Source organism: Clostridium fallax, from assembly GCF_900129365.1.
In the GTDB taxonomy this organism is placed as follows: Bacteria; Bacillota; Clostridia; order Clostridiales; family Clostridiaceae; genus Clostridium_AH; species Clostridium_AH fallax.
Genome location: NZ_FQVM01000018.1, coordinates 1 through 43,957, shown reverse-complemented (window position 1 = coordinate 43,957; position 43,957 = coordinate 1). Strand labels below are relative to the sequence as shown.

Genomic DNA, 43,957 nt, shown 5'->3' with positions numbered 1-43,957 from the left:
AAGGGAATAAATTTATAAATTTGCCAAAATTATTTTTGTAAGGATATTTATAAAGTGATATTATAAAGATAATTTATATATAATAAAAACTTAAAATTTTCAATATTAAAATTAGATATATATTTGGGGATTTTATTATACCTATTAAAGAATAAATTTGGGGAAAGATATAACAAGGTTTTATGTTAATATATACAAAGAAATTGGAAAAATATTTGTAATTTAAGTATTCTATATTTTTAAAGAACAAAATTAGTTAAAAATATAAGGTTAAGATAATAAAGATATTATATAAAAATAAAATGCTTGAGTATAAAGTATTTTATTTTTAATAGTATTAAATAATTTTGGTGATTAAATTTTAGATGAGATTAATAAAAGAAAAATCAATGATAATAATATTTAATTTTAAATATTATTATATGTATTTATATATAAAACAATGATATAATACTAATTATTATTTAAAAATAATTAGCGTTGTTTTAGATTTTATATAGATAGGAGAGGATAAAATGAAATTAATATCATGGAATGTTAATGGCTTAAGAGCTTGTGTGCAAAAAGGATTTATAGATTACTTTAATAAAGAAGATGCAGATATATTTTGTGTGCAAGAAACTAAGCTTCAAAAAGGTCAAATAGATTTACAACTTGAAGGATATCACCAGTATTGGAATTATGCAGAGAAAAAAGGCTATTCTGGAACTGCAATTTTTACAAAAAGAGAACCTATATCAGTTAATTATGGTATAGGAATAGAAGAACATGATAAAGAGGGTAGAGTAATAACATTAGAATTTGATGATTATTATGTGGTAACTGTATATACTCCAAATTCTAAGCAAAAATTAGAAAGATTAGATTATAGAGTAAAATGGGAAGAAGATTTTAGAATTTATCTAAAAAATTTAGATGATAAAAAGCCAGTAATTATTTGCGGCGATTTAAATGTAGCTCATAAGGAAATAGATCTTAAAAATCCTAAAAATAATAGAAAAAATGCAGGCTTTACTGATGAAGAAAGAGAAGAATTTACAAAACTATTAGATGATGGATTTATAGATACCTTTAGATACTTATATCCAGATAAAGAAGGAATTTATTCATGGTGGTCTTATAGATTTAATGCAAGAAAGAATAATGCAGGATGGAGAATAGATTATTTTGTAGTTTCTAATAGGTTAAAGGAAAGAATAGAAAATGCTGAAATTCATACTGAAATTTTAGGTTCGGATCATTGCCCAGTAGTTTTAATATTAAAATAAAAAAATAATTTTAAAAATAGTTTATCGTTAAATTTATTTTATAAAAATATAAATTACATAATAATTTAAATAAAATAATTAAAAATAAAACCTAGAAGTTTTTAGCTTTGAATTAAAACTTTTAGGTTTTATTTTTATTTGTAAATTAAGTTTCTTAATTAATCATTTTTTTTAAAGATAAGATTAATTCTTATAATAAAATTATACTAAATAATTTTATTATAAGAAATCAATGAGAATTTTGTATATTATTAAAACTTTTGCTTTAGAGTATTTATAAATATAGATAGATAAGTTAAAGATAATGAATAAAATAATTCTATATTTTTTAGGCATGAATAAAATATTTCCATATAATATCTTGTTTATAAAAATATAACATAAAAATTGCCCCGAAAAAGAATAGTATATTATTTTACAAATTTAAAAATTTATCAATAAAATTATATTAATTAAAAGAAATATTGACAATTTTTTAATAAATTATATATAATTACAATAATATCACAATATATTCCAAATATTTAATTAATAGTTAAATAAAAAATAAAAGGGGGAATAAATATGACTAGAAAGTTATGGCAAAAATCAATTTCTTTCTTTGTCACTATAAGTTTTTTACTTTCAGTTGGAATTTTTAAAGTGAATGCTTATGGAGAAGAAAATCAAAAAGAAGAAAACTCTTTAAAAGAGGACTTTATCAAAGCTCTTAAAGAAGAAGAAAATTTAAATTTAAATCCAGAGCTAAAAAAGTATTTAGAAGAAAATAAAGATATAGATACTAATGATGATTCTGAGGAAATTAGAATGGTAATTGAATTAGAAGAGAAACCTGCCATAGAGAATGAAAAAAATACGTCTAAAAAAATCTTATCTAAAGAAAAGAAAATCAAAAATAATCACAAAGATATTTTAAAAAAAATAGAAAAAATTACAGGAAATAAAAAAATAAAAGATTTTGCTTATTTATTCAATGGATTTTCAATTGTTGGAAAAAGAAGTGATATATATAAAATAAGAAGTATTGATGGAGTTAAAAATGTATCTATAGCTAGATATTATAAGCCTGATATGGCTTTTGCTAATAAAATAACAGAAGCTTATAGTGTTTGGAAAGATTATGGATACAAAGGAGAAGGATTAGTAGTATCAATAATTGATACAGGTATAGATTATAGACATAAAGATTTAAAAAATATAGATACATCAAAAACAAAATTAAAGAAAAATGATGTAAAGAGAAAAATAAAGGAATTAAAAAGAGGAGAATTTTTTACAGATAAAGTTCCTTTTGGATATAATTATGCTGATGGAAACTGTAATGTAATAGATGCAGGAAATCAGCATGGTATGCATGTTGCAGGAATAGTTGGAGCTAATGGAGATGATGATAAATTAAATTCTCTTGAAGCTGTAAAAGGAGTTGCACCAGAGGCTCAACTTTTAGCAATGAAGGTTTTTTCTAATAATTTAGGAGATGCATCTAAAAATGATAATGGCTTAAAAGGCGCTTATGATGATGATATAATTGCAGCCATTGAAGATTCAGTTAAATTAGGAGCAGATGTAATTAATATGAGTTTAGGATCGCCAGCAGGATTTCAAGATAAAAATTCTCCAGAACAAAAAGCTATAGAAAAGGCTGTTGAGCAAGGTGTTTTGGTAGTTATATCTGCAGGAAATTCAGGAGTATCTACTAATAACAATAGTTGGAGCCAACCAATTAATTTATTAAATTCAAAGGATACAATAACTTTAGGATCACCAGGTACCACAGAGTCAGCATTTACAGTAGCATCTTTTGAAAATACTAATATGGTAACTAATGTACTTAAATATACATCTAAGGATAAAAGTGATTATATTGCTTTCACGCCTGTAAAAGGAACTGATACTAAGCTTTTAAATAAAGCTAAAGGTTTAGTATATTGCGGATTTGGAAAAGAAGAAGATTTTAAAGATAAGGATTTAAAGGATAAAATAGCTTTAATTGAACGTGGAGAAGTTACATTTAATGATAAAGTGAAAAATTCCTTAAAAGCTGGAGCTTCAGGAGTTATAATATACAACCATAAAGCTGGTGGAGATGTTACTATGGGTATGGAATTACAAGAAAAATCCATACCGTCAATTAGTATAGGACATAAAGATGGTGAAATCTTAAAAGCTTTAGTAGAAGATGTAAAAATTGAAGTATTAGATAAAATGAAAGCTATAAATAATATTGATAAAAATGACATATCACAATTTTCATCTTGGGGGCCAACTCCTAATTTAGAATTTAAACCTGAAATAATAGCTCCCGGTGGAGATATATATTCTTTAGCTAATAATGATAAATATCAGGTGATGAGTGGCACTTCTATGTCATCACCTAATATTGCAGGATCAGAAGCCTTAATTTTAGAAGCATTAAAAAAGAAAGGGATAAACTTAAAAGGAAAAGAGCTTATTGATTTTGTAAAAAATACATCAATGAATACAGCAGAAATTTTATATGATAAATACAGCAAAGAAAAAGTTCCTTATTCTCCAAGAAGACAGGGAGCAGGTATGATACAAATAGAAGATGCTATAAAAAACAATGTAATAATTACAGATAATAAAGGAAAAGCAGCTGTAGCTTTAAAAAATATTGGAAAGTCCAAAACTTTTAAACTTAACTTAAAAAATTATTCAGATAAAGATATTACATATTATTTAGACGATACTGGAGTGCAAAGTGAACAAATCAAAGAAGATAAAAGAATAGGTGCTTATAAAATACCAGAAAGTAAAGTATCCTATGACAAAGAAAAGATTACAGTACCAGCTAATGGAGAAAATACTGTGAATATAACTATAACTTTGCCTGATAATTTTGAAAAAAATAATTTTATAGAAGGTTTTATAAGATTCAAAGGTGAAGTTGGAAGTATTCCTTACTTATCAGTACCTTATATGGGTTTTTATGGTGATTTTAGTTTAGATAAGGTTTTCGATCCACCTTATTATGAGAAAACTAGTGAAATAGGATTAACTGGATTAGGTGAAGTAGGACCTTTAGGATTTTCTTTATATGGTTTTAATAAAGATATAAATACAATAGGATTTTCACCTAATGATGATAAATTAAAGGATATAATTTTACCTAATATATATTTACTTAGAAATTTAAAAACTTTAAAGATAGAAATATTAGATGAAAATAAAAATGTAATAAAAAATTTAAGTAATGAAGAAGAAATAAGAAAAAATCTTCTTGAAGAGTTACCTAAAGTAAAAGGTACATTATTAGGAAATGGAGTATGGGATGGTAAGATATATAATAGTGAAACAGGTAAAGAAGAATTAGCTAAAGAAGGAAATTATTCTTACAAAATAACCTTTACATCAGATTTAGATGATGCAGTAGAGCAAAGTTTAGAATTACCATTTAAGCTAGATATAACTAAACCTAAAGTAGAAATTCTATCTTTAGATAAGGAAACTTTAAAGGATGATAAAGATAAATATTATGATTCTTATGTTTTAACTTGGAAAGCTGAAGATGGACAAACTGATATTAATAAAAGTATTGCATTTTATAGTTTGAACAATAACAGTCATAAAATAGATAAAATAACAGAAGTATCTAAAGGTGTATTTAAGGCACCTCTCGATATAAAAGATAATGAGATAAATAACATAGAGCTTGCAGTAAGTGATAATGCAGGAAATATAGGAATTACTTCTAAGGTTTTTGAACTTGGAAATGCTAAAGCAATATCTTTCTATGGAAACTTTAAAGATACTTTTGGTATTTCTTCACTAAAAGATAATAATTTCAATATTAAGGGACATGTAAGTAAAATTGTAGATAAATTATTATTAGATGAAAAAGAAGTAAAACTTAATGGAAATCAATTTGAAGTTAATTTTAAACCAAGTGATGGAGTAAATAATTTAAAATTTAAAGCTTTAGACAAAGAAGGAAGAAAAATAATCAACGAAGACTTAGAAGTTAAATTTGATTTAAAAGCTCCTGAAATTTTATCTATAACTCCTAATTTACCAGTAGATAAGAACTTTGTTACTAATAATAGTAAGTTAAAAGTATCAGGTAGAATAAGAGATAATAATTTAAAAACTGTGTTAGTAAATAAAGAAGAGGGAAATATTAAAAATCTTCCAAATGGAGATAAAGACTTTGAAAAAGAAGTTCAGCTAAAGCCAGGCCTTAATGAAGTATTAATAGAAGCTAGAGATGAAGCTAATAATTTAGTGTCAAGAAGCTATAAAGTAATATTAGTAGATAAAGTTCAAAAATTTGATATTGATTTTGACAACTTAAAATCTGTTACTGTATTAAACCCTAAAGAAATAAAAGAAGATAACTTTAAAATAACAGGACATGTAAGCTATAGACCTTTAGTTTTAAAGATAAATGATGAAGAGGTTAAAGTTAATGATGATTTATCCTTTAGCTATGATGTTAAGCTTTCTCAAGGTTTTAATAAAATAAAGGTTTACGGAACAGATATAAATGGAGCAGAGGTTTATAACTATGCCTTTAGAATTTTATATGACTCAAAGCTTCCAAAGTTATCCTTAGAAGAGCCTGTTACTAAAGGAGATGGAAAGATATATACTAATGAAGATTTTATTATAGTAAAAGGATCTGTAACAGATAATATTTTTGGATATAACTTCTATATAAATGGTGATTCTATATATAATGTAAGTAACTATCCAGTGATAGGAGAAGATAATTTAAAGAGAGACTTTGAAAAGAAAATACCTGTTAAAAATGGAGATAAGCTTACATTAAAACTTAAAGATACCTTTGGTAATGAGATAAATAATCAGTATGACATAGTAGTAGATAAGGAAAATCCAAATGCTCCTAAAATTAATGTTGAAAAATTTGAGGAAAATAAGTCAACTTTAAAGGTTAAATTATCATCAGATGATTCTAAAATAGAAAATATTTTATATAGCTTTGATGGTAAAAACTATTTTAATTATAAAGGGGAATTTATAGTAGATTTTTCAACTAAACTTTATGCAAAAGCAGTAGACTGGGCATCTAATGAATCAGAAAATGCCGTTGAAGAAATTTCTATTGATAAAACTTCTCCTAAAATATCTATAGAAGGAGTTAATGATGGAGAAATTTATAAGGGAAATGTTAAGCCAATTATAAATTCTTCAGATAAAGATAGTAAGATTTTTGTAACTCTTAATGAAAAACCTTATGATAACAAAGAAATAAGTGAAAATGGAGATTACCTTTTAAAAGCTTATGCTGTAGATAAATTAGGAAATAAATCAGAGGAGATTCAATCAAGGTTTTCTATAGATAAAGAAAAATCAGAAGAAAATAAAGATAAAGAAGATAGTAAAGATCCCTCAGAAGTTTCAGAAAAACAAATAGTTTTAGCTGAAAATAACGAAGATAATAAATTAGATAATATAAAAGAAACTAATACAGCTAAAAAAGTAACATCACAAAGCAAAAATACTATCTATAAAGATTTAAGCAAAAATGGAAATAAGAAAGATAATAATAAAAATGATAAAAAGACTATTGATAAATTAGGAAGTAATATTTCAACAAATCTTTTAATTATTTTATCAATATCACTTGTAGGATTTGGGGTAATATTAATAAGAAGAAAAGAACATAAAAAATATAACAAATAGCAATATTTAAAATAACAATAAATTTAAAAAATGCTTAAGCGATAATTTTCTTCAATGTAGATATGAAATTACTTAATAAATAAGTTTTAAAAGAGACTTTATTAAAGCTATTATTATTTAATATAGCTATACTATAAAGTCTCTTTTTCTTATATTTAATAAAGTATATTTTAATTATTTAAATTTTTAGCTAAAAGTATTTTATAAAGGAGAGTTATTAGTTATAAATATTAATATTTTAGAAGCTAAGGATACAACTTCATTTTTATTTATATTAGATAAATCATGTCCGCTATTTTCCAAACTTAAAAGCTCTACTTTGTTATTTGTACTTTTAAGTTTATTATAAAGTTCTATAGAATTTTCGTAAGGAACGATAGTATCTTTTTTACTATGGATTATTAAAGTTTTTGGTAAATCTTCTTTTACATAATTAATAGGACTATATTTATTAATTAAAGAATCCTTATCTTTAATATGATTTAATACATTTAGCATTTCTTTTGAACCTTTTGAGTAATCTAATGTATTTAGATTAGTAGGACCAAAGAAATCTACAATATATTTAACCTTAGAAGAATTTTTAGATAAAGTTAAATCCCCTTGAAAATTAGAGTCATCAGAATAGGCTGCAAGCAAAGAAAGATGAGCTCCTGCTGAGGTTCCTATAACTCCTATTTCATCAGCATTCAAATTATATTTATTAGCATTTTCATGTATCCACCTTATGGTATCTTTAACATCAGAAACCTGTTTTTCAAAGTTTACGTTATTTCTCATAAGTTCATAGGAAGTACTTATAACTGTAAATCCTTGTTCTCTAAAAGTATCTAAAAGAGGAGAAAGAACTGATGGAATAGATTTATCTCCATACATCCAACTGCCACCATGAACATATAAAATAACAGGAGACCCATTAGGCAATTGCTTTTTTGCGCTATATATATCTAAGGTTTGTTTAGAGCCATTTGATTCCTTATAAACAACATCCTTAAAATCCATAGAATCTAATTTTTTTATAGAATTTGAATCAGATATATCTGGAGGGTTTTTTAAAACTTCTATATATTTTTTACCAACGTTAATATAAAGACTTAATTTTCCCCTAAAAATAAATGTAAATGCTAGAATTAATATTAATATTACAATAAAAAACCACTTGAAAAATTTTTTCATCTATGCCTCCTATAGTTATTTAATTATTGTGTTAAAAGTTATTTATAAAAATAATAACATATAATAAAAAATTATAAAAATATAAATTTTTATTATTAATGGTTTTTTATTGAAAATATGTAATCTATAAAAAGCTTTATAGTAATTAATAAAACTGATATTAAATAATTTAAATATCAGTTTTGATTATATAAAAAAGTTTAAGCATATTAAAGTTTTAATATGCTTAATAGGCAAACATCATTATACAAAGCGATATTATAGTTATTGCTACAATCACATTTATAATTAGCATAAAAAGTTTCCTATGTTTTTTAAATCTATTTTCTTCAAACATATAAAGTCCTCCTATAAATATTATTAAAATTAGTTTATCTTAAAAATATATATAAAATATTAAATAATAATAAAAATTTATATAACTAATATTTAATTTATACTTTTAAATAAAATACTCGTAAATGAGTATAAATAAAAAAACAAAAAATCAAAACTTAAATTATAAACAAAAAGTTCATTTAATATTAAAAAAAATAAAATATAATGAAATAAGAACAAAGATTTAATTCTCATAAAGGAGGATACATATTATGGAAAAAATAAAAATTGGGGCTTCAGTAAGAGCAAAAGAAAATATAGGTTTAATGAAAAAAGGAGACTGCGGAATAGTATTAGGGAAAGAAAAAGAACAAGGTAATCATTTAGTTATTAAGATTACTTCAGGAGAAGCTAAAGGCCAACTTCAATTTTTAGATAATTATAAATTAGAAGAAGGGTTTGATATCTTTAATATTTCAGAATATATATCAGAAGAACTTTTAAATAAGTTTCCTATATTGAAGGATGATATAAATAGAAAGGATATACTAGACTTTTTTATAAAAGAACTTACTATGTTTTTAAATGAATAAAATGATTTTATATAATATTAAGATTTCTCTTTTAAATTTTCTTTAAATATATAGTTATATAATTTAATACCTTAAAGTTATTTCTAAATTCTTCGAAAATAAATAATTAAAGAAAGATAATTTTTATAGTTTAAAATAACTTTATTTTTTATAAAATAGGAGGATTACTTATGAAGAAGAAAATAAATTGCAATAGGCTTCATGAAGTTATGAAAGATGAACTTAAAGAGAAGGGGATGGATGTAAATAAAGTTGATAAGGATCTTTTAGAAAAGGTATTAAAAACTATTTATAATCAAAAATAAGAATATTAAATTTTATAAAAAAGCATGTGAATTTTAATACTTATAATTCTTTTAGAGAAGTATTTCACATGCTTTTAAATATTTTATTATTTAAATTTCATTAATTTTATTATTGTTGTCCATTTTTTGCTGAAGATTGATTGTTACTTTGATTTTGCGCTGTATTATTATCATCTTTAGGTTTTTGAATTTCTTGTGATTTTTCATTATCCTTATATTCACTAAAATCTTTATTGTTTACAGTATTATCATTTATATTATTACTACTTGTACCATTGTTTTTATTATCATTAGTTATAATATTACTATTTAAACTAGAATTTTCATTATTATTGGTTTCTGTTTTAACTGAATTATTTACATTAGTTTCACTATTCTTTTCATCTTCTTTTGGTTTATCTTTGTCCTGTGAATTTGAATTAGCACTTATGGAATCTACTATCCAATGATAGAAAGATTTTATTCCATCAAGTATTTTATCTAAAATTCCACTTTCTTTTAATTTAATTCCAGCATCCTTTAAAGAAGTATTAATCTTATCATTTAATAAATTAAGTGAATTTTTAACATCGCTAAAGTTTATGTTTAATTTATTGATTTCTTGCATTAAATCTTGGATTTGCTTTTCATCTTCTGGACTTAATTTTACTGCATAAGTATTTGCTGCTTTATTTACTATTTTTTCTATTTGTTTATCTGATTTAGGCTTTTCTTTAATTACTTCTGTTTTAACATCATTAATCATTCCAGCAGCTTTTTCTTTACCTATTTCATTACCAAGATTTTTAGTAACATTTACTTCTTTTTGAGCTACTTGTTTTTGTTCTGGCTTTATTTCTTCACCTTTTGATTTCTCAAAAGCCATTAAAATTCCTGATAAAGCAGCAGTACCTGTAACAGGAAATGGAGCAGAAGCTATTACATTAGCATCTGTTATACCGGCAGTAATTAATGCATTAGATAACATTGTTCCTGTTACCTCTGTTAAATTATGGGTTGAAACATTAATTCCATTACCTTTACTTAATAGTTCAACATAAGAACTTGATATTGATTGGCTACCTTTTATAGGTTTAGTATTATCTAACCCAAGTTCCTTTCTTATATCTTGATTTGTAACTTCTAAAGTACATACATCATCCTTATTTACCTTAAAATAATCAAACATTTCTTGTTTTTGTGCAGGAGTTAAATCTGCTCCTAAAGTTACTATTTTAGAAACTTCTGCAAAAGCTGTTACAGAGGTTCCAAGAACTAATACTCCTGTCATTAATAGTGCTATTATTCTTTTTTTTATTCCCATTTTTATCACATTAATAAAAAGTTTTAAAATCTTTCTATTAACTTTACTCCTTCCTCTTTAAGTTTTTTATAGCAATGAAAATTTGCTAGTTTAATAAATTGTAAGTAAATTATTAATATATTAAAAAAATCCCTTTAATGGAATAATTAAAATTATAAATTTCAATGTAGAAAAAAACAAGCTATTTTCTACTACAAATATATTGCAAAAATATTTCAATATAAAAATGCTGATTTTAGCTTTATTTTGTAAGCATAGAAGTTAGAGCATCTATAAGAGATTTAGTCTTCTTTAAATTATCTATATAATCATTTACATGAGTTTTATAATATTCTAATCCTCTATCAGTGATTGAATAAAGCTTTTTACTTCTTTTATTTAAAAACTCATCACCTTCCCAATGACTTGTTACATATCCTCTCTCCTCAAGATCATAAAGAGTATCGTAAATAGTTCCTGTAGATACTGGAAAAGGTAATGTTGAATCTTCAAATCTGTTTTTAAAATCTTCATATACTCTATTTCCAAAAACAGAGTGACCTTTAGCTAGTTCTTTTAAAATATAAAATATATAAATCTGTTTTGTATTAACAACATTTCTAGGCGCAATTATTCTATTTCTTCCCTTTGCCATACTAATCCTCCGAAAAATAATATTTATACATAAATAATAACATTTTATTTAGTTTTTGAATACTATGTAATAAACTAAAGAGATAGGAGTGGTAAACTTTGTCAAGAAGAAAAAATTGTTGTGGCTGTGGCGGACGAGTATCCTATAATTATGGTGGATATGGTTGTGGATGTACAGGAAATTATGGCAACTGTCCAAGTTTTTTCAATGGCTGTGGATGTGGAATGGCACCGTTAGGAGGTTATTATTATAATAATCCTATATTTTTATTATTGCTTTTAGGTCTTTTAGGTAATAATAGAAATTGCCGTAATAAAGGTCTTTTCTAAAATAGGATAAAATATATAAAATCTAGGAAAGGTATCTTTCCTAGATTTTATATTTATAAGAAATTATATTAATAATTTATAATTAAAAATAAATAGTATAGTATATAATTAAAAATAATTTAATTAATATATAAACTAAATTATTTTATAATGATTCATAATAACTTTTAAGAAGTAGTGAATCTTTTTCTAATATAGGACTTTCACAGATAATACATCCTTTAATATTATAGTCTACAAAAGCCTTTAGGCAATCTTTATAATTAAAATCTGATTCTAAAAAAGGAAGGTGATTTCTTTCTCCTTTATTAGTGTAGTGAATTCCAGATAAATGTATGTGCATATCATCTAAGGCTTTTCTTCCTAAATTTTCACCTATATATTCTAAAATTTCTGCAAAGTCTTTATATTCTTTTAGTGCGCCAATTCCTCTTGCATGTATATGAGAAAAATCTATACAAAGCTTACAAGTATCTACTTCTTTACATATAGTAACTAATTCTTTTAAGTCACCAAATTGAGTAGCTTTTCCTGTGGTTTCTAACCTATAAAAAACATCAGTTTTAGGTAGTCTTTTTAAGTTGTGCATTATTTTTTCTAAGGTTTCTTCTTTAGATTTTTTTAAGTAAAAACCAGGATGAAACACTAAGCTGCTACCTCCTACAGAATCTAAAGCTTCTGCTCCTTTTATAATCCTTTCTAAGGATTTATCTATTTTATCTTCCTCTTCTGCATTTAAATTTATAAAATAAGATCCATGTGCAGATAAATAAAAATCATTTTTATTTTTAGATTCTATTATTTTATTTCTATTTTTATCAGTAACATTGACAGATCTTACAAAGGGAAGTTCCATTGCATGAAGACCAATTTTTTTTAAATAATCTATACCAGTACTATAAGTAAATTTCATTCCTTCTTCTCCTAAAGGAAGTCCTGAAATACCAAATAATAATTTGTCCATAATAATTATCCTTTCTTTTTTTATTTGAGTATATCAAATAAACTTTGCTTTAACAATTAGATCATATTTATTATAAATGAATATTTAGTTGCAATATAATAAATATTTATCTAAAATTAGATATAGCTTAATAAAATGGAGTGATATAAATGGAAGAAAGACTGCAAAAGTATATGGCAAAATGTGGAGTTGCATCTAGAAGAAAATGTGAAGAATTCATATTAAATGGAGATGTTACTGTTAATGGAGTTAATGTTACTGAATTAGGAGTTAAAGTTAAAGAAGGCGAGGACGAAGTTACCTTTAGGGGAAAAATAATTACTCCTGAGGAAGAGAAAGTTTATATAATGATAAATAAACCAGAAGGAATAATAACATCAGTAAAAGATGAGAAAAATAGAAAAACAGTTATTGATTTAATAAATGTAAAGGAACGTATATATCCTATAGGAAGACTTGATTATGATAGTTCAGGTTTATTACTTCTAACAAATGATGGTGATATATATAATAAAATAATTCATCCAAGAGTTAATATTGACAAAGTGTATATAGCTTTAGTTAAAGGTACTTTTTCTCAGGATGAAATTAAGCAATTTGAAAATGGAGTAGACATAGGAGGATACATAACATCTAAAAGCTCTATTAAAACCTTAGAAAAATATTCAAATTCATCTAAGGTTGAAATAAAAATACATGAAGGAAAAAATAGACAAATAAGAAAGATGTGTGCTGCTCTTAATCATGAAGTAGTATCTTTAAAGAGAACGAAAATCGGTAAAATTCATCTTAAGGATTTGCCAAAGGGGAAATGGAGAAACTTAACAAAGGATGAACTAGACTATATTAAGAGTTTATAAAAGAGAAAAGGTGATAAAATGTTTAATTATGTAGGTGATATAAGTAAGATTTCTCATTATATAATAGATAATTTTTTAGTAAATAAAGATATTGCAGTAGATTGTACTTTAGGTAATGGTCATGATACAGACTTTTTAAAGGAAAGATTTAATAAGGTATACTCCTTTGAAATTCAAAAAAATGCAATAGATCAATATAAGGAAAATAATAAAGATAGTAAGGTTTTTTTAATAAATGATTCTCATGAATTTATAGATAACTATATTAAAGAACCAGTAGATTGTATAATGTATAATTTAGGGTTTTTACCTGGAGCAGATAAAAATATAACTACTCTTAAAGATTCAACAATAAAAAGTATAAAAGCTTCTTTAAATTTATTAAGAAAAGGAGGAATAATCTCTATAGCATCTTATGTTGGTCATGAAGAAGGTAAGAAAGAATATGATGAAATTTTAAATCTTTTAGAAAATCTTTCCAAAAAGGATTTTGGAGTTTTATCTCATCAATTTGTAAATAGAAATAATAATCCTCCGATACTATTTATAGTTGAGAAAAAGTAAGGGATTTTAACCCATTTATTGAATTATAAATTTATAAATGATAAAATTATATGGAAGGTTTATTATGTAATTTTGGAGGATAATATGAATTATGGATATAACTAATCAAGACTTAATGAGATTAATTCAAGTAAAATTTGCAAGATTAAGTAAAGGGCAAAAATTAATAGCAGAATATATTTTAAAAAATTATGATAAAGCTGCTTTTATGACAGCAGCAAAATTAGGTACAAGTGTTGGCGTAAGTGAATCTACAGTTGTAAGATTTGCAAATGAATTAGGCTACAGTGGTTATCCAAAATTACAGAAGGCTTTACAGGAATTAATAAAGAACAAACTTACAACTGTTCAACGTTTAGAATTATCAAACGATTACATAAGTGAGGAAAATGCTTTAAAAGGTGTCCTTAAAGCTGATATGGAAAATATTAGGGTAACTTTGGAGAAAATTAATCATAAGACCTTTGAAGAGGTTGTTAATAATATATTTGAAGCTAAAAGAATATACATAATTGGTTTAAGAAGTTCCTCTGCATTATCAGAGTTTTTAGGATTTTACTTAAACTTAATTTTAGATAATGTAAAGGTAATAGGAAATGGAATAAGTGATATATTCGAACAAATGATAAATGTAGGAGAAGGAGACTTAGTTATTGGAATAGGATTTCCAAGATATGCAGTTAAAACTATAGATGCTTTAGAATTTGCTCAATCTCGTAACTGCAAAGTAGTTGCTTTAACTGATAGCTTGTTATCTCCATTAGCATCCAAAGCAGATTTTACTTTAATAGCTCAAAGTAATATGGCTTCTTTTGTTGATTCATTAGTAGCACCATTAAGTGTTATAAATGCTTTAATTATAGCTGTAGGTATGAGAGAAAAAGATAAAATAGCTTCTACTTTCAATGATTTAGAAAAGATTTGGAAAGATTATCATGTATATTCTTATACAAAGGGATTAAATGATATAAAATAATGGTGTTTAAGGAATTAAATATAATTTATAACTTTAATAGGAGTTTTCTTAATAATAGAAAACTTCTTTTAAAGTTATAAATAAAAGTTATAAACTTAAAAAAATAATCTCTTATAAAATAGATTTTTCTATTTTATAAGAGATTATTTTTTTAAGGCATTACTATACATTTTTCTAATATTTGAATATATTAATATAAAAGTTTAAATCTTTGGAGGATTAAATTTATAATGAAAGATACAATAAATCCTAAAACTAATTTAAAGGAAGATAGTATTTCTCATAGATATATTAAAAGTGTTATAGATAAAGTAAAGAAAATTAACAATAATGAAGAAAAATTTATTCAGGCAGTAGAGGAAGTTCTTAATTCTTTAGAACCAGTATTATCTAGATATCCTGAATATATAGAAACTAATATTTTAGAAAGATTTTGTGAACCAGAAAGGCAAATAGTATTTAAAGTTCCTTGGGAAGATGATATGGGAAATATAAAAGTAAATAGGGGATTTAGAATTCAGTTTAATGGAGCTATAGGTCCCTATAAAGGAGGTTTAAGATTTCACCCCTCTGTAGATTTAGAAACTATAAAATTTTTAGCCTTTGAGCAAACTTTAAAAAACGCCTTAACAGGACTGCCTATCGGTGGTGGAAAAGGTGGATCGGATTTTGATCCTAAAGGAAAATCTGATGGAGAAATTAGAAGATTTTGTGAAAGTTTTATATGTGAATTATATAAACATATAGGTAAAGATATAGATATACCTGCTGGAGATATTGGAGTAGGGAAAAAAGAAATTGGATATTTATTTGGATACTATAGGAGAATAAAAGGAACCTTTGAAAATTCAGTTATTACCGGTAAAGATTTATCTTATGGAGGAAGCTTAATAAGACCAGAATCTACTGGTTTTGGTATAGTTTATTTTTGTAGAGAGATACTTAATCATTTTAAGGAAGATATTTATGGAAAGACAGTTGCTCTATCTGGTTTTGGAAATGTTTCATGGGGAGTTTGTAAAAAGATTGCAGAACTTGGTGGAAAGGTAATAACTCTCTCTGGGCCAGATGGATATATATATGATGCCAAGGGAGTTTCTACAAAGGAGAAAATAGATTATCTTATAGAGATGAGAAATTCAGGAAGAGATAAAATTGAAGATTATAGTAAAAAATTTAATGTTCCTTTTTTTAGTGGAGAAAAACCTTGGAAAGTTAAAGCAGATATAATAATTCCCTGTGCTATTGAAAATGATATTGATTTAAATAGTGCAAAAGATATAGTAAAAAATGGAGTTAAATATCTTTGCGAAGGTGCTAATATGCCTTGTACAAATGAAGCTATTAATTATATGAGAGAAAATGGAGTTATAATTGGGCCTTTTAAAGCTGCTAATGCTGGTGGAGTTGCAGTTTCTGTACTAGAAATCAGTCAAAATAATATGAAATTATCTTGGTCTAAGGAAGAAGTTGATCTTAAACTTAATGAGATAATGGTAAATATCCATAAAAATATAGTATCAATATCCTCTCAATATGGTTTTGGTTATGATTTAATTTCCGGAGCTAATATTTATGGTTTTATGAAAGTTGCAAAGGCTATGTATATGCAAGGAATTTATTAAAGTGATATTTAAAATATTATTTATAAGAATACCTTAAGTATAAATGTATAATTATTATTAATATTATATTTACAATTAATTCTAATTTATAATATGCTATTTTTAACCTATAATTTATTCATTAAAATAAGTTATATAATGGATTTTGAGCTAATAATTATTAAATATTAAATGAATATTTTATTTTTTAAATTCAATAACTGTTTTAAAACTTTTTATTACTTTTTTATAAAAATTCATTATATATACCAATCTTAAAGTATTTTCAAAAACTATGAAAGAAGGGGTTTAGCCTTTGATTTCATAGTTTTTTCTTTAATAAATAAAAAAATATTGACAAATTTAACAATATAAAAGTATATTATAATTATTATGTAAATGCAAATCATTTGCAAATATACTTTAAGGAGAATTTTATTATGAAAACAAAAGTTGATATTTTCTCAGGGTTTTTAGGAGCAGGAAAAACAATGCTTATAAAAAAGCTTATAAGAGAAAAGTTAAAAGAAGAGCAGATTTTTATTATTGAGAATGAATTTGGGCAAATCTCTATAGACAGTAAGATTTTAAAAGAATGTGATGTTTTAATAAAAGAAATAAATGCAGGTTGTATTTGCTGCACTGTATCCGGTGATTTTAAAAAGGCAATAAAAGAAATCATAAAAGAATATCATCCTGAAAGAATAATAATAGAACCTTCTGGAGTTGCAAAACTGTCTGAAATTTTAGATTTATTTAATGATGAAAGTTTTAAGGAGCATATAGAATTAAATATGTTAATAACTGTAGTTGATGCCTTAAAATTTAATTTATATATAAAAAACTTCAGTGAATTTTATAAAAATCAGATTATTAAAGGTAAAACTATAATATTAAGTAGAACTCAATTACTATCTAAAGAAGATGTAGATAGAATTGTAGAAGAAATAGAAAAGCTTAATCCTAAAGCTAAGATAATATCAGATAATTGGGATAACTTAGATGGCGATTTTATAGTTAATTTAGGTGAAGAAAAGGAACTAGAAGAAAATAAAGAAAAATATTTAAAAAATAATAATATATTAAAAACCTTTAAAGTTAAGGGAGTTTTAAGAAAGAAAAAACTTCATAATGCTAATGAATCTTTTGAAACCTTATGTAAAAGATTTAATAAAGAATTTTCTGAAGATAAGCTTATTAAAATTTTAGAAAGTTTAGATGATGAAAACCTCTTTGGAAGAATTTTAAGAGCTAAGGGAATTGTAAAGCTTAATAATAAAAGATGGGTGCAGTTTGATTATGTGCCAAAAGAAATAAAATTTAGAGAAACAAAAAATGATAGTATAAATAGTATTTGTATTATTGGTTCTAATATAAATAAAGAAGCTTTAAAAAATCTATTTGATTTTTAAGATAAAAGGAGATTTTTATGAGATTAAAAACCAATATTGAAATAGTAACTGGATTTATTGATGCTGGAAAAACTTCTTTTATTAATAGCTTAGTTGAAAATACTTTAATAGAAAATGAAGATTTAGTTATTTTTCTTTTAGAAGATGGTGAGATAAAAATAAAAGAAGACTTTAAAAATAATGGTAATATTATAGTGAAAAATTTAGATATTTCATATGAAATATCTAAAAAGGATATTTTAAATATTTTAGATACACATAATCCTTATAGAATAATTATAGAATTTAATAGTACTAAAAATTTATATGATTTTCTAAATATTTTTAAAGATAAAACCTTAAATAAATACTGTAGAATAACCACCGTTTTTCATATTACAAAAGCTGAGACCTTTAATATTTATTTAAATAATATGGGAGGGATTTTACTTCCACTAATAGAACTTAGCAATTTAGTTATAGTTAATAATAGTTCATTTGTAGATGAAAATCAATTAAAGGATATAGAAAAAAGAATAGATTTATTTAATCCTTATGTATATATAGTAAATGTACCAGAAGAAAAAAAATTATCTTATATAATGGAGAATTTGACTATATTAGATAATGGATTTTTAAAGAAACTAAGAGTGTTTTTTAAAAAAGTATTTTGTCTATAAAATAAGGAGAAATTAAAGTGATTTATTTAAAAAATAAAACTGATTTATCTAAAAAAGATTTAAAAATAATTATTATATTATTTTTATGTTTATTAATTTCTTCTCCTATAGGAATTAGTAGGATTTTCAAAATTGATTTTACCTTTATAGAAAACTTTTCAACTATATTTATTAGTATTATTTTAGAAGCTATTCCCTTTATTTTGTTAGGGTCTTTTGTATCATCTTTAATACAGATTTTTGTATCTGAAGATTTTATAGAAAGAATTTTACCTAAAAATAAGTTTTTAGGTATTTTAGGGGCTTCCATTATAGGACTTATACTTCCAATTTGTGAATGTAGTATAATACCTATTGTAAAAAAACTGGTGAAAAAAGGAGTGCCTTTAGGAATTGCAATAACTTTTATGCTATCTGTGCCTATTGTAAATACTACAGTGCTAATCTCAACTTACTATGCTTTTTATAATAAACCAATAGTTGTAGTCTTAAGAACAGTTTTAGGACTAGCTACTGCAATTATTGTAGGTAGTATAATAACTTTTGCAAATGATAAAGAAGCTTTAAAAAAAGATAAAGAAAATATAATTAATAGATGTAGCTGTGGTTGTGAATATAACATTGGTGGTTATTTAAATCTTTCAAAAACTAAAATTATATTAAATCATACAACTAATGAATTATTAAATACCACTACATATTTAATAATTGGAAGCTTCATATCTAGTTTGTTTCAATGTGTTATATCTAAAAATAGTATTATATCATTAGGACAAAGTACTACACTTTCAATAATAGTTATGATGATTTTAGCCTTTGTTTTATCTATATGCTCTGAGGCTGATGCTTTTGTTGTTAGAACCTTTATATCGCAGTTTACTTTAGGATCTATATTAGGGTTTTTAGTTTTTGGTCCTATGATTGATATAAAAAATAGTATAATGCTATTTTTCACCTTTAAAACAAAGTTTGTAATAAAACTAATTATATATATATTTTTAATAGTTTATATTTTTAGTAGTTTTATAAATCTTATAACAAAATTAGGAGTAATATAATGAAGAAATTTAATTTCTTGGAGCTTTTAAAATTTTTTATACTTTTTGTTCTTACAATATATTTATATTATTTATTGTCAACAGGTAAAATAACTATATTTCTTCATAAAAAGTTCATTATACATATAAAAATAACCTTTGTAGTTTTTATAATACTTACCATAAATCAGTTTACTAGAATATTTTCTATACCTAATAGGATGGCTATTAGAAAAAGTTATTTTACATTTTTTTTAGTAATAGTCCTTGGAACTTTGGCTTCTTTTACTGGGTTAAATACTAATATATCTGGAAAAAAGGCTTTAAATATAGAAGATTCTAAAAAAAATAATACTATATCAAAAAATAGTAAGGTTGAGGAAGATAATTTAAAAGAAGATATTATTAGATTTAATGATAATAACTATTTTGAAAATTTAAATAAACTTGGTGATAATTTAGATGATTATATAGGGAAGAAAGTTATTATAACAGGATTTGTGTATAGAGAAAGTAACTATAAAGAAAATCAATTTGCTCTTTCAAGATTATTAATGACTTGTTGTGCTGCTGATACTCAATTAGTTGGCATTTTTTGCAAATATGATAATTCAAAGGACTTAAAAGAAAATAATTGGGTTAGAGTAACAGGAGAAATAGAGTCCACTAAATATAAAAATGAAAATGATAAAAAAGAAAAAGTTCTTCCTATGATTAAAGTAGATTCTTTAGAGTCTATTGAAAAACCTAAAAATATATATATCTATCCTTATTCTCTTTATCCTATGAATAATAATTAAAAACAAGAAACTATAGAATAGATCTTTATTCTATAGTTTCTTGTTTATTTTAAATAAGCAAGCAATAATTAATAAACTATTATAATGTTAATTATATAAATAATATTATAAATTAATTAAAGAGAGTTCTTTAGTTTTAACTTTTATATTTTATTATAATTATGAATTTATAATAAAGATTATAAGAATTTTGTAAATAGTAATTATTATTAGTTGACTAAAATTATTAAATGATTTAAAGTAAATATATAATATAAATAATAAAAATGTGAGGCGATTAATTATGAAAGACGAAATAATGAAAGAAATTAGGGCTACTAGTGAAACATTACACGATATGGCTGAACATACAGGATTTATTAAAAGATTGCTTAAGGGAGATGCAAATACTAAAACCTATGGTGAATACATATATAATTTATACTTTGTTTATAAAGCAATTGAAGATAACTTAGAAAAAAATAAAGATAATAAAGTAGTTGAAAAGTTTGCAATTCCAAAAGTTTATCGTGCAGAAGAAATGTTAAAAGATGTTAAATATCTTTTAGGTGATGATTATAAAAATACAGAACTATTAATGAGTACCAAGGTATTTGTAAATAGAATAAATGTAGTTGGAAAAGAACAACCAGAATTATTAATTGCTCATGCATATACAAGATATTTAGCAGATTTATTTGGAGGAAGAACTATATTTGAAATAGTTAAAAAACATTATAATATTCCAGATGAAGGCTTAAACTATTATATGTTCCCAAAGATTGACAATTTAAGAGCTTTTGTAATGGATTATCATGGTAAATTAAATGAAATGGAATTATGTGATTCTTTAAGAGAAAAATTCTTAAATGAAGTAGCAATTTCTTATATCTATAATGTAAGTATATCTAATGAATTAGAATTTATTAGATATGGAAAAGAAGATAAATAAAAGCTAATCTGTTAAGTAAATATATATAAAAGGGCTAGGTATTAAAGATGATTTTAGTATCTAGTCCTTTTTTATTTTGTAATTTTCTAAAATTGACAAAAAGATTATTACAGCGTATCATTATCTTGTTTTAGAAAGAATGTTAGGAGCTGATTTTATGAAAAAAATTATTGTAGTAGGTGGTGGTCCTGCTGGAATGATGGCAGCTATAACTGCTGCAAAAAATGGCAATGAAGTTATATTAGTTGAAAGCAATAGTAAGCTCGGAAGAAAGTTATATATTACCGGCAAGGGAAGATGTAATGTTACAAATAATAAAGACATTGGAGAATTTTTTGATAGCATCCCTGGTAATCCATATTTTTTATACAGCTCCCTTTATAGTTTTACTAATATAGATACTATGAACTTTTTTGAAAACTCTGGTGTAAAACTTAAAGTTGAAAGAGGAGATAGAGTTTTCCCTGTATCTGATAAAGCTTCAGATATTATAGATGCTTTATATAATGAACTTAGAAAAAATAAAGTTACGATTATGACAGATTGTAAAGTTAAAGATATAAAGCTAGGTAATAATCTTATAAATTCTTTAGTTTTAGAAAATGGCAATGAGATTAAAGGTGATGCTTTTATAATAGCTACTGGTGGTAAATCCTATCCATTAACAGGTTCTACTGGTGATGGCTTTAAATTTGCAAAAAAAGCTGGTCATAAGATAACTGAACTAAAGCCTTCCCTAGTTCCTATAGAAACAAAAGAAGATTGGGCAAAAGAACTTCAAGGATTATCTCTTAGAAATGTAACTTTAGAAATATTTGAAGGTAAAAAATCTTTATATAAGGATTTAGGGGAAATGCTTTTTACTCATTATGGAATAACTGGTCCATTAGTTTTAAGTGGAAGTAGATTTATAGAAAAAGGTAAAGATTATAAGATTAAAATAAATTTAAAACCTGCCCTTGATTTTAAGGAATTAGATTTAAGAATACAAAAGGATTTTAAAAAATATCTAAATAAAGATTTTAAAAACTCTTTAGATGATTTATTACCTAAAAAACTTATTCCTATTATTATAGCTTTAAGTGGAATAGATGAAGATAAAAAGGTAAATTCAATTACTAAGGAAGAAAGAAGAAATTTATTAGATGTAATACAAAATCTAACTCTTACGGTTAAGGGGTTAAGACCTATAGAAGAGGCTATTGTAACTGCTGGAGGAGTTACTGTAGATGAAATAGATCCTTCTACTATGCAATCAAAAATAGTTTCTAATTTATTTTTTGCAGGGGAGGTTATTGATGTAGATGCCTTTACTGGAGGATATAATGTTCAAATTGCCTTATCTACAGGATATATAGCAGGAACTAAGGTTGGTGAACTTATATGATAGCTTTAAGAGGAGCAACAACTATTTTAAATAATAGTGAAGAAGATATTAAAACTGAAAGTATAAAATTATTTAATGAAATAATAAAAGAAAATAATTTAGATCTTAATAAAATAATTTCTATAATATTTTCCTGTACAGATGATATAGATAAAGAATATCCTGGAAAATTTATCAGGGAAAATTTTGATATAAAATATGTATCTATTATGCATTTTAATGAAATGAAGGTTAATAAGCCATCATATCTTCCAATGTGTATTAGACTTTCCATATATTATAATGATACAATTAAACAAGAAAATGTAAAACATATATATTTAAATGAAGCTAAAGTTTTAAGAAAAGATTTAGTTAAATAGAGAAAGGATGATTATTTTGAAATTATCAGTTGCAATTGATGGACCAGCAGGTGCAGGAAAAAGTACTATAGCAAAAATAGTAGCAAAGGATTTAAATCTTATGTATATAAATACAGGCTCTATGTATAGAGCTGTTACTTTAAAAGCTTTAGAGAAAAATATAAGTGCTGAAAATGTAGAAGAGGTTTGTAAACTTGTAGAAACTTTAGAAATGCATTTTGAAAATGATGAACTTATTTTAAATGGTGAAAATGTAAATAGTAAACTTACCATGCCAGAAATAAGTAAAAATGTTTCAGCATTTGCATCTATAAAAGAAGTTAGACAAATATTAGTTAAACTTCAAAGAGAAATGTCTACTAAATATAACGTTATAATGGATGGAAGAGATATTGGCACTGTAGTTTTAAAAGATGCCTCTTATAAATTTTTCTTAACAGCTAGTGCAGAAGAAAGAGCAAATAGAAGATTTAAAGAACTTAAAGAGAAAGGTCTAGATGTTAACTATGAAGAAATATTAAAAGATATAATAGATAGAGATTATAAAGATACTCATAGAAAAGTAGATCCTTTAGTTAAAGCTTCTGATGCTATAGAAATAGATACAACAGGTTTAAATATAAATGAAGTTGTTAAAAATATAGAAAGTTATATTAAGGCTTAAAAAGGAGTTAAAATATTATGCAAAAGGTTATTTTATCTAAAAATGCAGGCTTTTGCTTTGGTGTTAAAAGAGCAGTAGATGAAGCTTTAAAAACACAAAAAGAATTCAATAAAAAAATTTATACCCTAGGACCACTAATACATAATGGTGATGTGGTTTCTATGCTTGAAAATAATAATATTTATTCAATAACCTTAGATGAAATTAACAATCTTTTAGAAGGTGATATAATTTTAATTCGTTCTCATGGAGTTTCTAAAAAAGTAATGGAACTTCTAGAAAGCAAAAAATTAAAGGTAATTAATGCTACTTGTCCTTACGTAACTAATATACAAAAGAAGGCAGAAAAATATAGTAATGAAGGTTATGAAATAGTAATTTTAGGAGATAAAAATCATCCAGAAGTTGTAGGAATAAATGGATGGTGTAATGACTCTGCAATAATTACTCCTGATGGTAATTTTTCAAATAAGTTACCTAATAGGGTTTGTGTATTATCACAAACAACTGAAAGAGCTGAAAATTGGCAAAAGACATTATCTTCACTTTCTCTTAAAACTAAAGAAATATTAGCATTTAATACTATTTGTTCTGCTACAGAAGTTAGACAAAAAAGTGCCTTTGAGCTTTCAAAGGAAGTTGATGTAATGTTTGTTGTAGGTGGGAAAAACAGTTCTAACACTACAAAGTTATTTAAAATATGTAAGGAAAATTGCTTAAATACTTTTCATATAGAAAATTTAGAAGATTTAAAGGAAATTGATAAGAATTTATGGAAAAATAAAACTATAGGTATTACAGCTGGAGCATCTACACCTCAATGGATTATAGATGAAATTTTCCAATATTTAAAATAAAAATTTTAAAATTATACCTTAAGTTTTTTAAGAACTAAAATAATTTTAAGAAAATTAAGAGTAATTTCTACTATTAAATATGTATTTTAAATAAAAAGAACTTATATAGTAGCTATTTATAAAAAGCTATTTATGTAGGTTCTTTTTATAATTATTATATTTACTTTATTTTTTACTATAAAATTATTTTAATTAATAATAATTTTAAGTTTTATAGTATAATAATATTATTATCAATAGTTTAAGGGATGCTGATATGAGTATTTATGTAGAAAATTTCAATCTAAAATTTACAAAAGATATACTGAAAGGTAAATATAATAATTTTGTAACAAATACAATAGAAACACCATTAATGGATAAATCAAAAAAACTTACTTTAAAAAATAAATTTAAAATTTATTTTCAGCTTAAATTTATAATATTTGATAATAGGCTTATAGGGTATATTCGCTATGAAAATCTTTCAGACTTTTTTATAAATATCAATGAAATCTCTATAGATTCTAATTATATAGAAGAAATATTAAAATCTAACCTTAGTTTAAATGAAATGTTTTCAAATAAAGTGGTTTATTATGAAGGTTTTGATAATAAAGGTTTAGACAAACTTTTATTAAAATTAGGACTTTTTATAAATAATAAAAGTTTATTAAAAAGATTAGATTTAAAAGATTTTAATTATTCCTATAAAGATAAATCACCATTTTTAGATATTTCAACTTTTGTAAAAGGAAAAGATGAAACTTTAAGATGTGATTTGCAAAATGAAATTTTTAATGATCCTTCTAGGATACCTTTGAATAAAGAAGATATTATTTTAGATCAAAAGCAAGATTATTATTTAAAGGATTTTTCTATATTTTTGAAATATAAAGGTAAACCTATAGGATATGGTCAAATAATAAAATTCCATAACTCTTATATGATAGTAAATTTAGGGGTATTAGATATGTATAGAGGAAAGGGATTAGGTAAATATTTGATAGAAAGACTATTGTATCTTGCAAAAGAAAAAAATATAACTAAAATTTTTATTAGAGTAGATATTGAAAATAATATAGCTTTAAATTTATATAATAATTTAGGATTTAAATATATTGATACAATAACATTTTATAAAAATAAAAAAACAAACTTAGTATAGAATATTTTTATAAAAGGGAACTGTATAAAAAGCTATACAATATATAAAATAGTATACTTAAACATTTGAAGCTAGCATATTAAATTATATATTAACTAAAAACTTTATAATACAGTCCCTTTAAAGAAATTATCTTCAAATTAATCTATAGTTAGAATAAAGATTCCTTTGGCACATATGAAGTTTTTGTATATAAAATATTATCTGTAAGATGAGTACCATAATATCCTCTAGAGTATAGGTTTTCATTTGCATAAGATTTATTAGTTAAATTAGATTTTTCATTAGGATCTTTTATATTTTTCATAATTAAAAACCTCCTTTTTAGTAATATAACCAAAAAGTATAAAATATAATTATGAAATCATTATAAATAAAAATATTTTTAACTTTTATTTATAGTATTTATTTAAAAGAGTAGAAAGTCTTTTAATTCCTTCTATAATTCTATCCTCTGGCATATTAGAATAATTTAGTCTAATAAAGTTGTTATGATTTCCATTAGGAAAGAAAGATCCTCCTGGCACAAAGGCTACATTATATTTTAAGGCCTCTTCTAAAAGCTTTGCTCCATCTAACTCAGGTTTTAGTTCTGCCCAAGTAAATAATCCACCTTTAGATTTTGTAAATTTAATTTCCTTTGGCATATATTCATCTATAGCCTCAAGCATTATATTTCTTCTTTTTTTGTATACATCTATAATTTTTTTAATATGATCATTTAGATTATATTTTTCCATATAATAAGCAACAACTCTTTGATCTAAAGAACTTACCTGAAGATCTGCTCCTTGTTTTATTATAACATACTTATTAATAAGCTCTTTATCTGCAAATATCCATCCAATTCTAAATCCAGGACAAAATGTTTTAGAAAAAGATCCTAGATAAATGACATAACCATCTTTATCAAAACTTTTTACAGTAGGCAATTTTTCACCTTCAAAGGAAAGTTCACTATAAGGACTATCCTCTATAACTGGAATTTTATATTTTGAGGATAATTCTACAAGAGCTTTTCTTCTTTCTAAGGATAAGGTTTTTCCGGTAGGGTTATGAAAATCTGGAATTGTATAAATAAACTTTGCATCTTTATATTTATTTAATATTTTTTCAAGTTCATCTATAATCATACCATCATCATCCATAGGAACCTCTACAAACTTAGGTCCATAAGCTTTAAAAGCATTTATTGCTCCTAAATAACTAGGACTTTCAACTATTATTATATCTCCTTTATTTATAAATAACTTACCTGTAAAATCTAAGGCTTGCTGAGAACCATTTATAATTAATATGTTTTCTATATTTCCCATCATATTAAAAGGTTTTAATCTTTGACTTAAAATTATCTCTCTTAAAGGTTTATATCCCTCTGTTGTACCATATTGAAGGCAAGCTTTACCTTCCTTTTTAAAAACCTCTTCTGTAATTTTTTCTATATTTTCTAAAGGAAATAATTCTGGTGCAGGAAGACCACCTGCAAAGGAAATAACTTCTGGTTTTTCTGTTAATTTTAATATTTCTCTTATTTCTGAAGCCTTTAATTTTTTTGCTGCCTCTGAATAACGTATATCCATTAAATTGTCCACCTCCAAAGAATATATTAAAGAAAAATTGTATATACTTTTAAAATTATTGCTAAAATTTATACTAATATTAATTTTATTATTATTTTTATAAAATTGCAAGAAAAGCTCATGAAACATTCAAAATTCTATCACTTTAAATAATTATTATGTAATGAAAACTAGATTATTTATATAATTTTTTAACTGAAATTTATAAGGGTATTTACAATCAAAATATCTATATACTTAAATAATAAGTAAATATAGTTTAAAAATAATAAACTTTAAATCATATTAAAAGAAGCTTTTAAAAAAACCTAGACTTTTATTTTGCAGTATATCTATGCTATAATACAAAAAGTAATTTTAATTTTGGAGGAACATAAATATTATGAATAATAACTTAATTATAAATGATAAAAAGAACCAAGATTTATTCTTTATTTGTACATATGGTTGTCAAATGAATGAAGAAGATTCAGAAAAACTTTCTGGAATGCTTAAAAGAATTGGATATGAAAGAACTGATGTTAAAGAAGATGCTTCCATAATTATATTTAATACTTGTTGTGTTAGGGAAAATGCTGAAAATAAGGTTTTTGGTAATTTAGGACAACTAAAAGCTTTAAAAGAAAAGAATCCTAATTTAGTTATTGCAGTTTGCGGTTGTATGATGCAGCAAAAAGGAATGGCTGATAAAATATTAAAAACATTCCCATATGTTGATATAATATTTGGAACTCATAACTCTTATAAATTTCCAGAATATTTAAATAGAGTAAAACAAGAAGGAGTTCAAGTTAAAGAAATAGTAGATAAAGAATCAAAAATAGTTGAGGGAATTCCAATAGATAGAAAAAGTGATTTAAAGGCCTTCGTTACTATAATGTATGGATGTAATAACTTCTGTACTTATTGTATAGTACCTTATGTAAGAGGAAGAGAAAGAAGTAGAAAACCTGAAGATATTATAAAAGAAATAGAAGAATTAGTTTCTGAAGGATATAAAGAAATTACTCTTTTAGGTCAAAATGTTAACTCTTATGGTAAAGGTCTTGAAGAAGAAATTAATTTTGCTAGTCTTTTAAGAAGAATAAATGAAATAGAGGGATTAGAAAGAGTTAGATTTATGACATCTCATCCTAAGGATTTAACAAAAGATGTTATACTTGCTATAAGAGACTGTGATAAACTTTGTGAGCAAGTTCACCTTCCAGTTCAAAGTGGTTCAAGTAAAATCCTTAAAGATATGAATAGACACTATACAAGAGAGCAATACTTAGAACTTGTTAAAATGATAAAGGAAGAAATTCCAAATGTGGGATTTACTACTGATATTATAGTAGGTTTCCCAGGTGAAACAGAAGAGGACTTTAAGGAAACTTTATCTTTAGTTAAAGAAGTAGAATATGATTCAGCTTTCACATTTATATATTCAAGAAGAAAATACACTCCAGCAGATGAAATGGAAAATCAAATTGATGATGCTGTTAAACATGAAAGATTTAATAGATTAGTTGATACTATAAATGAGATAGTTGCAAGAAAAAATAAAGAATTTGAAGGTAAAGTTGTTGAAGTTTTAGTAGAAGGAACTAGTAAAAATGATGAAAGTAGATTAACAGGTAGAACAAGAAGCGGAAAACTTGTTAACTTTACTGGAGATTTTAATAATATCGGAAAATTAGTTAATGTTAAAATAACAAAGGCGCAATCTTTTTCATTAACTGGTGAAGAAGTTTAAGATTTAATAAGTATATAGTATAATTTAAATACCGTAATATTCATAAATGAATTTACGGTATTTTTTATATATTTATAAAATCTATAAAGATATTTATGTAAGTTTTAAATTACTTTAAGAAGTTTATAAATTATAAAATGTTATAAAATAAATAAAATTTTGATAATAAGTTAAAACAATAGTATAAATAGTATAATCGGCAATAATAATTTTGTTTAATATTAATTAATATCTCTTTATAGAGTTAATTAGAAATATTATTATTTATAAAAAAGGAATCTAAGTGTATATTATTTCCTAGGTTCTTTTTTTATTATGTTTATACTAAAAATTATTTAAAATATAAGTTTAATAATAAAATTAGTAAAGGGAAAAATTATATAGTTTTATTAGTCACTTATAAATAAATTAAAAGAAAGAAAAGAATAGATAGCTTTTGCAATACAACTAAAAAAGCAAATTTACCAATAGAAAGTATATGTAAAGTATATTAGCTATATATTTTCATAAATAAGATTCAGGTAATTTTATAAGTTATAGCCTTTATTCTAAGTAATTAAATAAACATATATTATTATAATTATGATAAAATATATTTATGTAGTGAGAAGAGAGGGGTTACATCAATGAATAGAAAAAATGAATCAGATAGAATTTATGATATGTTAAAAAAACGAATAATATATCTTGAATATGAGCCAGGAATGGTTTTAAATGAAGTAGATATTGCTAATGAATTTAATATAAGCAGAACGCCTATTAGAGAAATTTTTCAACAATTAAGTAGAGATAATTTACTTAATATAATTCCAAGATTTGGAGCACAAGTATATCATATAGATTTTAAATATATGAAATCTGTTTTTGAAGTAACAAGGGAATTTGAACCTTTTGCAGTAAAGCTTGCTACACCTAGAATTAGTGAAGGTGATATAAAAAAACTTGAAGATATAATGAAAACTCTTAATAGTTATGATATTGATAAAGACTATAAAAAAGCTATTATTGAAGATGAAAAATTTCACCAAACAGTTCTTAAAAATTGTAATAATCCATGTCTTCAAAAGATCCTAAGTGATTTACATATACACACTGAAAGACTTTGGCATTATTCTGAACAATATATAGATTCTATGGATATCTTTACAGATACTTTAGGAAATGTTCTTGATGCAATAAAAGAAAAGGATTTATCAAAGGTAGAAAAATTCTCAAGAGAACATATAGATACCTTTGTACAAAAAATAAAAGAGGAAATGCTTTAAAAACTTCGTACTGTACGGAGTTTTTACTATGAAAAAATAATAATTATTTAGAAAAAGTTATTTAAAATCTAGAAAAATTTTAATTTAATTTAGAGAAAACTATGTGAGAAAAAATAAGATTTATACCTAATATATAAAAATTTAAATATTAAATTTTTATATAAAATCCCCATTTTTAATTAAAAAATAAAGGTTGTTTTAATAAAACAACCTTTATTTTTTTTGTATTTATTAAAATTTAATTCTATTAATCTATGTATTACTATTATTTGAATTCTTAATAAAACTTTATTGAATTATTTTTAAAAGAAATAGTATAAATAGAAAGTAAAAGTATATACTTTATCTAAAAGTTAATTGGAAAACTTTTGGCTACTAATAAATTCTTTAATATATTAAATAATTTTCATATATAAGGGAAAAAATTATCAAACACTATAGATAAACGTAATTTTTGCCTTAGTATTTATTCGGTTTCATAATTATCTGAAAATTCTTAAAATAATCTTGGGTGTTATACATATTTATAGTAAAATATAATTATAATAAATTATTGATATACATAATGTACATTAATAATATTTCTTGAATATATATATTATATAATAAAATGTTTTTTATAATACATTGGTAAAATATTTAAAAAAAGAGGTGATTTTTATTGAACCACACAATAATCACTAATAATCCTTTAGTAAAGGAAAATATGGAAAATGTACTTTATATAGAAGGAAGTATGAAAGATGTCCTTATAAAAACAAGAGATCTTATACAATTTGGATCTGAACTAATAACCTATCCCTTAGGAGCTAGCCTTAGAATGTTATTTTCTCCTTATAGATCTATAGTAATTAAAGAAAAACAATCAAAAATAAATCCCATTCATTTAGAAATAATAGAAAATAGCATAATAAAATATAATCAACATATGGAGGTGAGGAAAGAAGATAACAAAAATAAAGATGATTATAAACTTATAGACTTTGAACTGTTAAAATCTGCCTTTGACGAAATTAAAATAACATAAGTATTATTGTTTTAAAATTTTAGGAGGTGTTTTCTTTGAAACTTGAATTAAGAAAAATTAATATTAAAGACATTGAATTTGGAGAAAAGACTGAAGTTTTAAATGGCACTTTAAAAGTAAATAAAGAAGAACTTATAAAAAATTTAAAAAAAGACCATAGGGTTAAAGAAATAAAAGTTGATATAGCAAAGCCAGGTGAAAAAGTTAGAATAATTCCTGTAAAAGATGTTATAGAACCAAGAGTAAAAATAGAAGGAGACGGTAATGGTTTCCCTGGAGTTACAACTAATATGGCCCAATTAGGATCTGGAAAAGTAAATGTTTTAAATGGAGCAGCAATTGTTACTATAGGTGACATAGTAGGCTTTCAAGAAGGTGTAATTGATATGTGGGGAGAAGGGGCTAAATGGACACCTTTTTCTAAAACTTTTAATTTAGTTATTGATATAACTCCTATTGAAGGATTAGAACCACATGAACATGAAGAAACTGTTAGAATTATAGGACTTAGAGCAGCAGAACTTGTAGGCCTTGCAGGTAAAAATGTAGAACCTAATGAAGTTGAAGTATATGAAATGGGAAACATATTTGATGAAACTAATAAATATCCAAATCTTCCAAAGGTTTTATATGTTGAAATGCTTATTTCTCAAGGACTACTTCATGATGGATATATATATGGAGTAAATAGTAAAGAAATATTACCAACTTTAATGCATCCTAACGAAGAATTAGATGGAGCAGTAATAAGTGGTAACTGTGTTGCAGCTTGCGATAAAATCACAACTTATCAGCATCAAAATAATTCAGTTATTTTAGATCTTTATAAAAGACATGGAAAGGATATAAACTTTTTAGGAGTAATTTTAGATCCAGAGCTTACAACTCTTGAAGGAAAATTTAGAACCTGTGATTATACAGCTAAACTTTGTAAAATGCTAGGAGCAGATGGAGTTATAGTTTCAGAAGAAGGTTATGGAAATCCAGACTCTGACCTTTTAATGATATGTAAAAGACTTGAAACTAGCGGTATAAAAACTGTTCTTGTTACAGATGAGTGTTCAGGATGGGATGGCATGTCACAACCTTTAGCAGATACAATTAAAGAAGCTGTTTCTGTTATATCCTGTGGAAATGTAAGTCATGTAGTTAATTTACCTCCAGCTGAAAAAATAATAGGAAATCCAAAGGCAATATCAACTCTTGCTGGTGGATGGGATGGCTCTCTTTCAGAAGATGGAACAATAACCTGTGAATTAAATGCTGTTATAGGTGCCACATCAGAAATAGGCTATCATTACTGTACTGCAAGATTGTATTAATTAAAGATTGAAGGGAGGATATTAAAAATGTCAGATAAGTTTAAAGTTTTATATTATGTAAATCAATTTTTCGGACAAGTGGGTGGAGAAGACAAAGCAGATATGAAACCAGTATTTAAAGAAGGCGTTGTTGGTCCATCTCTTGGATTTAATGAAAATATAAAAGATATAGGAGAGGTAGTAGGTACAATAATCTGTGGAGATAATTATTTTAATGAGCATAAAGAAGATGCTTTAGAAGATATACTTAATATCATAAAAAAAGTTTCTCCAGATATATTTATTGCAGGACCTGCATTTAATGCTGGTAGATATGGAATGGCTTGTGGAGAAATATCAAAAACTGTTGTTAAAAATTTAAATATTCCAGCAATTACAGGTATGTACATTGAAAATCCTGGTATTGAATCTTGTAAAGATAAGGTAATTATTGCTTCAACTAAGGATTCTGCTGCAGGAATGAGAAAAGCAATAAGTTCTATGGCAAATTTAGCTAAAAAGATTCTTAAGAAAGAAGAACTTGATTTTCCTGAAGTAGATGAATATATACCTCAAGGAAAGAGAAAAACAATAATAGTTGAAAAAAGAGGTTCTGAAAGAGCAATAGATATGCTTTTAAATCGTTTAAATAATAAAGATTTCAAAACTGAACTTCCTATGCCAGTTTTTGATACTGTAGAAATAGCTAAAGCTATTAAAGATTTAAGTAAGGCAACTATAGCTCTTGTTACAACAGGTGGTATTGTACCTAGAGGAAATCCTGACAAAATTCAATCAGCAAGTGCTAGAAAATGGGGTAAATATGATGTTAGTGATTTAAAGAAATTAGGGGAAGGATACTATACTATCCATGGAGGATATGACCCTGTTTATGCTAATGCAAACCCTAATAGAGTAATTCCTCTTGATATATTGAAAAAATATGAAGACAAAGGCATTATAGGAAAAGTCTATGATTATTTTTATACAACAACAGGTACAGGAACATCCGTTGGAAATGCACTTAAATTTGGAAAAGAAATAGGTAAAGAACTTAAAGAAGCTGGTGTAGATGGAGTTATATTAACCTCTACATGAGGAACTTGTACTCGTTGCGGTGCAACAATTGTAAAAGAAATTGAAAGATACGGAATACCAGTAGTTCATATGGCTACAATAATTACAATATCTCAATCAGTAGGAGCTAACAGAATAGTTCCAACTATCGCTATACCATATCCAGTAGGCAATCCAAAACTTTCTCCTAAAGGAGAAGAGGCTCTAAGAGAAAATCTTGTTGAAAGAGCAGTAAAATCCTTAGCTACAGACATAAAAGAACAAACTCTTTTCTAAAAATTTAGAAATCTAGCTTAATTTTATTTCAAAATATAATTATTATAAATTGGGAAAGAAAAAACTTTCCCAATTTAAAGCCTTTTTTGATTAAGAATTAATAATAGATAAGGGGTTTTATTATGAATAATGATAAAGTAAGTGTAAAATCCGTCATCATGTTTTCTGGAGCAATTTTAGCTTTTTTAATAGGCTCAGGATTTGCTACGGGGCAAGAAGTTCTTCAATACTTTGCAGGCTTTGGATTTTTTGGAATAGCAGGAGCTTTTTTAACTCTTATCCTTTTAGCTTATGTATGTGCAAGCTTTTTAATGGTAGGACAAAGAAATCACTTTGAAAAAGGTGGAGATATATATTCCTATTATTGCGGTAAATATGTAGGTAAATTCTTTGATTACTTTTCAGTATTATTTTGTTTTCTATCTTTTACTGTAATGATTGGCGGTGCAGGAGCTACATTAAATGAACATTATGGTCTTCCTGTAAGTGTTGGAGGAATCATAATGGGTGTTTTAGCAATAATAACAGTTATTATGGGACTTGATAAGATAGTTAATGTTCTTGGAAAATTAGGACCAATTATTGTTGCTATAGCAATATTACTTGGTATATTTTCTATAGTTAAAAATTTTTCGTCCCTTAGCCCTGAAATAGTTAATCCTGCTGTTGAAAAATTAGCTTCAGAGGGTAAATTAATCACGGTTTCTAGTAGCTGGATATCTGTTGTGTTTTCATATGTTGGATTTTGTATGCTTTGGCTTGCAAGTTTTTTAGGAATTATGGGAACTAAAGCACAAAGTCAAAAAGAAGCTCGTTTAGGTGGGATAGGAGGTGGAGTAGCCTTTTCAATAGGAGTTATGGTAGTAGCTCTTGGTCTTATGGGATGTATTCATATTGTAGCAGGTACTGAAATTCCAATGCTTCAAATAGCAAAAGATATTACTCCATACTTTGGAACATTATTTGCTGTAATTATTATGGCAGGTATATATACAACATCAGTGCCACTTTTATATAATGTATCTGGTAGATTTACCGAAGATGGAAGCAAACAATTTAAAATTTCAACTATAATTTTAGCTATAGTTGGAGTAATAATAGGTCTATACTTACCATTTTCTAAACTTATAAATATAATATATGGAATTAATGGTTATGTAGGAGCTATTTTACTTATAATAATGATAATTAGAAGTGTTATAAATATATTTAAAAAGATTAAATCAAAAGATCAATCTAATATAGAGAAAATTTAATCTTTAATTTAAATAAATATATAAACTTAAAATTTTATTAGATTTTAAGTTAGGGGGCTGTATTAAAATAGAAATTTAATTCCTATTTTAAATAGCTCCCTTTTTTACAAAAAAATAAATTATTTATATTTTCATATAAAAATAAATGGTTATTTTAAAAGATTTTTTTAATATTATTTTAAACTTTTATATTTAAATTTTGAAAATTATAATTATAAAAATAAAATTATTAAAATAATAAAGAATTCATTGTTTTTTGATTAAATGCTCATTTATTGATAGAAGTATAATGAAAAATATATTATGTAATATAAAAGATTTATAAGAATATGATATTATGCAAATATGATTTTTTATATTTGCAACTTTCAAAATATTGACACAACTCTAATAAATATATTATATATATATTATACATTGTATAATATTTAACTTATAAAAAGCATATCATCTTAAGGGTTATAAAATCTAAAAAATAACCTTAAATTTATTAATAATTCAAACTATAAAAGAATAAAAAATTATATTTTATACCAAATAATCTTATATAAACAAATTTATAAATGAAATAATAAAAAATAAAATTCATCAATTTATTTATAATAGTAAATTATTTTTATATAAAATAATAAACATATCCTCTTCTATAAAAATAAATTCCTAAAGGTATTATAAAAAGTATATTTTACAGATTATTTTATTAAAAATAAATATGGGAAGTGAAGAAATGAATAAGTTATTCGAATTTCCATTAAAAATGCATGTTGGTGTTCCTTGTGAAGCAGTTGTAAAGATTAATGAGAAAGTTAAGAGAGGTCAATGTATAGCTGAACCTAAAATGGGGCTGGGAGCTAAAATTCATAGTAGCGTTAATGGGATAGTTAAAAACATAACTAAAGATGAAATTATAATAAAAGCTGATGAAATTCAAGATTCTGATTATGTAAAAATAAAAAAATCTAATTCTATTGCTGATACAGTTTATGAAGCTGGAATAGTTGGAGCTGGTGGAGCTGGCTTTCCAACTTATATAAAATTAAAATCTAACATACCTAATGGTTTTATCATTGCAAACTGTATTGAATGTGAACCTTTACTGAATCACAATATAACTTTAATAGAAAAAAATCCAGAAATAATTATAAAAGGAATAAAATATGCAATGGAAGCTACTAAAGCAAAAAAAGCTTACATTGGAATAAAGGCTAAAAATAAAAAAGCAATAAAAGCTTTAGAAAATTCTTTAAAAGATGAAGAAAATATAGAAATAAAAGAGTTTCAAGATATATATCCAATGGGTGAGGAGAGAGCTTTAATTAATGGAATATTAGGAACTTGGTTAGAACCAGATGAACTACCAATAAAAGCTAATTCTGTAGTATTAAATGGAGAAACTTTAGCTAATATAGCTTATGCTATAGATTACTGTAAACCTTTTATAGACAAAGATATTTCAGTATCAGGAAAATTAAAAAGTGGAAAAGATACAAAAGTCTTTCTTAAAGTGCCTATTGGAATGAAAATTTCAGATCTTATAGAAAAAGCAGGTGGTATTGATGGAGACTATGGAGAAATTATTATAGGAGGACCCTATACTGGTAAATCGTATAATTTAGAAGACTCCATTGTAACTAAAACCTCAGGTGGCGCAATAGTTACAATGGAAATTCCAAAATTTAAAGGAAATTTAGGATTGCTTGTATGTGCCTGTGGAGCAAATGAAGATAGATTAAGAGATTTAGCTTCTAAAATGGAATCTAATGTAGTAAAAGTTTTAGAATGTAAAAATGTGAATTATATTAAAAATTCTTTAAAATGCAAAACTCCCGGACATTGCCCAGGACAAGCAGCTCTTGTTTTACAATTTAAAAAAGCAGGAGCAGAGAGAATCTTAATCTCAAATTGCTGTGACTGTACAAATACTGTTATGAATTGCGCACCTAAACTTGGCCTTCCTGTATACCATCATACAGATCATGTTTTTAGAACAGTTAATCATAAGTTAACTAGAAGATTAGAATAAAAAGGAGATGATTTTAATGTCAATGACTAAAGAGCATGGCGAAGAGGTTAAAGATGAAGTTGCTATTGTTTGTTGTAGAACTGAAAAAGGTACAATTTTATCTTATGAAAATTTAGAAGATCCAGATATTTTTCCAGATTTAGTTGACTCTGGACTTTTAATAATACCAGATGATTCCTTAAAAGTATCTCAAGTTATAGGAGCAAAACTTCTAAAAACTATTGATTCTTTAACTCCTTTAACTAAAGATATATTAGAAGGAATTAAAGAATCTAATGAAAATTCTTTAAAGGATGATAATTTTAAAGCAGTTTTAAAAGTTCATAAAAGAAAAGGAGAAATAATAGATAAAAAAGATTTAGAAAATCCTATGTATTTTGATCAATTAGAAGACTCACTCCTTATTAAATTAGATGATTCTGTATTAAGTTCTAAAGATGTAATAGGAAAAAAACTATTAAAAGATAGTGAAGCACTAACTCCTATAACCAAAAATATGATAGAAGGCTTTAGAGAAGAAGCTTTTAAAGAACCAAATAAAATTAATAAAAGTAATGAAGCTTCTTCTATTTTAAAAATTAAAATTGCGGAAGGAAAGGGAATAGATATAGAAATACCAATAAATAATTCCTTCTTTAATGAAAATCCTCTTCCTAAAGAAAACATAATTAAAAAAGAAAAGATAGAGGATAGTAAAAAAGAAGTTAATAAAAATATCAAAGAAACCATTAATGAATCTAAAATTATAAGAGAACTAACTAAAAAGCATTTTTTAATAGAAGAAGTTAAATTTGGAGAAGAAACTAAAATAGATGGAAAAACTTTATATATTAGAAATAATATATGTGATGATGCAGTTAAAATTAATGATTTAGTCCATGATATAAAAATAGAAATAATAACTCCAGATAAATATAATACTTATTCTAATACAATAATGGATGTACAACCTATAGCTACTAAAGAAAATGGCTCTGAATTAGGTTCTGGAGTTACAAGAATTATAGATGGAGTTATAGTTATGGTAACTGGTACTGATGAATGTGGAGTACAAATCGGTGAATTTGGATCATCAGAAGGTATTTTAGAAGAAAATATTATTTGGAATAGACCAGGATGCCCAGATAAAGGAGACATATTTATAAAAACAAATGTTGTAATTGCAAAGGGAACTAATATGGAAAGACCAGGACCAATAGCTGCACATACAGCAACTGATTTTATAACTGAAGAAATTAGACAGGCTCTTAAAAAAGCAGATGAATCTTTAATTATAAATACTGAACACCTAAAAGAATACAGAAGACCTAATAAGAAAAAAGTAGTTTTAGTTAAAGAGATAATGGGACAAGGTGCTATGCATGATAATATAATACTGCCAATTGAACCTGTTGGAGTTTTAGGTGGTAAACCAAATGTTGATATAGGAAATGTACCTATAATGCTTTCACCTCTTGAAGTTTTAGATGGAGGAATCCATGCTTTAACTTGTATAGGACCTGCATCAAAGGAATGTTCAAGACATTATTTTAGAGAACCTTTAATTATACAAGCTATGAATGATGAAAATATAGATTTAGCAGGAGTTATATTTGTAGGATCTCCTCAAATAAATGCAGAAAAGTTTTATGTATCTAAAAGATTAGGTATGATTGTAGAATTTATGGATGTTGATGGAGCTATTGTTACAACAGAAGGATTTGGTAATAATCATATAGATTTTGCATCTCATATAGAGCAAATTGGAATGAGAGGAATACCTTGTGTTGGAATGTCATTTTGTGCAAATCAAGGAGCTTTAGTTGTTGGTAATAAATATATGAAATATATGGTAGATAATAATAAATCAGAACAGGGAATAGAAAATGAAATTTTAGGCTGCAATACTTTATGTAAAGAAGATGCTATAAGAGCATTAGAAATATTAAAAGTAGCTATGGAAAATGAAGATGTAAAAAAAGCTGAAAGAAAATGGAATCCTAATATTAAGGAGAATAATTTAGAAGATATAGAAAATGCTTACGGAATAAAAATAGAGAGAGTTTTAAATGAAACTTCTATTCCTATCAGTGAAAAAAGAAAGGAAAAATATTCTTAAAACTTCATTTGAATTGTAGGTGATAAGCTAATGAAATATGGGGATAAAATAATAAAAATGGAAGGAATAATAGTTAAAATATCTGATGGTTCTGTAGGAATAGATTTTAAAGGTAGATTAGGGTATTTAAGTATTCCAATGAGAATGCTTATAACAGATTATCCTTTAAAAGTTGGTGAAGAGGTAGCTTTTAATATGAGCTTTCCAGAGGTTATATCACCAAATGTTAATGAAAAATATTTAAGTAATATAGAAAGAAGGGGAGGGATAGTAAATGATTAATATTATAAAAAGCTTACAGTCGGAAATATATGTTCCTATAACTCCACAACCAGTTTGGGCTCCTGTAACTAAACCCTTAAATGAAATGAAAATTGCTATAGCATCAGCTGCTGGTGTTCATTTAAAAAGTGATAAAAGATTTAATTTAGCAGGAGATTTTACTTATAGATTAATTCCTGGAGATACTTCATCATCTGATCTTATGGTATCTCATGGAGGATATGATAATTCAGATGTTAATAAAGATATAAACTGTATGTTTCCAATTGATAGATTAAGAGAACTTGTAAAGGAAGGATATATAAAGGAAATAGCTGAAAGTAATATTGGTTTTATGGGTGGTGGAGGAGACCAAGATAAATTCAGGGATGAAACTGGTCCTAAGATAGCTCAAATATTAAAAAATGAAAATGTAGATGGAGTTATATTAACTGCTGGCTGAGGAACCTGTCATCGCTCTTCTGTATTAGTGCAAAGAGCGATAGAGGAATTGGGGATTCCTACTATAATTATTGCAGCACTTCCACCAGTTGTTAGACAAACTGGAACACCAAGAGCTGTAGCACCATTAGTTCCTATGGGTGCAAATGCTGGTGAACCAAATAATATAAAAATGCAAAAAGGTATATTAAAAGATGCTTTAAAAAATCTAATTGAAATAAAAACACCGGGAACTATAGTTCCACTACCTTATGAATATAGAGCTAAAATTTAATCATCTTAAACATTCATATTAAAAGGTAAATATTTTTAATATAAAGCATAAGCAAATATTATTAAAGGGGCTAAATATATAAAAGTGATTATATGAGTATTAAGTTAAAAGCAGGTCAAATTGGGGGAATAAAAATGAAATTTTCTAAATTGATTCAAGTAGTAGATTCACATACAATGGGTGAACCTACAAGAATAGTAACTGGTGGAATTCCTAATATTAAAGGAAAAACTATGGCAGAGAAAAAATCCTATTTAGAAAATAATTTAGATAATATAAGAACAGGAATAATGCATGAACCTAGAGGTCATAAAAATATGTTTGGGGCAATAATTACTGAACCTGTTCATGATGAAGCTGATTTTGGAGTAATATTTATGGATGGCGGAGGATATTTAAATATGTGTGGCCATGGTTCAATTGGAACTGCAACTGTAGCTGTTGAAATTGGATTAGTTAAAGCAGTAGAACCATATACAAATCTAACTTTAGATGTTCCAGCAGGAATTGTAGATGCAAGAGTTAAAGTTCAAAATGGAAAAGCTAAAGAAGTTTCAATTGTAAATGTTCCTTCATTCTTATATAAAAAGGATGTAAAAATAGATATTCCTAATATAGGTGAAATAAAAGTTGATATTTCCTTTGGTGGTAGCTTTTTTGCAATTGTAAATGGAAAAGACTTAAATTTAGAGGTTATTCCAGAAAATATAGATAAGCTTACTGATTTTGGTATGAAAATAAGAGATATATTAAATAAAACAATAAAAGTTACTCATCCCACTTTAAGTCATATAAAAAATATAGATTTAGTTGAAATTTACTCCTCTACAAAAAATGAAAAAGCAACTTTTAAAAATGTAGTTATATTTGGTGAAGGTCAGATAGATAGATCTCCTTGTGGTACAGGAACCAGTGCAAAACTTGCAAGCCTATACGGAAGAGGAGAACTTAAAGTTTCCGAAGACTTTATTTATGAAAGCATATTAGGAACAACTTTTAAAGGAAAAATATTAAAAACTACAAAGGTTGGAGAATATGATGGAATAATTCCTGAAATAACTGGAAAAGCTTATATTACAGGATTCAATCAACTTTTATTTGATGACGAAGATATTTTTGAAAATGGTTTTACTTTAAAATAAAAATTAATAATTTAATTTTAAATTTTAAAACATAGAATTATTTAGTAAGTAATTAGTTGTAAATAAAAAGACTAGGTTTTTATCTAGTCTTTTTTATTGTTGCTTTTAAGTTTATAATTATTACTTTAAAAACTTTAATTGAAAATGATTATCAAACATGAGACAATTAAATAAATATATATTTTTTACAAAAGGATTTTAATAATAAAAAATTAAGGAGATATTTATATGAATAAATATAAAAAAGTATTAATAAAATGGATTTTATTTTTTTGTTTATTTTTAATTTTTAAATATCCATTAAGTAAATTACTAAAAGGAAATGATACATATTATATTTTAATACTGATTATTTTTACTATAATTAGCCTTATACAAATATTAAATTTAAGTATAAAAAATAAATAAATTAATACAAATATTATTATTAGAATTATTTAATATTGAAAAAAGCTAAAAATTAATTAGATAAATAAATAGCCAATTATAATAAATTTTCTTATTATAATTGGCTATTACTTAACTTATATAAATTATTTTTTAAGCCTTTAAATTTATAAGATTTTTAGTATATAAAACATATAATAATATAAATTTAAATTATAATTGTTCCTTTGCAATTCTTTCCCTTTCAGCAAGCTTAGGCATTATTATTCCTAATCCTACTAAAATAAATGGAGTTACTATATTCATAATTAATTGGAACTTATTATCTGAATACATTCCTCCAATACAAGCAAAGGCTGTAAATATAAAGCACCAAGCTCCCATTATAATTCCCATTGTTTTGCTCTTTGTGAAACGATATTCTGCTGAGAATTTTTCTCCAGCTCTTTTTAATGCAATATATGCTACAAATACCCACAAATAACGTAATGGCATACATACTGCATTTAATTTTACCAGCCATCTAACAATTGAATCTACGTTACCAATACCAAAGGCTGGAATTATGATTAATATACAAACAATTATTCCTATTAGTTTATTACCATTAGTAAAAGAACCATATTTATTTTTTACAAATAATTTTGAAGGTATGTACTTTTTATCTGTAGTTTCAAGTAAGATACGTAAAGGTGCATCAATAGATAATATTAAAGTTGAAATTTGTCCAATAACATTTGTAATAGCATATATTACAACAAAAGTATTCCCTAAGTGATAGTATTCACCTAATCTTTGGAAAGCGTAATAAGCACCATTAGTTAATAAATCCTTAGGAACATTGTTAGAATCAAACATCATACCTAGTGATATAGTTCCTAAAATAGCACATACAGCAACCATAATTGCTAAGGCAATCATACCTTTAGGAAATCCTCTTTCAGGATCCTTCATCTTATTTACATATGGCGAAATTTTTTCACATCCACCAACTGCAAATACTAATATAGATAAGCTTGTAAAGTATTTTAAATCAAAGGTTGGTAAAAATGTTTTAGCTGACCAATCAATATTTAACAAATTAGAGTTATGTGTAATAGCAGGTGCTGCGACCATAAGTAAAATAAATAATATTGACATAACAAACATTGATGTACCTGCAATAGTTGTTATTTGTTTTAATGGTTTAATACCTCTTGAAGCAACCCATAATCCTGCTAAAAATATTACTAAACATAAAAATTGCAAAAGTTTAGGATCTAATTTACTTACTGTGTTATTTTGAAATATTGTCCAACAACCAGCAATAATAGCACCTTGAGGCTTTTGTGATATATATGGAAGATGCACAACCCAATATGTCCAACCAGCATAATATGCAAGCTTAGGGCCTATTGTTTCATCAATCCATGAGCTAACTCCACCACCTAAGTTTTTAAATGAAGAACCTAATTCTCCTACCATTAAAGTATAAGGAACAAAATAAATAGCAAAAATTAAAATCCATGATACTATAGCTTTTAGTCCACCAAATTCTGAAAAACCATTAACTACATTTCCAAAACCCCATACTGCAGAAAAAGCCATAAAGGCTAAACTATACCACATTATTTTACGGCTTTGTTTATTTTCATCCATAATATATATCCCCCTCTTCATAAATTACAATCTGTTAAATTAATAAATATTGTCCTTTAATATGTGAGAATATACAGAATATGTAATAAAAAATCAAAAAATATTAATAAAGTTTACATTATTATATCTATAAGAGAATAAAATAACACCAACTTTCAATGAAAATTTAACGTAAAAATTATTAACATTAAATTGAAAATTGAAAATTCTTAACCAATTGATTATTTAAATATTAATCTAACAGATATAAATTTATATTACTTTCATAATAAGTTTAATATTATATACATAATTAGTCAATAATATTCATATTATTGTTAATAATTCCAATATTTTAAATG

Annotated in this window: 37 protein-coding genes; 30 read left to right on the top strand and 7 right to left on the bottom strand. The window is 25.0% G+C overall.

All coding sequences use genetic code 11. The annotated features are described in order from the left end of the window. Positions 1-515: 515 nt before the first annotated feature. Together BUA70_RS09330 and BUA70_RS09325 are read left to right on the top strand one after the other, a co-directional pair. Entirely contained in the window at positions 516-1,268 is a 753-nt protein-coding gene (locus tag BUA70_RS09330) for an exodeoxyribonuclease III (RefSeq protein WP_072896659.1), read from the top strand. A 564-nt stretch (positions 1,269-1,832) separates the two neighbouring features. Then, positions 1,833-6,932 (top strand): S8 family serine peptidase, encoded by a 5,100-nt coding sequence (locus BUA70_RS09325; RefSeq protein ID WP_072896657.1) that lies wholly within the window; start codon positions 1,833-1,835, stop codon positions 6,930-6,932. A gap of 201 nt (positions 6,933-7,133) precedes the next feature. On the opposite strand, the gene BUA70_RS09320 is transcribed toward BUA70_RS09325, so the two are convergent. Beyond that, positions 7,134-8,108, bottom strand: coding sequence for an alpha/beta hydrolase (locus BUA70_RS09320; protein ID WP_072896654.1), 975 nt, complete (start codon positions 8,106-8,108; stop codon positions 7,134-7,136). A 590-nt stretch (positions 8,109-8,698) separates the two neighbouring features. On the opposite strand from BUA70_RS09320, the gene BUA70_RS09315 reads away from it, so the two are divergent. Both BUA70_RS09315 and BUA70_RS13305 read left to right on the top strand, forming a co-directional pair. Continuing rightward, positions 8,699-9,019 (top strand): hypothetical protein, encoded by a 321-nt coding sequence (locus BUA70_RS09315; protein WP_072896651.1) that lies wholly within the window; start codon positions 8,699-8,701, stop codon positions 9,017-9,019. Between the two features lie 170 nt (positions 9,020-9,189). Beyond that, on the top strand, positions 9,190-9,324 hold the full coding sequence (locus BUA70_RS13305) for a hypothetical protein (RefSeq protein WP_278337202.1): 135 nt from the start codon (positions 9,190-9,192) through the stop codon (positions 9,322-9,324). A 109-nt stretch (positions 9,325-9,433) separates the two neighbouring features. On the opposite strand, the gene BUA70_RS09310 is transcribed toward BUA70_RS13305, so the two are convergent. Together BUA70_RS09310 and BUA70_RS09305 are read right to left on the bottom strand one after the other, a co-directional pair. Further along, positions 9,434-10,627: a DUF1002 domain-containing protein gene (locus tag BUA70_RS09310; protein WP_072896649.1), complete on the bottom strand. Its 1,194-nt coding sequence runs from the start codon at positions 10,625-10,627 to the stop codon at positions 9,434-9,436. Between the two features lie 241 nt (positions 10,628-10,868). Then, the gene (locus tag BUA70_RS09305) at positions 10,869-11,261 is read right to left on the bottom strand and encodes a PadR family transcriptional regulator (protein WP_072896647.1); all 393 of its coding nucleotides are present in this window, start codon (positions 11,259-11,261) and stop codon (positions 10,869-10,871) included. Positions 11,262-11,359: 98 nt separating this feature from the next. Here BUA70_RS09305 and BUA70_RS09300 point away from each other — a divergent pair, with 98 nt between their 5' ends. Further along, positions 11,360-11,590, top strand: a complete 231-nt coding sequence (locus BUA70_RS09300) for a hypothetical protein (protein ID WP_072896644.1) — start codon at positions 11,360-11,362, stop codon at positions 11,588-11,590. 145 nt (positions 11,591-11,735) lie between these two features. Here the strand turns inward: BUA70_RS09300 and BUA70_RS09295 are convergent, their stop codons facing one another. Then, positions 11,736-12,554 (bottom strand): TIM barrel protein, encoded by an 819-nt coding sequence (locus BUA70_RS09295; RefSeq protein WP_072896642.1) that lies wholly within the window; start codon positions 12,552-12,554, stop codon positions 11,736-11,738. Positions 12,555-12,703: 149 nt separating this feature from the next. Between BUA70_RS09295 and BUA70_RS09290 the strand changes: the two genes are divergently transcribed. The 14 genes from BUA70_RS09290 to BUA70_RS09225 all read left to right on the top strand — a co-directional run bounded on the left by BUA70_RS09290 (position 12,704) and on the right by BUA70_RS09225 (position 25,814). Further along, a complete protein-coding gene (locus BUA70_RS09290; protein ID WP_072896640.1) occupies positions 12,704-13,414 on the top strand; it encodes a pseudouridine synthase in 711 nt (236 codons plus the stop codon). 18 nt (positions 13,415-13,432) lie between these two features. Continuing rightward, positions 13,433-13,978 (top strand): tRNA 5-(aminomethyl)-2-thiouridylate-methyltransferase MnmM, encoded by a 546-nt coding sequence (mnmM, locus tag BUA70_RS09285; RefSeq protein ID WP_072896638.1) that lies wholly within the window; start codon positions 13,433-13,435, stop codon positions 13,976-13,978. 91 nt (positions 13,979-14,069) lie between these two features. Beyond that, positions 14,070-14,954: a MurR/RpiR family transcriptional regulator gene (locus BUA70_RS09280; protein WP_072896636.1), complete on the top strand. Its 885-nt coding sequence runs from the start codon at positions 14,070-14,072 to the stop codon at positions 14,952-14,954. A gap of 230 nt (positions 14,955-15,184) precedes the next feature. Beyond that, positions 15,185-16,579 carry an NADP-specific glutamate dehydrogenase gene (gene gdhA, locus BUA70_RS09275; RefSeq protein ID WP_072896634.1) on the top strand — a complete coding sequence of 465 codons (1,395 nt, stop codon included), beginning with the start codon at positions 15,185-15,187 and terminating at the stop codon, positions 16,577-16,579. A 419-nt stretch (positions 16,580-16,998) separates the two neighbouring features. Then, positions 16,999-17,970 carry a CobW family GTP-binding protein gene (locus tag BUA70_RS09270; RefSeq protein WP_072896631.1) on the top strand — a complete coding sequence of 324 codons (972 nt, stop codon included), beginning with the start codon at positions 16,999-17,001 and terminating at the stop codon, positions 17,968-17,970. Positions 17,971-17,987: 17 nt separating this feature from the next. After that, positions 17,988-18,629, top strand: coding sequence for a GTP-binding protein (locus BUA70_RS09265; RefSeq protein ID WP_072896629.1), 642 nt, complete (start codon positions 17,988-17,990; stop codon positions 18,627-18,629). Positions 18,630-18,646: 17 nt separating this feature from the next. Continuing rightward, positions 18,647-19,687 (top strand): permease, encoded by a 1,041-nt coding sequence (locus BUA70_RS09260; protein WP_072896627.1) that lies wholly within the window; start codon positions 18,647-18,649, stop codon positions 19,685-19,687. Further along, positions 19,687-20,466 (top strand): TIGR03943 family putative permease subunit, encoded by a 780-nt coding sequence (locus tag BUA70_RS09255; RefSeq protein ID WP_072896625.1) that lies wholly within the window; start codon positions 19,687-19,689, stop codon positions 20,464-20,466. Before BUA70_RS09260 ends, BUA70_RS09255 begins: the two co-directional genes overlap by 1 nt. Before the next feature lie 283 nt (positions 20,467-20,749). Then, entirely contained in the window at positions 20,750-21,397 is a 648-nt protein-coding gene (locus BUA70_RS09250) for a biliverdin-producing heme oxygenase (RefSeq protein WP_072896623.1), read from the top strand. A 157-nt stretch (positions 21,398-21,554) separates the two neighbouring features. After that, positions 21,555-22,784: a BaiN/RdsA family NAD(P)/FAD-dependent oxidoreductase gene (locus BUA70_RS09245; protein ID WP_072896620.1), complete on the top strand. Its 1,230-nt coding sequence runs from the start codon at positions 21,555-21,557 to the stop codon at positions 22,782-22,784. Continuing rightward, positions 22,781-23,146 (top strand): chorismate mutase, encoded by a 366-nt coding sequence (gene aroH, locus BUA70_RS09240; protein WP_072896618.1) that lies wholly within the window; start codon positions 22,781-22,783, stop codon positions 23,144-23,146. The genes BUA70_RS09245 and aroH overlap by 4 nt, the downstream gene beginning before the upstream one ends. A 7-nt stretch (positions 23,147-23,153) precedes the next feature. After that, positions 23,154-23,810, top strand: a complete 657-nt coding sequence (cmk, locus tag BUA70_RS09235) for a (d)CMP kinase (protein WP_423236766.1) — start codon at positions 23,154-23,156, stop codon at positions 23,808-23,810. A gap of 14 nt (positions 23,811-23,824) precedes the next feature. After that, positions 23,825-24,667: a 4-hydroxy-3-methylbut-2-enyl diphosphate reductase gene (locus BUA70_RS09230; RefSeq protein ID WP_072896612.1), complete on the top strand. Its 843-nt coding sequence runs from the start codon at positions 23,825-23,827 to the stop codon at positions 24,665-24,667. 256 nt (positions 24,668-24,923) lie between these two features. Beyond that, on the top strand, positions 24,924-25,814 hold the full coding sequence (locus BUA70_RS09225; RefSeq protein WP_072896610.1) for a GNAT family N-acetyltransferase: 891 nt from the start codon (positions 24,924-24,926) through the stop codon (positions 25,812-25,814). A gap of 151 nt (positions 25,815-25,965) precedes the next feature. On the opposite strand, the gene BUA70_RS13060 is transcribed toward BUA70_RS09225, so the two are convergent. Next, on the bottom strand, positions 25,966-26,121 hold the full coding sequence (locus BUA70_RS13060; protein WP_159429645.1) for a hypothetical protein: 156 nt from the start codon (positions 26,119-26,121) through the stop codon (positions 25,966-25,968). A gap of 85 nt (positions 26,122-26,206) precedes the next feature. Next, on the bottom strand, positions 26,207-27,394 hold the full coding sequence (locus BUA70_RS09220; RefSeq protein WP_072896607.1) for an aminotransferase-like domain-containing protein: 1,188 nt from the start codon (positions 27,392-27,394) through the stop codon (positions 26,207-26,209). 382 nt (positions 27,395-27,776) lie between these two features. On the opposite strand from BUA70_RS09220, the gene miaB reads away from it, so the two are divergent. From miaB to BUA70_RS09155, 11 genes are all read left to right on the top strand, one after another. Further along, positions 27,777-29,129 (top strand): tRNA (N6-isopentenyl adenosine(37)-C2)-methylthiotransferase MiaB, encoded by a 1,353-nt coding sequence (gene miaB / locus BUA70_RS09215; RefSeq protein WP_072896604.1) that lies wholly within the window; start codon positions 27,777-27,779, stop codon positions 29,127-29,129. Positions 29,130-29,755: 626 nt separating this feature from the next. Continuing rightward, entirely contained in the window at positions 29,756-30,394 is a 639-nt protein-coding gene (locus tag BUA70_RS09210) for a GntR family transcriptional regulator (protein WP_072896602.1), read from the top strand. Positions 30,395-31,055: 661 nt separating this feature from the next. Then, positions 31,056-31,421 (top strand): GrdX family protein, encoded by a 366-nt coding sequence (locus BUA70_RS09205; RefSeq protein WP_172607476.1) that lies wholly within the window; start codon positions 31,056-31,058, stop codon positions 31,419-31,421. 35 nt (positions 31,422-31,456) lie between these two features. Next, positions 31,457-32,743: a glycine/sarcosine/betaine reductase component B subunit gene (locus BUA70_RS09200; protein ID WP_072896599.1), complete on the top strand. Its 1,287-nt coding sequence runs from the start codon at positions 31,457-31,459 to the stop codon at positions 32,741-32,743. A gap of 27 nt (positions 32,744-32,770) precedes the next feature. Continuing rightward, complete coding sequence (locus BUA70_RS09195; protein WP_083573500.1) at positions 32,771-34,075, top strand: glycine/betaine/sarcosine/D-proline family reductase selenoprotein B; 1,305 nt, start codon at positions 32,771-32,773, stop codon at positions 34,073-34,075. Positions 34,076-34,197: 122 nt separating this feature from the next. Further along, on the top strand, positions 34,198-35,331 hold the full coding sequence (locus BUA70_RS09185; RefSeq protein WP_072896591.1) for a YkvI family membrane protein: 1,134 nt from the start codon (positions 34,198-34,200) through the stop codon (positions 35,329-35,331). Positions 35,332-36,058: 727 nt separating this feature from the next. Then, a complete protein-coding gene (gene prdC / locus BUA70_RS09180; RefSeq protein ID WP_072896588.1) occupies positions 36,059-37,354 on the top strand; it encodes a proline reductase-associated electron transfer protein PrdC in 1,296 nt (431 codons plus the stop codon). A gap of 16 nt (positions 37,355-37,370) precedes the next feature. Continuing rightward, on the top strand, positions 37,371-39,452 hold the full coding sequence (gene prdA / locus BUA70_RS09175; protein WP_072896586.1) for a D-proline reductase (dithiol) proprotein PrdA: 2,082 nt from the start codon (positions 37,371-37,373) through the stop codon (positions 39,450-39,452). Between the two features lie 30 nt (positions 39,453-39,482). Beyond that, a complete protein-coding gene (locus tag BUA70_RS09170; RefSeq protein ID WP_072896583.1) occupies positions 39,483-39,734 on the top strand; it encodes a CBO2463/CBO2479 domain-containing protein in 252 nt (83 codons plus the stop codon). Then, positions 39,727-40,449, top strand: coding sequence for a D-proline reductase (dithiol) protein PrdB (gene prdB, locus BUA70_RS12920; RefSeq protein WP_083573499.1), 723 nt, complete (start codon positions 39,727-39,729; stop codon positions 40,447-40,449). The genes BUA70_RS09170 and prdB overlap by 8 nt, the downstream gene beginning before the upstream one ends. Positions 40,450-40,583: 134 nt before the next feature. Further along, positions 40,584-41,591 (top strand): proline racemase, encoded by a 1,008-nt coding sequence (locus BUA70_RS09155; RefSeq protein ID WP_072896576.1) that lies wholly within the window; start codon positions 40,584-40,586, stop codon positions 41,589-41,591. A 600-nt stretch (positions 41,592-42,191) separates the two neighbouring features. Here the strand turns inward: BUA70_RS09155 and BUA70_RS09145 are convergent. After that, positions 42,192-43,616, bottom strand: coding sequence for an APC family permease (locus BUA70_RS09145; RefSeq protein ID WP_072896571.1), 1,425 nt, complete (start codon positions 43,614-43,616; stop codon positions 42,192-42,194). Between the last annotated feature and the right edge of the window lie 341 nt (positions 43,617-43,957).

Coding starts and splice junctions, on each gene's coding strand:
- BUA70_RS09315 (WP_072896651.1), top strand. CDS start 8,699: ATGGAAAAAATAAAAATTGGGGCTTCAGTAAGAGCAAAAGAAAATATA.
- BUA70_RS09255 (WP_072896625.1), top strand. CDS start 19,687: ATGAAGAAATTTAATTTCTTGGAGCTTTTAAAATTTTTTATACTTTTT.
- BUA70_RS09330 (WP_072896659.1), top strand. CDS start 516: ATGAAATTAATATCATGGAATGTTAATGGCTTAAGAGCTTGTGTGCAA.
- BUA70_RS09185 (WP_072896591.1), top strand. CDS start 34,198: ATGAATAATGATAAAGTAAGTGTAAAATCCGTCATCATGTTTTCTGGA.
- BUA70_RS09295 (WP_072896642.1), bottom strand. CDS start 12,554: ATGGACAAATTATTATTTGGTATTTCAGGACTTCCTTTAGGAGAAGAA.
- BUA70_RS09265 (WP_072896629.1), top strand. CDS start 17,988: ATGAGATTAAAAACCAATATTGAAATAGTAACTGGATTTATTGATGCT.
- prdC (WP_072896588.1), top strand. CDS start 36,059: ATGAATAAGTTATTCGAATTTCCATTAAAAATGCATGTTGGTGTTCCT.
- prdA (WP_072896586.1), top strand. CDS start 37,371: ATGTCAATGACTAAAGAGCATGGCGAAGAGGTTAAAGATGAAGTTGCT.
- BUA70_RS09310 (WP_072896649.1), bottom strand. CDS start 10,627: ATGGGAATAAAAAAAAGAATAATAGCACTATTAATGACAGGAGTATTA.
- BUA70_RS09270 (WP_072896631.1), top strand. CDS start 16,999: ATGAAAACAAAAGTTGATATTTTCTCAGGGTTTTTAGGAGCAGGAAAA.
- BUA70_RS09145 (WP_072896571.1), bottom strand. CDS start 43,616: ATGGATGAAAATAAACAAAGCCGTAAAATAATGTGGTATAGTTTAGCC.
- gdhA (WP_072896634.1), top strand. CDS start 15,185: ATGAAAGATACAATAAATCCTAAAACTAATTTAAAGGAAGATAGTATT.
- BUA70_RS09320 (WP_072896654.1), bottom strand. CDS start 8,108: ATGAAAAAATTTTTCAAGTGGTTTTTTATTGTAATATTAATATTAATT.
- BUA70_RS09305 (WP_072896647.1), bottom strand. CDS start 11,261: ATGGCAAAGGGAAGAAATAGAATAATTGCGCCTAGAAATGTTGTTAAT.
- BUA70_RS09170 (WP_072896583.1), top strand. CDS start 39,483: ATGAAATATGGGGATAAAATAATAAAAATGGAAGGAATAATAGTTAAA.
- BUA70_RS09210 (WP_072896602.1), top strand. CDS start 29,756: ATGAATAGAAAAAATGAATCAGATAGAATTTATGATATGTTAAAAAAA.
- BUA70_RS13305 (WP_278337202.1), top strand. CDS start 9,190: ATGAAGAAGAAAATAAATTGCAATAGGCTTCATGAAGTTATGAAAGAT.
- BUA70_RS09155 (WP_072896576.1), top strand. CDS start 40,584: ATGAAATTTTCTAAATTGATTCAAGTAGTAGATTCACATACAATGGGT.
- miaB (WP_072896604.1), top strand. CDS start 27,777: ATGAATAATAACTTAATTATAAATGATAAAAAGAACCAAGATTTATTC.
- BUA70_RS09290 (WP_072896640.1), top strand. CDS start 12,704: ATGGAAGAAAGACTGCAAAAGTATATGGCAAAATGTGGAGTTGCATCT.
- BUA70_RS09325 (WP_072896657.1), top strand. CDS start 1,833: ATGACTAGAAAGTTATGGCAAAAATCAATTTCTTTCTTTGTCACTATA.
- BUA70_RS09225 (WP_072896610.1), top strand. CDS start 24,924: ATGAGTATTTATGTAGAAAATTTCAATCTAAAATTTACAAAAGATATA.
- BUA70_RS09220 (WP_072896607.1), bottom strand. CDS start 27,394: ATGGATATACGTTATTCAGAGGCAGCAAAAAAATTAAAGGCTTCAGAA.
- BUA70_RS09250 (WP_072896623.1), top strand. CDS start 20,750: ATGAAAGACGAAATAATGAAAGAAATTAGGGCTACTAGTGAAACATTA.
- BUA70_RS09280 (WP_072896636.1), top strand. CDS start 14,070: ATGGATATAACTAATCAAGACTTAATGAGATTAATTCAAGTAAAATTT.
- BUA70_RS09245 (WP_072896620.1), top strand. CDS start 21,555: ATGAAAAAAATTATTGTAGTAGGTGGTGGTCCTGCTGGAATGATGGCA.
- mnmM (WP_072896638.1), top strand. CDS start 13,433: ATGTTTAATTATGTAGGTGATATAAGTAAGATTTCTCATTATATAATA.
- cmk (WP_423236766.1), top strand. CDS start 23,154: ATGATTATTTTGAAATTATCAGTTGCAATTGATGGACCAGCAGGTGCA.
- BUA70_RS13060 (WP_159429645.1), bottom strand. CDS start 26,121: ATGAAAAATATAAAAGATCCTAATGAAAAATCTAATTTAACTAATAAA.
- aroH (WP_072896618.1), top strand. CDS start 22,781: ATGATAGCTTTAAGAGGAGCAACAACTATTTTAAATAATAGTGAAGAA.